This is a genomic window from Alloscardovia macacae, from assembly GCF_002259705.1.
In the GTDB taxonomy this organism is placed as follows: Bacteria; Actinomycetota; Actinomycetes; order Actinomycetales; family Bifidobacteriaceae; genus Alloscardovia; species Alloscardovia macacae.
In genome coordinates, this window is sequence record NZ_MWWT01000001.1 from 345,113 (window position 1) to 402,783 (window position 57,671).

Genomic DNA, 57,671 nt, shown 5'->3' on the forward strand with positions numbered 1-57,671 from the left:
GCAAGAGTACGACCAAGAGTAGCAAGTTCCGGGCAGTGTGGGCTGCTCCCTTTCTGAGCGAGAGCATCGATCAGTTCACGCAGAGCGCGACGTGCTTTCTTCCGGTTTTTCTCACGGTAACAGTCAATAATACGCTGGTATACATCATGCGCGAGTTTCAACGAGGGATACGCATCTAAGAGTTTTTTAACTGCGAGGGCTTGTTTGTCGGTACGTAACCATTGGCTTTTTAAAAGGCTTCTACGATGCCGATATAACGGGTCATTTTTTGTTCCTCGCTGGCCTGTTTCTTCGCGTTGGAGTCGGCAGCGTACCTGAGAGACTTTATCAGCTGCGAGTTTAACAACGTGGAACGGGTCCATGACGTCACACGCGTGAGGAAGCTGAGCTGCAGACGCGTTCTTAAAACCTGTAAACGCGTCCATAGCCACGACCTGAATATTATCGCGAAAAGCACGCGACTGGCCAGCAAGCCACGAGCTGACCACATGCTCACTACGCCCCTCTATCATATCGAGCAAGCGCGCACTTTTGCCACTACGCAACCCGGTTAAGTCCACAAGAACAGTCACATAGCGGCTACCCGTAGATGTATGACGCCACACGTGTTCATCAACACCTAAGACTCTCACCCCGTCTAATCGTGTAGGGTCTGTAACCAGAATGCTGTCTGTTGTTTCTAATACAGCCGTATTCACCGTGACCCACGAGCAATACAAATCTAACGCGCACGCGCGTATACTTTTCGATTTCCACGAGATTTCTGCTATAGCCCACCAGATGGCAGCGAACGAGAGTTGACGTCCAGGAGCAGCAACCCTATCGAGGTTTTCACTCCATGTCGACCAGCAATGCACGCACTCATACAAACGAACTCGGATACGCAGTACTACACCACACTGACCTATAGGCGTGTGAGTAATCCACCGTATACGAGAACTACGAATACGGGGCTCGAGACAACCACACACTCCACACGCTCGATCACGCTGAGTTTTCTGGCAATCAATAACCCATAAACCAGCACGCATCCCGCCTCGGATAAATGCTTGACCTAATGCTTCTAACCCTATCTGGTCTAACCCCAGTAGACTATCGACACTACATGGGGTAAACTTCGTAATGGACCGTGCTGATTTTATTATTTTTTTGTTCACATATCACATAAAACAGCACGGTCTCTACAAACCCCAACCCCCACTCCCGTAAACACTCATACACACCAAAATGAGAAGAGCCGTTTAACATTGATAATATTTTCATGAGTTCCTAGTTCGGGACAGGATCGTTCTTGCGCGTGAACTGGTATGGTTCCTATCGTGGATAAAGAAACTAGGAGGAAAGAAATTATTGCGTAGAATATGAAATTCCTTTTTCTGCATGATACTGACATTTTAGCTCTTTCTTCTCGTGTTTTGTGGGAATGTGATTTTGGTAAAAATTTCTAACTCTTACTAGAGAGTTCAGGGATATCGTGCTTTTTGATAGATTCACGTTGATACTCTGTAGTGCGAGTTTTGAAGACGATAGCTATGATCTCTACCTCGTCGTTTGCCTTGACTACAAGTGCTGATGCATCTGGAAACATAGTTCTAGGAAACGAAATGGTTTCACTTGCTTCTGTGGTAGAACCTTTTCCGCATCCTTCTCGCATATACATTTCATGATAATCGAGATGGTTGTTTGATAGTCCTACATGGAAATTAGCTGTCCCATAGCGACATAGGATAGTTACACTGTAGCTCTCGTCATCAGTGATGGAATTATGTGTAAAATTGAGACGTCCTCCTCCTTTCAAGCTGCCTGAAGCTAGCTCGTTCTCGATAGCGTATCCGACATTTGGAGAGTTAAGAAGTTGCTCACGTAGTGTATTGACTGTGAACTCTTTTTTCGGTCTATGTATTTTACCTGTATCAGTACTGCCGTGACTATGCATGGATACTGGATGTCTGTTCCCGCACCCGCTTGCACAAATAAAGAATAAGCAAATAGACATCATTAGACTTATACTTATGCGAATCCTTCTCTGGCTCATCTTCTGTGCCTCCTTTCTAGGAAAGGAAACGCCACTATAATCAACTGTGAAAATAGTGTTAGTAGAGTAACATATCATATAAGATTTGTAATGTCAAATAAATAACGGCGCATCGCCCATACGCGACACGCCGTGAAGATACTGGGATTCTTAGCGATTTTAATGCTTCGCTGCGCGCTGTGCTGCAGCGATGTCATCTGCGATGATACTGTCCACGATGCTGTGCGGGATAAAGGAGCTGTCTGTCTTCAGCTCGTAGTCACCATTCGTGAGCTTCAGGCCATCGGCGCGCGAGAACGTGACGGCGAAAGTGGACTTTCGCGCGTAGCGTGCCACGTGGGCACGCACTCCGGATGGGTGGGTGTAATCCCACTCTTCACTGTACTGTGCTGTGTTTTTCTTCTGTGCCATGGTAGGGGCCTTTCTGATGTCGAGGAGGATAAAAAGTTACTTCCACTGGAGAGTGGAGATGAGTGCTTTATGGTCTGTGCGGGGTATCTGTACAGTCTGGACAGAGGTGGCCACGAGTTCGCGCGTATGGAGGACGTGGTCTATCTCGATAACTGGCGGCATGAGCGCCCACGATGCGGGGAATGTGGTATGAGGGCCAGCGTGTAGCTCGAGTGATGAGTCCAGAAGTCCAGCGTCTACCACGGAACGGAACACAGGGTGGAACGTGCTCGAGTTCAGATCTCCCATCACTACGGTAGGGATACTCGCTGCGGCAGGCCCACTGCCTGCCAGCTCGCCCAGAGTAGCGATGTCACTGTGCCACTGGGCGAGGCTGCGATGAGGAGAATACGGATGAGCAGATACGATGCGCACCTGCTCAGAGCCCACAGATACGGTCATGACAGGAGTGTTCGACCCCATGCCCTCGAGTAGAGCCCCCGATGCCTCAGCCACAGGAAGACGAGACCAGAGCGCATTATATCCGGCATTATCATGATGAGTTTTCTCTCCGAGCTGCTCGTGAGGGAAAACGGTCAGCGCGCCTTCGGAATGAAAACGCTCCACGAAAGAATCATTCACTTCCTGAACGGCGAGAACATCCACGCCGAGAAGTTTCGCCTGGTGGAGTATCGCGCTCGCATCTGCGCGTCCATGCATGACATTCACGGTCATGACGGAAAATTGGCCAGAAAAACCAGACGATACGCTCGTCTGCGCGGACTGACGCGGCGATCCCAGCGCGGACAGGACGGCAGAAGGAAGTGGAAGCCAGAAAGTGAGCGCCCAGAGCAGATGCACGGCGAGCAGCACAGCCGCAGTCCAGAATGCGCCCGGGCGGTGCGACGCGGCGGCCAGAACCGCGAGAACCACGAGCGGGGCGGCCAGAAGCGGGGTTAGCGCATTCAGGTAAGGCAGAGGGTACGTGGCATCCACGGACACGGGCAGGTAGCGCAGCAGCATCCAGACGGCGGTAAGAGCCAGAGCGGTCCAGAGGACAGCAGTGAGAATCATGGGCGACCTCCGGTGAAGCTGAGAGCGTGAGCGCGTGCGCGGATGGGCACGAGACTGAGATGATGCGCGCGGATGGGCACGAGACTGAGAGAATCGCGTCGAACGCGCGGAACCGCGCGATAGTTTTCGCGACGACGGCTTTTGCGACGACGGCTTTCGAGATGACGGCTTTCGCGATGACACGGAAGCCGTCCGAGACGATGCTCGAGAAGCCATTCGCGTGGGCGCTCCAGCACGCTCGAGGAGGTCTGCACGCTGAGAAGCACGTGCTGCCTTCTCGCGTTTCGCGTTCCGTGCGCGCGCTTCGGACGATGATAGCGATGAGGCTCGTGATGACGCTCGTGACGAGGCCCGCCCGCCGGATGAGCCTCGCGAAGCGCCAGAACGCTTAGTTCCGGCCAAGCAGATTTCCTAATCCGCCGAAGCCTTCTGGAAGCTGCGGCATACCGTCCGGCAGACCGCCAGGAAGACCCGCGCCAGCAGCGCCAGCACCCGGCTGCTTCATAAAGGACGCGCCCTGCGCCGCCCCCGCGCCTGATCCAGAAGCGCCGGCCGCACCAGAGCCCTTCCCGGCCAAACGGTCGCGCAAAGCCTGCTCCTCCTGGGCGCGCTTCATAGGATTACCGCTCTTACCCTTCGCCTTCTTCTTCTGCGCGGCCTTCAGCTTCTTCCCCTTGCGGGAGTTTGCTGCAGGAGCGCCCATGCCCATGGCACCGCCAAATCCTGGGATACCGGTGGAACCGCCCATGCGCTTCATCATCTTCGCAGCCTGCTCGAAGCGCTGCAGAAGACCATTCACCTGCGTGACGGTGACGCCCGAACCGTAGGCGATGCGCGCGCGGCGAGAGCCATTAATAATGGAAGGATCACGGCGCTCAGCAGGAGTCATGGAGCGGATGATGGCCTCCGTACGGTCTATCTCGCGCTCGTCGAGCTGCTCGAGCTCCTTACGATGCGCAGCCATGCCAGGAATCATGCCCAGCAGAGACTTCATCGAGCCGAGCTTACGCACCTGCTGCAGCTGCTCGAGGAAGTCATCCAGTCCGAACGTACCTTCGGACATCTTCGCGGCGGCTTCACGCGCCTGCTGCTCGTCAAACTGCTTCTGCGCCTGCTCGATGAGGGTGAGGATATCACCCATGTCCAGAATGCGCGAGGACATGCGGTCTGGGTGGAAGACTTCGAAGTCCTTCAAGCCCTCACCAGTCGAAGAGAAGAGGATAGGCTTACCGGTGACGCTGGCCACGGATAATGCCGCACCACCACGCGCGTCACCATCCACCTTCGAAAGCACCACGCCCGTAAAGTCCACGCCTTCGTCGAAGGCCTTCGCGGTAGTCACCGCATCCTGACCTATCATGGCGTCGATGACGAAGAGAATCTCATCTGGCTGGACAGCGTCGCGGATGCTGCGCGCCTGAGCCATAAGCTCCTCATCGATGCCGAGACGACCCGCCGTATCGATGATGACCGTGTCATACATCTTCTGACGTGCGAAGTCGATGGAATCGCGTGCTACCTGGACTGGGTCGCCCGCGTCCGTGCCAGGGGTAGCCAGACCTGCGGATACGGCTTCTGACGAGACACCGCGTTCTGGAGCGAAGACAGGCACGCCTGCACGCTCACCCACGACCTCGAGCTGGGTTACGGCGTTCGGGCGCTGGAGATCTGCTGCCACGAGCAGCGGCGTGTGTCCCGCATCCTTCAGCCAGTAGCCGAGCTTTCCGGCCAGAGTGGTCTTACCGGCACCCTGCAGACCTGCCAGCATGATGATGGTAGGAGGGTTCTTCGCGAAGTTCAGCGGACGGTCCACGCCCGCGCCGAGGATGGCTGTAAGCTCCTCGTGGACGATGGAGACGACCTGCTGAGCTGGGTTCAGCGCGTCGCTGACTTCCGCTCCGAGTGCGCGCTCGCGGATACGTCCCGTAAAGGCGCGTACCACGTCCACTGCGACGTCCGCGTCCAGCAGTGCGCGGCGTATCTCGCGGATGGTGCCGTCTATGTCTGCTTCCGAGAGCTTTCCCTTCGAGCGCAGGTTCTTAAATGCGCTCGAGAGGCGGTCGGTCAGAGAACTAAATGTAGCCATAAGTCCTTAATCTTTCGTCGCTCGTTCCGTCTCGTCCTTAGGAACGAGTCAGTGTCCATGTCGATCCGTGCGGACCGTCTTCTATAGTAATACCTGCTGCGTTCAGCGCATCGCGGATGGCGTCAGCCTGTGCAAAATCTTTAGATGCGCGTGCCGCTGCTCGTGCGTCCAGCTGCGCGCGCACGAGAGCGTCGAGCGCTGCATGGTCTGCTGAGCTTTCTTCTGTGTCAATTCTTCCACTAGCACCACTCCACTGCGCGTTCAGTGGGTCGAGTCCGAGGACATCGAGCATACTGCGCACGCTGCGCAGAGCGTGTGCCACCTCGTCGAGGTCTGCCGAAGCGAGAGAAGAATTGCCCTCACGAACGGTGCTGAAGATGCTGCCGAGCGCACCAGGAATGTTAAAGTCCTCGTTCATAGCCTTCACGAACTGCTCAGGAAGCTCGTCTGCAGAAGCATCTGCCTCAGGAAGCGCGCGTCCGGCCTGAGAGAGCGCGGCTGACGCGCGCTCGAGGAAGCCGGTGATGCGCTCATACGCAGCCTTCGCCTCATCCAGAGTCTGGTCTCCCCACTCGAGCATCGAACGATACTGAACGCTGCCGAGCGCGAAACGTACCATCCACGGCGTGTAGCCCTCCAGCACGTTCTCCAAGCTCAGGCCGTTACCGAGCGACTTACTCATCTTCTCGCCCTTTTGCGTCACCCACGCCGAATGCATCCACACCTGAGCGAAACCCCAGCCAGCAGCGTGCGACTGTGCCACCTCATTCTCGTGGTGCGGGAAGCGCAGATCCAAACCGCCGCCATGAATGTCAAACTCGTCGCCGAGATACTTATGGCTCATGGCCGAGCACTCGATGTGCCAGCCTGGACGGCCAGGGCCGAACGGTGTATCCCAGCGAGCGCTGAGCGGATCCGTATCCTTCGGAGCCTTCCAGAGAGCGAAGTCGCGCGGAGAGTGCTTATCCTCCGAGAGGTCTGCTGCGTCCACAGGATTATACTTATCCGCGCCGGCTTTATCTACGGATGGGGCGGCGGATTCCGTGGTGGAGGTGGCGTCTGAGGCGGAAAGCGTACCCGTCTCCTGGTGAGTCAGCTCACCATACTGAGGCCAGCTCGGAACGCTAAAGTAGACATTCCCAGAAGGAGTGCCGTCTGGATTCTGCACCACGTATGCGTGACCGCGGGCTATGAGACGCTGAATGAGCTCGACCATCTCTGGAACGTGGCCGGTGGCACGCGGCTCATACGTCGGCGCGAGAACGCCGAGGAGCTCGTACGCATGGGTAAACTCGCGCTCGTAGATGTACGCACGCTGCCACCACTGCTGGCCAGCAGTGGCAGACTTATCGAGAATCTTATCATCGATATCCGTGACATTACGGACGAAGGTGACTTCATAGCCGAGCTTCATGAACCAGCGGCGGATAATGTCGAACGCCACAGCAGCACGTAAATGTCCCACATGAGGGGAACTCTGCACAGTGGCACCACACACATACATACCCACGTGGCCCTCGCGAAGAGGTTCGAACGGGATAATGCTGTGCGTGGCGGTGTTATACACTTTCAGCGCGCCTGCTGCTGGGGATATCGTGTTCGTCATAGAGTCCAGATTATTAGCGTGGAGCGACAGGGGCGCGGGGGAGAAATGCGAGTGGCGGTACACGCTACAGAGAAAAGCATGTACCGCCACTCGCGTGGTGGTTTCTCAGAAACTATGAAAGTTTCACCATAGATTTAGCGAGTCAGTGAGTCATCCTGGTAGGAAATGACATCGAGAGTCTCTTCATCTATAGCTATCGTGTTTCCGTGAAGTTCATACTTAGACAGGTCGATGCTCCAGGTATCTCCAGTCGGCGTATGAATAATAGTCAGACCCGGATGAGGCTTAATGAGATGGCCATTATACATAATGCCTTCTTCAGCCATAGCAGTCTGCGGTATAAGGGACGAGAATATAATCACCCCCATGACCGCAAAGACGCTGAGTGTCTTCTTTTTCATTTTTCTGTTCCTTTCTTTGTTTGTGGATGTGTGTTATGCGTAGCGGTGGACGGATTTGCCGTCAGAACCTTCGCCAAATATGTTTACTGCGCGAGAATGTGGTGGCATAGCGTTCACTGACTTGAGCTTGCCGTGGTACATGAAAGTAATATTCGCCCACTTGTCGCCTGTGGAGAAAGAATCCCTATTCGGCCAGTTTCCTTTCAAAAGACCCGTACCACTAAACTGCATGTCTCCTAGTGCAGTCCCGCTTGTCCAGCACGCGGCATTACTATCTGTGCATCCTCGAGATGCACTAGTACGTGCACTGAAATCTGTATAGTACGAGGTTACTTCGAGAGTCTCTGGGTCGATGGAGATGGTGTCCCCATGAATCTCATACTTCGAGAGATCTATGGTGAATCCATCCTCCTTTTCTCCATGAGTGATGGTAAGTCCTAGATGCGCAGGAATCACTCTGCCGTTATAAGTAACGGTATCTGCTGCAAAGGCGTTCTGTGGAATCATGAACGAGAGTACTACTATAAGTACACTCAGTGTGCTGATTCCTCCCCCTCTATTTTTCATTATTTTCTCCAATCTCCGTGGAGCTGCGATGCTACACGGTTTTTAGTAGTGGTGGTATGGAAAATGGCACTACGTAAGGCTGTGGTGGCAGTCGCTGACACCACGTCTGTGTGTATCCCCGTCGGTGCGAAAGGGATGGAAATCCGGGACTGATATATCTCCGGATGAACCTCATTCTCCATGGCACTATTTTAGCACACATCTCTCTGTAAAAGTGGCATAATTACTATGTATAGAAGGTATACATAGAAGGCGTTTTATAGGAAGAATCTTTACATAGTAGTGCTCCAGAGTGCTCCATGTTCGATACCGGATTTTCCATAAGCTCCGCCTCCGCTGCCCCCCGTAACGCCCCTGTTACGCCCCGCGTGGCAGAATAGATACTATGACTGAATCTTCTACGCCATATGTCCTGATTCTGCAGCACGCTGAATGGGAGCGTCCAGGACGTATCCAGGAGTCGCTCGAAGAAGCGGGCATTCCTACGCGTATCCTGACCATACTCGATCAGAAGAAGCCAGAACTTCCGAAGGCGAGTGAATACTGTGGCCTCGTGGTTATGGGAGGCCCCATGGGGGCACTAGACTTTGACGACTACCCAGGTTTGAAAGCTGAGCATAAGCTCGTGAAGGCTGCCGTAGAGGCGAGCAAGCCAGTGCTGGGTGTGTGCCTCGGCCACCAGATTATAGCCGCAGCTTTAGGTGGAAAGCTGAAGAAGGGAAAAGAGCCAGAGATAGGCTTCGGGCACATAGAGCGAGTGAACCGTCACGAGTATGCTCCCCTCGACTCGGAGGGGATGGATGTGCTTCACTGGCATAATGACGTGATATCGGTGCCGGACGGTGCTACGGTTATAGCGAAGACAGATGTAACGAAAGTGCAGGCTTTCGCGTATGGCTCTGCTCTCGGTCTGCAGTATCATCTCGAAGTGTCTCCAGCTATCCTCGAGCAGTGGCTCAGTACGCCAGCCATGGTAGAAGGACTGAAAAAGTCGCAGATAAAGAAGATTCGTGACGACTTCGCCCAGAAAGATGCCTGCATACACCGCGTGGCAGATGCCACGTTTTCGGCGTTCGCAGCACGCTGTGCGAGTTACGCCCGCGCGCTCGCGAACTAACCCCTCCTGACTATAGACCACCATAGGCCTACCACGAAGAGAAAGAATCCCAGAGGAATATACGTGCCAGTACATGATATAGGCTTAGAACATGTGTCCCTAGACTTCGCCACGAAGACTATTTTTCGTGACGTTACTCTCGGCGTCGTAGAAGGCGACCGTATAGGCATCGTGGGTAAGAACGGAGATGGAAAGTCCACGCTGCTGCACATTCTCACGGGAGCGCAGAGCATCGATGATGGTCGTGTGACGCGCCGCGGTGGTCTGACTCTCGGTATGCTCGATCAGTGGGATAGTCTGGATGACGCTGCCACGGTACGCGAAGCTGCTCTCGAGGGGCGCGAAGAGTACGAGTGGGCAGCAGATGCCACATCACGCGGCATCGTGGAGACTCTTCTTCTGGATATTCCTCTGGATGCCACTGTGGGACAGCTCTCCGGTGGCCAGCGCCGCCGCGTGGATCTCGCACGCCTTCTGCTCAAAGACTGGGACATCCTCGTGCTCGACGAGCCGACGAACCACCTGGATATGCCTACTATTCACTGGCTGGCCGCGCACCTGAAGTCACGCTGGTCAGCAAACTCGGGCGCTCTTCTCGTGGTCACCCACGACCGCTGGTTCCTCGACGAAGTGTGCACGCGCATGTGGGAAGTGCATGACGGTACCATCGACCCCTTCGAAGGCGGATACTCCGCTTACATGATGCAGCGCGTGGAGCGTGAGCGCCAGGCGGATGTGGCAGAGACGAAGCGTCGGAATCTCGCGCGGAAGGAGCTCGCGTGGCTCACTCGTGGTGCACGCGCTCGCTCCACGAAGCAGAAGTTCCACGTGAAGGCTGCGCGTGAACTCATCGCCGATGTGCCAGAACCGCGTAATACCGTGGAGCTTAAGGCCATGGCCACCTCGCGCCTCGGAAAGCAGGTCGTGGACCTCATCGACGTGACTCAGGTGTACGAGCAGAATGCGGATGAGCTGACCCCAGACTCGGTGAGTGTGCAGATCACCGAAGATGATGCGCAGGGTGTTCCTCAGCAGCGCACGGTGACGGGAAAGCGTATTCTGGATAACGTGACGTGGCTCATCGGCCCGGGAGACCGTTTCGGCATCGTGGGTGCGAATGGCGTGGGAAAGTCCACGCTGCTGAAGATTCTCGACGGCACGCTCACGCCGACGGCCGGGCATGTGAACATCGGTAAGACGGTGAAATTCGCCGTTCTCTCGCAGCGTCTCGACGAGCTGGAAGCGCTCGGAAAGTACCGCGTGAAGGAAGTCCTCAGCCGCTATAAGCCGACGTACATCGTGGACGGTAAGGAGACGACCCCGGGTCAGCTCATGGAACGTCTGGGCTTTGAGGCCGCGCAGCTCATGACGCCGGTCGCGGACCTGTCCGGCGGGCAGAAGCGTCGTATGCAGCTGCTGCTGATTCTGCTCGACGAGCCGAACGTGCTCATTATGGATGAGCCTGGCAATGACCTCGATACAGACATGCTGGCCGTTATGGAAGACTTGCTCGACACCTGGCCGGGCACACTGATAGTCGTCTCCCATGATGCGTATCTGCTCGAGCGCGTGACCGACCACCAGTTCGCCATTTTCGACGGAAAGATACGCCACCTTCCAGGCGGTGTAGATGATTACTTCCGCCTGCTCGAGGGCCAGGATGTACCGGATAATCCTATCTCTGGTGGACTCGTGAGTACGGGCAGTGAGTCTGTCCTCTGTGATGCTGGCGTGGAGGAGGATGCCGCTCCACAGCTCAGCGCCGCAGAAGAGAAAGCCAAGCGCATAGCCAAGCATGAAGCGTCCAAGCGCATGAGTGCGATCGAGCGCAAAATGGATAAATTGGCAGACGAAATAAAAAAGATAGACGAGCAGATGGCGGCCGCGGATCCGAGCGACTTCGTGGGCCTCGGAAAGCTGAACGAGCAGCGCGACGCGGTGCAGGCTGAAATCAGCGCTCTCGAAGCGGAATGGCTCGAGAAAAGCGAGATAGTAGAAGGATAAACGACGCGGGGCGCGCACCAGAGGGTACGCGCCCCGCTCGTATGTTTCACGGGAAACTAGCGGCCGCTGATCTCCGAGCCGGCCACTTTATCGCTGAGCGCACGCGGACCGCGCGTGACGGCCACAGACCCCGAGCGCACGAGCTCGAGCACGCCGTATGGCTGCAGCAGGCCGAGCAGGGCGTCTATCTTCCCCGCGGCACCCGTGGCCTCGATGGTCAGCGACTGCGGATGCACGTCCACCACGCGAACGCGGAACAGGTTCACGATCTCGAGGATATCCGAGCGGTTCTGCTCCGTGGCAGCCACCTTAATGAGCACGAGCTCGCGCTCCACGGTATTCTCCGGGTCGAGCTCCACTATCTTCAGCACGTGGAGGAGCTTATTCAGCTGCTTGATGATCTGTTCGAGAGGCTGAGGCTCCACCATGGCCGTCACAGTAATGCGCGAGATGTCTTCGCGCTCGGTAGGGGACACGGACAGGGAGTCGATGTTAAACGAGCGGCGAGCGAACAGGGAGGAGACGCGCGCCAGAACACCAGGGCGGTTTTCTACGAGCACAGAAATGGTGTGACGCGTAGCGCCTGGCTGGAGGGAGAGGTTATTCACGACCATTAGAGATTCGACCTTTCTGCGCGCGCATTCTGAGCGGCTTCTTCAGCTTCTGCCTGGGCGCGCGCATTCTGCGCGGCAGCAGCTTCGCGCTGCATGGCCACGTTCTTCAGCGGCTGCTCGCCGAGGCGGAAGAGGACGTTATCGTTTGAGTTTCCAGCTGGAACCATAGGCCAGACCATAGCATCCTTCCACACGCGGAAGTCGATGAGCACAGTGCGGTCATCGATGGCATTCGCCTGCTCGATGGCTGCTTCTGCCTCCTCTTGTGTGGTAGCGCGCAGGCCTACGCATCCGTAGGCTTCGGCGAGCTTCACGAAGTCAGGCACGTCGAAGAAGCCCTCACCAGGAGTGGCGGATGCATTCCCCGCGTGCTCGTCGCCGTCGTGCAGCATGGTGGCCGAGTAGTGCTGGTCGAAGAAGAGAGTCTGCCACTGGCGGACCATGCCGTAGACCGAATTATTCAGGATGGCTATCTTCACCGGAGTGTTCTCGTGGAAGATGGTGGCCAGTTCCTGGGAGGTCATCTGGAAGGAGCCGTCGCCGTCGATGAGCCAGACAGGCGCTGGGTCTGTGGCTTCGGACGCGGACGGGGCAGATGTGGCGGCGGATACGGACGTGGACGTGTCGGATGCGCTGGCGGAAGAATTGACTTCAGCAGCCTCAGACGCCTCGACGTATGCACGCTCGGACGCCACGCGCGCGCCGAGAGCTGCAGGAAGGCCGAAGCCCATGGTTCCCGCGCCTGCCGAGGACAGCCACGTGCGCGGACGCTCGAAGTCCACGAGCTGGCTGGCCCACATCTGATGCTGACCTACGCCAGCCACCCAGATGGTGCGCGGATCGGCCTGACGGGACAGCTCCTTCACCACCCACTGTGGCGAAAGGCTGCCGTCGGTCGGCTCGTCTTCCGCGCGGGTGTAGTCGGACGGATAGTTCGCACGCAAGTCGTCGAGAAGCGCCCACCAATTCGTCAGATCCACCGAGCCTTCCTCGCTCTGCAGCGCCTGAATCTCCGGTACGAGCTCGTCGAGAACGGTGGCGATGTCACCCACGATAGGCACATCCGGCTCGCGGTTCTTTCCTATCTCGGCAGGGTCGATGTCGATGTGGATAACGCGTGCACGCGGTGCGAACTCGCTGAGCTTACCCGTGACGCGGTCCGAGAAGCGCGCGCCGAGGGCGATGAGCAGGTCGCTGTTCTGCACTGCTCCAGTGCCGGCGATGGATCCGTGCATGCCTATCATACCGAGATTATGCGTATCAGAATCTGGGATGATCCCGCGTGCATTCAGCGTGGTCACTACCGGCATATTCGTGGCGTCCACGAGACGCTGCACCTGCTCGGACGCGCCCGAGCGCATAGCGCCGCCGCCCACATAGAGAACAGGGCGGAAGGACTGCTGAATGAGGCGCGCAGCCTGGCTGAGCACCTTTCCATGCGCGTGCGTGGTCGGCGAGTAGCCTGGAAGAATCATGCGCTGAGGCCACGAGTAGAACATCTCGCCAGTCTGTGCCGAGCGCGTCAAGTCGATGACCACTGGTCCTGGACGGCCCGTGCCCGCTATGTGATACGCCTCGGTGAGTACGCGTGGGATATCCTGCGCATCCGTGACGAGGTACGAATGCTTCGCGATAGGGTACGTGATGCCCACGGTATCCGTCTCCTGGAAGGCATCCGTGCCTATCTGATGCGCCCCCACCTGGCCGGTGATGACCACGAGAGGTACGGAATCCATCTGAGCGTTCATGATGGAGGTGATGGTATTCGTCGCTCCCGGACCCGACGTGACGATGGCCACGCCTGGCTTACCGGTGGCCAGCGCATATCCTTCTGCTGCATGGCCTGCTGCCTGTTCGTGGCGGGTGAGGATGAAACGGAACTTCGTCTCCTCGTTTAACGCGTGGTACACCGGCAGAATGGCGCCACCCGGGATACCGAAGACGTCCGTGACGCCGAGATCTTCGAGCGAGCGGACGAGCGCCTGGGCGCCGGTCATTTTTTCGCCGGTGAGGGCTGCGGCGGGGGCGGTCGCGGCTGACGGGGCTGGGGTGGCGGCGGTCTGCGGGGACTGCGCTGAGATGCCGACGGAAGCGGCGTTCGGCTTCGAGACCGCGCTAAAAGCTTGTAAAGGTGTAGGCAAGGCCATGGGTACCTCTATCTGTCGTGTCTATCGTGTCTATCGTGGGGCGAGAGTCTGCGGTGCCGCTTGTGGCGGCTACTGTGGACTTATCTTAACGTATGTGTGCTGTGACGCGCGCGTCGGTGTCCGCTATGCGGTTTTGTGCTGCGAGCTGTCCGCATCGTGGTCGTTTTTCGTGTGTAGCGTTTTCGTCGGTCTGCGCGGCCTGCTCAGTGTGGTCAGTGTGGTCGGCCTGAGTCTGCGCTGTCTGCAACGCGTGCAGCGTATTCCACGCCACCTCCGCCGCGAGCAGCTGCGCTTTACGTTTCGTGCTTGACTGCCCGCTGCCCAGCGGCTGCGTGGCATCCACGCCGAGCGCCTCGCTGGCCGCGTTCGGCTCGAGCTGCGCGTACGCCGTGAAGACTTGCGCGTAGTCCGGACCGCCCACTTCCATGCGGTAGGTCAGTTCGTTTATGCCCAATTCATGCGCTATCTTCGCGAGTGACGTCTTCCAGTCGAGTGCAGGCCCTTCGTGCGTCACTTTTTCGAGAGTCTCATCGATGAGGCGATGCACTGTGGCGCGAGCTGCCTCTATGCCATGCTCGATGAAGACTGCACCCACGAGGGACTCGAAGATGTCGCAGAGGATAGAGTCTTTATTATTTCCGCCGTCGTCATACTCACCGTGGCCCAGAAGAATCATAGGGCCCACGTGCAGATAATCGCGTGCTATAGGTGCCAAGCACTCCTCCGACACTGCCTTCGCGCGAATCTTCGCCATCTGGCCTTCGCTAAAGTGCGGGTGATTCGCATACAGTGTCTCCGTGACCACGAGCTCGAGCACTGCATCCCCGAGAAACTCGAGGCGCTCATAGCTCGGCGCCCCGGAGTGCTCATGCGTGAAAGAACGGTGGGTCAAGGCTTCGACGAGATGCTCGGGAGTCAGCTCGCTGCCGAGCTTCTCGAAGAGTGCAGCAGCGTGATCATTCGGACGAGGGGTAGGGTGATTCTTACTCATACGTTTCATTCTAGGCAGATGCATAAACGTGCGGGGTGGCGAGGGGCGTGGGATGGGAGTGATGGTGGCGGGGCGGAGCATCGTGGGTGAGATGGGTGAGATAGGCGAGATGGGTGAAATGGGCGCAGTCAGAATTTTGCGAGTTATTCCACTTTTCGTGGCTGCAGTCGTGAAAAGTGGAATAACTCGCAAAATTGAGATGACGGTTGGGGAAGTTCCTGCTACTTTTTGCTATTCGGCGCATTTTGTCCCTTCCCCTAGGCCTAAAATGCGCCGAATAGCAAAAAGTAGCTTCGATGTAAATCGGCTATACTCAAAATTCGACGTATTGGTATTTTTTTGGGCCGTTTTGAGTGCCCAGAAGCGGCTAAATGTGGACAAAAACCGATTACTGATAAAATCCCTCGTCCCCGCCGCGCTCCCACACCACCCACACCACCCACTCCGCACATAAAAAAGAACTCCCGCCACCCGTCGATGGCAGAAGTTCTTTCATAAATTATATTCGCGACACGACGGCTCATACGCCGTCAGTACACCGTCGCGACCGCTCGAAGCCTTCAGTGTTCGAAATCCTCGAAGCACCGGCTTCCCTTCAAGCGACTACTCCGAAAGGGTAGCCTTGATAGCAGAGCGGTAGGTGCGACCACGGAAAGCGCCGCAGTTAGGGCATGCCATGTGTGGCAGTGCTGGTGCGCCGCAGCTTGGGCAGCTGATAGTCGTGGTAGCGGAAGCCTTCCAATTGGAACGGCGAGAGTGCGTGTTAGCACGGGAGGTCTTATACTTTGGCAGTGCCATTTTATTTATCCTCTGTTTCGAATCGAATATTTGCTTAAGCCTTGACGAGTTTAGTATAACCCCTCGTCATTCGCAAGTTCGAGCCTGCGACACGCACTCGCGCGTCTGTGGTGGGGCTATTTCTGCGCGTCTGCGCCGTCCGTACCGTCGTCGTTCGCACCGTCAGCACCGTTCGTGCCGTCGCCGTCCGCACCAGAACCAGAAGTTCCGGCCTCCGCCTCGAGCTGCGCCTTCAGACCTTCAAGCGCTGCCCACTGGATATTCACGACCTCATGCTTATGGTCCGGATTCTCATTCAGATTCAGTCCGCACTGCGGGCACAGACCGAGGCAGTCTTCGCGGTCGAGGGGCTGCAGAGGCAGCGCCTGCGCGAGAGAGTCGCGGATGAGAGCTTCCATATTCAGGTAGATAGACTGTGGATTCAGCGGGTACGTGTCTTCTGTTTCGTCCTGCTCGGCGAGGATGTCCACCTCCTCGTTTGCGCCAGCCCCGGACTTTGACCCGGACCCCGACCCAACTTCGCTTTCATACGTAAAGAAGGTTACCGGAGATGCTGTCAGCGTCTCATGGATAGGCTCGAGGCAGCGCGCGCACTCGCTGTCGAATGGTGCGCTGATGGTTCCCGTGAAGAGAATTCCGTCCGAAAGGGATTCTAGCATGCCGCTGACGGTGACGTCCGTGCCTTCTGGAATGCCCACGAGGTCGTCGCCTATTCCGCTCGGCGCTGGCATGACCTCGTTATCGATGGTCTGCGTTTGCCCGGCTTTCAGCGAAAGCTGGGAGATGGAGATGGACCACGGTGTTTCGTGTTCGCGTGCCATTCGTTCGTCCTTTTTCCTGAAATGAAATGTCTGAGATTTTTACAACTGCGGGTAGTCTTCCGGCGTCAGCTGCGGCAGATCCTGCATGGCCATCTGCTGGCGTTCCTGCAGTACCTGCAGTCCCGTGTTAATGGAGTGGCGCAGTTCCACGAGCTGGTCGTCCAGCGCGCGCATGGAGTCTGCGGTGTAGTCGTTCGCGCCCTTGGTCAGCGCGTTCGCCTTCTCCTGAGCCGTGCGCAGGATATCGCGCGCTTGCAGGGTGGCGAGATTCACCACGTTCTCCTGCCCGGCGAGGATGCGCGCTTGAGCGTTCGCGTCGTTGATAATCTGCACGGACTTCGCCTGCGCGTTATCCACGATGGCGTCTGCTTGGCTCTGCGCGTTTTCGAGCCGTCGTTCGGCTTCGCGCATGAGAGCCGACGCGCGTTCGAGCTGGACAGGCAGGACTTCTTTGAGTTCGCTGAGCAGGCTGTCCAATTCTGCAAATTCTACGCGGACCTGTGTGCGCGACAGGAACACGCTCGGAGAGCTGTCCACGAGGGCTGTGATCTGATCGATGATGTCGTATGCCGTCGTGAACTGGTCTTCTGTGGAGGGAGCCTGAGGCTGCGATGGGGCAGGCTCAGGAATGTAGGCGTTGATAGCAGCCTGCGTCTGAGGATCTACAGGGTCGGCCACCTCGAGGTCGTCCTGCGACTGAGACTGGGGGACATCGTCTATCTCGATGTGGCGGCCGTGCTGCGCTACTTCCGCAGAGCCCGTATTATCATCCTCATACTGAGCATCTGGGTCGTACTCGTAGGCTTCACTCATTATTTCTTCTCCTCAGTTACTGCCTGGATGAGAGCGTCATAGACAGAAGCAGGAACCATGCCGGTGATGTCTCCACCGTGGCGGGCCACGTCTTTTACTATGGAACTCGAGATGTGCTCGCGGATAGGATCTGCAGGAATGAACAGGGTTTCTACTCCTGAAAGCTGGCGGTTCACCAGAGCCATGCCGAGTTCGGCTTCATAATCACCATTCTGGCGAAGTCCCTTGACGATGACGGATGCACCCACGCGAGTGCAGTACTCTGTTATTAAACCATCTGTGCTGGAGACCACCACATTTTCTACTCCGTCGGCTTCGAGGGCGCTTTCTATCATCTTCCGGCGTTCGCTTTCGCTGAACATAGGCTCTTTCGCTGCGTTTACTGCCACGACCACGTGGACTTGCGCGAAAAGCTTCGCGCACCTCTCGATGACGTCGAGATGACCCGCTGTTACGGGGTCAAAAGAGCCAGGACACACTGCTATAGTCATGCTTCTAGAGTAACGCAACGACTAGAATGGCATGCCTGAATGCGCTACACTAGAGAGGACATATCCAGAAGAAAGGGAAAACATGTACGATGAAGACCAGCCAGGTTTCGCAAATCCTGATTCTGGAACGGGCACATCCACTCTCGAGCGCACTGAGACCATCACTCAGGAAGACTCGAAGCTCGATGATAACAGTAATGCGGACCGCTTCGCTCACTATGTGACGAAAGAGCGCATAGAGCGCTCGCGTATGACAGGAAAGCCAGTGGTGGCACTGTGCGGTAAAGTGTGGGTTCCGAAGTATAAGGCGGATGGATATCCGGTATGCCCGGAATGCAAAAAAATCTATGACGCGATGATGGATTAAAAATGTTCAGGGGCACGCGCGTATCTGACTAGTTCAGTGTAATCACTTCCGTAGGGATGGCTGGCTCGCCATCGCTTAAGGACAGAGCATTCACCGGAAGCTCCTGCAGGGCCTGGACGTGGTAGTCTCGGGCAGCAAAGAGAGCGTCGCGTGTGGTCAGAGACTCATCGATATCACCATGATCGATAGCGGTGATGCTCAGATCCTTCGTCTCCCCGTACGCCGTGTCATCCCAGGCAGCTACGGCCTCAGCAGTACCAGCCAGAACGAGCTCGCCCTGCGCGAGGCCATACTCGTAGGCGCGCAGGCCACGCTTGCGCCAGCCATCGGTGGACTTTCCGAAGCTCTTCTTCGAGACAGGGTGCATCTGGCCATCGGAACCTTCGCGTTCGACGAGCTTATAGACCATAGAGGTGGTCGGGTGACCGGATCCGGTGACGAGGCGCGTGCCTACACCATAGGAATCGACAGGAGCAGTGGCGAGAGCGGCGATGGCATACTCGTCGAGGTCGTTCGTCACGGTGATTTTCGTGCCGGTAGCTCCGAGCGCATCGAGCTGGTGACGAGCCTTCTGTGCCATGGATGCGAGGTCGCCCGAGTCGATGCGGATGCCACCGAGCTGCGGACCGGCCACTTCCACAGCTGTACGAATGGCTTCTTCGACGTTATACGTGTCCGTGAGCAGTGTCGTACCCACACCGAGGGCATGAATCTGAGATTCAAAAGCGTCGCGCTCGCTGTCATGGACGAGAGTGAAGGCATGTGCTGCCGTGCCGATGCACGGGATGCCATAGCGCTGAGCAGCAGCGAGGTTAGCCGTGCTCATGAATCCACCCACGATGGCACTGCGGCTCGCAGCTATGGCTGCTTCTTCGTGGGCGCGGCGGCCTCCCATATCAGCACACGGGCGAGATCCCGCAGCTGAGGTGATGCGCGATGCAGCGGATGCGATAGCGCAGTCAAAGTTCAGGACGCTGAGGATCACAGTTTCCAGGAGCGTGCACTCCGCAAACGTGCCCTCGACCTGGAGGACAGGAGAATTGGCGAAAAACATCTCGCCTTCTCGGTACGCGCGGATAGTGCCAGAAAAGCGGAAATTCTCGAGCCAGGCGATGGTTTCACGCGAAACAATGCCGTTATCGCGCAGGAAGGCGAGGTCCTCGGCGGACGGGCGGAAGTCACGCACGTACTCGAGGATGCGGCCCAGGCCTGCCACGACGCCGTAGCGGCGTCCAGACGGAAGATGACGCGTGAAGACTTCGAAAACGCACGCGCGGTGAGCGGTGCCGTCGCGCAGAGCGGCGTCCACCATCGTGTATTCATACATATCCGTCAGCATGGCAGGAGTAGGCATAAGACTTCCTTCAGGCTCGTTAGCGGGCGCGCTTGAGGCGTGCGGCGCGGTCAGACGTGCCTGTCAGCGGTGTGCGTGCAGGCAGCGCTTTATCTAGTACTACCATGATAAGCGCAAGCACGAAGAAAATGGCCAGGTACATGGCGCAGTTTGTGACGAACTGCTGGAGGCCGAGCTTATCGAGGTTAATGAAGCCATACGGATACGGGCTTCCATCCGCAGAAGGGCCCACGCCATGGAAGACTTTCGCGCGGATGAGGATGAAAGCGAGATAAACAGGGAAGTAAATCATCCACGTGAGAGCGTCGAGCCACTTAAAGCGACGGTGCTCGTCGAAGAGAACGAGGTCTACAGTGGCGAGGATAGGAACGATGACGTGCACCATGGTATTCAGCGCGATGCCGAAGATGTATGTCTGGGTGGCAGGATCATCAGGTGGAAGAACCAGCCAGGCCACGAGTCCGGTGATGATGATGTTCAGGGTGACAGCGCCCTTCAGCCAGGCAGGTGGCTGGATGCCCTTCAGCAGGCTTGCAAAGCCCGCCCAGATGAAAACGAGAGCGATGAGCAGATTCGTCTGATGGGTGAAATACACGAGATTCTGGGTCTGTCCGAGCATCCACGTTTTAGATGTACCTGCCAAAGCGAAAAAAGCGACCGCAAAGCGGAAAAGTGCGACGAAATAAATCATGAAACACAGTGTATCTAAGGGTTAGGGCAAAATCTTCACACCTGTGTGTGGTGAAAGACGGTATGCAAAAAGACAGGTGAAAGAAGAGGAAGAATTGTCATAAATATACAAAACGAGCAGACACGCGGAACACTCTCGAACGCGTTCTATGGGCAGACGAACGGGTAGAATGGAAACTGCCTGAATCAGCGTGCTCGGCTGAGAAAAAAGTAAAACGAGCGAACAGAATATGACAGCATGTCGCTCTTCCGCATACCCATGCCTTATCCATCCTGCGCGACGGGTTAACGCGCGGTGTGGACGCCGTGCTGACGAAAAGAAGATAAGAGGCTAGAGAATTATGACCGAAACGGCTCATACTCACACGACTCGCGCGGATGGGCGAGCGACGGACGAAATCCGTCCCGTGACCATCCAGCGAAATTGGACGGACGCGCCAGAGGGATCCGTGCTCATTCAGTGCGGAAATACGCGCGTTCTATGCACAGCTACATTTACCGAAGGTGTACCGCGCTGGCGACGCGACTCGGGACTCGGCTGGGTGACAGCCGAATATTCCATGCTGCCTCGCGCTACAGCCGAGCGCACGGACCGCGAGTCCATCCGCGGAAAAGTGGGCGGACGCACGCATGAAATCAGCCGCCTCATCGGCCGTGTGCTGCGCGGCGTGGTGGATATGAAGGCGCTGGGTGAAAACCAGATTCAGATAGACTGCGACGTTCTGCAGGCAGACGGCGGCACGCGTACGGCATCTATTACGGGTGCATACGTGGCGCTGGCTGATGCCATCGAGTGGGCGCGGCAGAAGGGACACGTGGCGAAGGATGCGCGTGTGCTCACCGACCAGGTGTCCGCTATTTCTGTGGGCATCATTCATGGCACGCCTATGCTGGATCTGCCATATGTGGAAGATTCGCATGCGCAGACGGATATGAACGTGGCTATGACAGGCTCCGGGCGCTTCATCGAGGTGCAGGGAACGGCGGAAGGTGCTCCGTACTCGCGTGACGAGCTGGGCGTACTGCTGGACCTGGCTGAAAAGGGCAACCGTGAGCTGCAGGCACTGCAGCGCGAGGCTTTGGCGGCGTAGGCTGTAAGCTGTCGGCTCAGGCACGTCGCGTCGCGCTTCAGGCACGTGACGAGCGTAATAAGCGCCATGCGCGTAGAACGATGTGGGTAGAATGGTAGAGAAGAGCCATTCTGCCCGCATTTTTTTATCGCTCCGATTCGGGAGCACACGACGGCGTCATGGTGTGCGGCGGAAGGGCGCGAAAGAATCGGAAAATAAGGAAAAGGAGTGTGAAGGCTATGGAAAACGCCTCTACGAGCGAACAGGCGCAGCGCGCGGCGGACGTGCAGCGCGTGGTCATATCCACTCATAATAGCGGTAAAATTCGCGAAATAGACAGAGTGATCCGAGAAGCTCTCGCCGAGCGTTCTGCTGCCGAGCGTTCTGACCGGTCTGCAGATGCACAGAGCGCGGGTACCGGCGCTGCACGTCCCGCTCGCACCTTCGAATTCGTCACGTCCGGCGAGCTCGGCCTGCCAGATCCCGTGGAAGACGGTACGACCTTTGAGCAGAACGCGCTGCTGAAGGCGCGTGACGCCGCTCGCCGCACCGGACTGCCTGCCATCGCGGACGATTCCGGCCTCATCGTGGACGTCCTCGGCATGGCGCCAGGCATCCTGTCTGCGCGCTGGAGTGGCCGGCATGGCGACGACGCGGCGAATAACGCGCTGCTGCTCGCTCAGCTGGCGGATATTCCGGATGCTGCGCGTGGCGCGCGTTTCCGCTGTGCGGCAGCGCTCGTCGTGCCGGCTGCGCTCGCGGGCACGGACGCGGACGTCGAGGCTGTGGAGGTCCGCGACATGGAAGGCCGCCTGCTGCGTGAGCCGCGCGGCACGAACGGCTTCGGCTATGATCCGCTTTTCGTGCCGAATGATCAGCCGGATGGCGCGTCCGAGCTGACGAGCGCCGAGCTGACGGCCGAGCAGAAGAACGCCATCTCGCACCGCGGGAAGGCGCTGCGTGCGCTGGCGGCCCGCTTTAGCGAGATTCTGCTATAGCGTTTATTTTTTCCAATTCTTCCGTGCAGAACTCCGTGTTTTCCAGAGCGCGGATGTTATCGAGAATTTGCGCTGGCTTCGATGCTCCTATGAGAACCGACGTGATGGCGCTGTCCTGCAGAATCCAGGCCAGCGCCATCTCGGCGAGACTCTGGCCACGCTGCAGGGCGAGGTCGTTCAGTGCGCGAATCTGCTGGATGCGCGTGGCGGTGAGGTCGCTGGCTTTCAGGAAACGTGGGTCGTGTGCTGCGCGGCTATCTGCAGGAATGCCATCCAGGTAGCGATTCGTCAGCTGGCCTTGATCCAGTGGGGAGAAGGTGATGATGCCTTTTCCGAGCTTTTTCGCCGTATCTTTGAGACCATTCTTTTCTATAGTGCGGTCGAAGATATTATAGCGGTTTTGGTTTATGATGAACGGGACATGCAGCTCGTCGAGGAGCGCTGTGGCTTTCTCGAGAGTAGGGCCATCATAGTTCGACAGTCCCACGTAGAGGGCTTTTCCGGATGTGACTGCGTGGGCGAGGGCTCCCATGGTTTCTTCGAGGGGAGTCTCAGGATCCATGCGGTGATGGTAGAAGATATCCACGTACTCCAGGCCGAGGCGAGTGAGAGACTGGTCGAGGCTGGAGAGAAGGTACTTGCGGCTGCCGCCGTCTCCGTACGGGCCTGCCCACATCTCGTAACCAGCCTTCGTGGAGATGATGAGTTCGTCGCGGTGGGCGGTCAGGCTCTTTTTCAGGATGAGGCCGAAGTTTTTCTCGGCTGAGCCTGGCTCGGGGCCGTAATTATTTGCGAGGTCGAAGTGCGTGATGCCGTGGTCGAACGCAGTGAAAATGAGGCTCGTCATGGTCTCATACGGAGTGTTATCCCCGAAATTATGCCACAAGCCGAGGCTGACAGAGGGAAGCTTTAGTCCGCTCGTGCCTGTGCGGCGGTACTGGACGGGGGAGTCTGGGGCGTAGCGGTTCGGGGCTGGAGTGTACACAGAAGTAGGTTCAAACATCGTCGGTTTTCCTTTTTCTTTTTGTGGGGGGCAGTGTGTGTTCTGTAGGGTCTATGGTACACGATGTGGGGATATGGGGCTGTGAGGCGAGTGGCGCGTCGGGCTGTAAATCGTCTCACTTTTTCGGCGTGGGAGGGGCAGGTAAGTTGTTTGTAAATCGTCTCATTCGCGGCGCACGAGACTGGAAAAATCCTAAAAAATGGGTGCGGGTGTGAGATGTTTTACAAACAACACCATGTGCGGGAGCGCATTCGGCCACTTTTGGGCTAAACCCGACACTCTGTCTGAGGAGGTTTAGCACTTTTGGGCTAATCCCGACGCTCAGGCTCACCGCCCATGTGGCCGCACATCGTGAAAGAGGAGTATTTAAGCCATTCTTCTGTTTCAGGCGCCCAGCCGTGGGGAAGGCGTGCGTCGGAATAAGCCCTAAAGTGCGGGAGGGTCGAAAAGCGACTGTCGGAATAAGCCCATAAGTGAGGAAAACCGCCTCACGTCCCAGTATTCAAGCCATTTTCACAAAGTGCGCGAGAAGGGACTCGAACCCTCACTCCGAAGAACAGGAACCTAAATCCTGCGCGTCTACCAATTCCGCCACTCACGCAAAACTTCGAAGGGCGCGCATCCAAGCGCACCGGTAGATATAAAAAAGAGCCGCTTGCCGGAATCGGACCGGCGACCTTCTCATTACGAGTGAGACGCTCTACCAACTGAGCTAAAGCGGCGATACAGGAATGTGCATTCCCGTACGAAAATAATAGTGTAGCATATCCGTGGGATAAGGCAAACCCGCGTGGCGCGAGAATTGACAAACAAAAAAATAACTACACGCGTACGCGCGATGCGAAACGCTGCACGCGCTGAAGAAAAGCCTCACGGCGACGCGGCGTGGATGCGCGCATATAATGCATACTGTCGTGGCGCACGGTCTTTATGCCGCACATGATGCCGAGGATCTGATGACGCAGAACTTTTCCATAATCGGGCTCGAAGAAGCGCGCGAACCAGCCAGGCGTATCGTCCGAGGTGATGATCCACGCTTTCTTTCCTTTGAGAAGGCCTTCCGGAAGAATGCCCTTATAGCGGTATGCGAAGCCCTTGACGAAGACGCGGTCGATGAAGCCCTTCAAAATGGCGGGCATGCCGGACCACCAGATGGGGAAGATGAAAACGAGAAGGTCGCTGTCTGCGATGAGGGCGCGGTACTTTTCGGTGGAAGGATCGTGGATGAGGTCGCGGCGGCGATGCTCGGCATCGAAGCGCAGGATGGGATCGAAGCCTTCCTTATAGAGGTCGAGAGTAGTGATATGGACGGGGGTATCCGCCGACGTGCTGTCCGTGCGCGACGAAAAACCTGCCTGAACAGCTTCGAGGACAGCGTGATTATATCCGCCATCGTGAGGGTAGGCGTACAGGATAGTAACGTTCATGAGAATCTCCTGGAGTGGGAAGTGGGGAAAGCAGAAAAGATGGAGTCGAACACAGAATAAATGCAAACGTTCGCAAATCATGCTCACCGGCCCCACGCTCACACGCGCACGTGTCCGCTTTCCCTACTATCGTATAAGGCAGTACGACAAGGACGTACGCGTTTTTCGCGGGAAACGCGGGTACGGAGGAAACGTAAGACGCCCCCGGCACCTCGGATACGTCAGACCGCGCAAAACGCTATGAACGGTATGAAAGGACTGGCCATGGCCATTAATCCACCTATCGACGCGACGCAGACTCCTGCGTGGGCTGCACTGCAGAAGCACTTCGACCAGTTGCAGGCTGACGGCATTAACCTGCGTCAGTGGTTCGAGCAGGACGCAAACCGCACCGCGAGCCTGAGCTTCGAAGCAGGAGACCTCCACTTCGACCTCTCGAAGAACCTCATTAAGCCAGAGACTCTTCAGCTTTTCGCAGACCTCGCGAAGGATGTGAAGCTCGAGGAGCGCATCCAGCAGCAGTACACCGGTGTGCACATTAATAACACCGAAGACCGCGCCGTGCTCCACACCGCTCTGCGCCGCCCAGCTGAGGATGAAGGCAAGTACATCGTGGACGGTCAGGATACCGTGAAGGATGTGCACGAGGTACTCAGCCGCATCTACGCTTTCGCGAATAAGGTGCGCTCCGGTGAGTGGACTGGCGTGACCGGTAAGAAGATAGACACCGTGGTGAACATCGGTATCGGTGGTTCTGACTTGGGTCCAGTCATGGTGTACGAAGCTCTGAAGGCATATAACGACGCTGGCATCTCCGCTCGCTACGTCTCGAACATCGACCCTAACGACATGGCAGAAAAGCTCAAGGGCATCGACCCAGAGACCACGCTGTTCATCGTCGTGTCGAAGACCTTCACCACCCTCGAGACCCTGACGAATGCACGCTCTGCGCGCACCTGGCTGCTCGAGACCCTGAAGGCAAACGGTGCCATCGACGGTTCGGACGAGAAGAACGCTGAAGCAGTGGCGAAGCACTTCATCGCCGTGTCTACCGCTCTGGATAAGGTCGCTGAGTTCGGCATCGACCCTGAGAACGCTTTCGGCTTCTGGAACTGGGTAGGCGGCCGCTACTCTGTGGACTCCGCTGTCGGTACGTCCATCGCCATCGTCTACGGTCCAGAACGTTTCGAAGACTTCCTGCGCGGCTTCCATGCCATCGACGAGTACTTCGCGACGACTCCTATGGAGCGTAACGTCGTGGCTCTCATGGGTCTGATGAACGTGTGGTATGTGAACTTCTTCGGTGCACACTCCCACGCTGTTCTGCCATATAACCAGTACCTCCACCGTTTCGCTGCATACCTGCAGCAGCTGACCATGGAGTCGAACGGTAAGTCCGTACGTTGGGATGGCACTCCTGTCACCTCGCAGACGGGTGAGATCTTCTGGGGCGAGCCTGGCACGAATGGTCAGCACGCCTTCTATCAGCTCATCCACCAGGGTACGCGCCTGATTCCTGCTGATTTCATCGCTTTTGCGAACACTCCGAACGCGACGAAGGATGGCGAGCAGGATGTGCACGAGCTGTTCCTGGCGAACTACCTGGCTCAGACGAAGGCTCTGGCCTTCGGTAAGACTGCTGAGGAAGTACGCGCTGAGGGTACGGATGAGGCTATCGTTCCAGCTCGCGTCTTCACGGGTAACCGTCCTACCACCTCCATTCTGGGTGACACGCTGTCTCCATTTGCTGTGGGTGAGCTCATCGCTCTGTATGAGCACATCACGCTCGTCGAGGGCACCGTCTGGGGCCTGGATTCGTACGATCAGTGGGGCGTGGAGCTCGGTAAGGTTCTCGCGAAGCAGATCGCTCCTGCTATCTCGCAGGATGATGAGGCTCTGGCTGCTCAGGATCAGTCCACGCAGGCTCTCATTAACTTCTACCGCGCACACCGCCGCTAGGCCGTTCGCGCTGTAAAGAGCTGTCTGCACGTGCTTTTGCGTGCAGACAGCTTTCTTTTTTCTGAAGGTCAATTTCTCCTTCTCTTCTCATCTGTGTGTCGTCCCACGCATGGTATATACTAAACATCAGTTCGTTTATATAACGGCATTTTTTCAACGTAGATGCTTTTCCTTCAGGCTTCTGATTTCAGAGCTACACCGTAGGATATAGTTTTACTATAGGAGAGGTCACACGAGTGGCAAATACGAATCTTAAAGACATGAAGCTCCCAGAATTACGCGAGCTGGCGAAGCAAATGATGCTGCGCGGCACATCGACCATGCGTAAGCCTGAGCTCATCGACGTCATCGAGCGGGCGCGCAGTGGTGGGGATGCGCCTGCAGGCGTGAGTGTGAAGACTGTGAAGCCTAAGAAGGCTGCAGCGAAGAAGACTGAAGCCGCTCCAGCTCCAGCTCCTGCTGAAGAACCAGCGGAAGACGTGGCTGAAGCTGCTCCAGTCGCAGAGCCAGAAGCTCCAGCGCAGATGAATCTTCTGGACATCGAGCTACCTCCAGTAAAGAAAGCGCCAGCTCGGGCGCGAAAGACCCCGGCTGCGGAAGAATTGGGCATTAAGCTGCCGAGCCGTACTGCGCCGAAAGCTGCAGCGAAGCCAGCACTCGACCTCGGCGTGGAGCTGCCACGCCGCGCGCGCAAGCCTCTGCTGACGGAAGAAGAGCAGGCAGAGCGCGAGGCGAGCCGTCATCAGGCGAAGGCAGATCTGAATGACATTCTCTCGGCGCTGCCGGACCGTTCGGAGCGCGAACGCGCTGAAACCATCGCACAGGCTGCAGCACAGCGTGAAGCGCGTGCTGGAGCATCCATGAATGACCGTCGTAACCGCCTGTCGCGTGCAGACCGCATGCGTTTGGACGAGGAGGCAGAGCAGAACGAAAGCCGTGGGCGCGTCAGCGGATACCGTCATGATGACGAGGACGCGGACGAGCGCTACGAGCGCACGTCTCGTCGTGCCAGCTCCCGCTATGATGAGCGCGGCGAGCGTTCCGAGCGCGCAGACCGTACGGAACGTGAGGACTCGCGCGATGCTATGAATGATGACCTCATTCCAGTGGCCGGTGTGGTAGACATCCTCGACTCGTATGCCTTCGTACGTACATCTGGCTACCTGCCAGGTCCGAATGACGTGTATGTGTCCATGGGACAGGTGAAGAAGTATGGCCTGCGTAAGGGGGATGCGGTGCGCGGCTACATTAAGAATGCGCGCGATGACCGTCGTAACCAGCGCCAGAAGTTCGTGCCGCTGCAGTCCATCGAGACCATTAACGGTCTGAGCCTGGATGATGCAGCACAGCGCCCACAGTTCTCGAAGCTCACGCCACTGTATCCACAGGAGCGTCTGAAGATGGAGACGGCGCCGAATAACATCGTGGGGCGCATCATCGACATCGTGTCGCCTATCGGTAAGGGGCAGCGTGGTCTGATCGTCTCGCCTCCGAAGGCGGGTAAGACCATCACCCTGCAGTCCATCGCGAATTCCATCACGGCGAATAATCCGGAAGTCCACCTCATGGTGGTCCTCGTGGACGAACGTCCAGAAGAAGTGACGGATATGGAGCGCACGGTGCAGGGCGAGATTATCTCCTCCACCTTCGACCGCCCAGCTACGGATCACACCATCGTGGCAGAGCTGGCCATCGAGCGCGCGAAGCGTCTCGTGGAGCTTGGTCAGGATGTGGTCGTGCTGCTGGACTCCATGACCCGTCTGGCTCGCGCATATAACATCGCCGCTCCAGCCTCGGGACGCATCCTCTCTGGTGGTGTGGATGCTCAGGCGCTGTATCCTCCGAAGAAGTTCTTCGGTGCTGCTCGTAACATCGAGAATGGTGGCTCGCTTACCATTATCTCCTCTGCGCTTGTGGAGACGGGCTCGAAGATGGATGAAGTGATCTTCGAAGAATTTAAGGGCACCGGTAACATGGAGCTGCGTCTGTCGCGTGAGCTGTCGGAGAAGCGTCTCTTCCCAGCTATCGACATTAATGCATCCTCCACACGTCGTGAAGAGCTCATTACAGATCCGAGCGAGATGCCACTCATCTACCGTCTGCGCCGTGCGCTGGGCGGACTGGAGCCAGAGGCATCGTACCAGCAGCTCGTGGGTCGTCTGAAGAAGACCCAGACGAATGCGGAGTTCTTCCGTATGCTGGCACAGGGGAACTAAGGCTTTTTCCGGGCGCTAGGCGCTAGGCGTAGAGCGAGGGCGGTGTCGCGTGTGGTCTGTGGGGGCTGTGCGTGGCGCCGCTTTTTGCGTGTGGCTGATGGCTGTGGGGGCGGGGGCGGACGTGCGGCGGACGCGTTGCGGACGTGCGGCGGACACGTGCTGCGCGAGAGCTCTCTGATTCGAGCACTCTAGAAAAAACGAGTAAAACGGGCTGTTTGTAGTCACGAATGACCGTTGACTTCGAGATGTAAACACAAGCTTTCTTCGAAAAACCGCAGAATATAGCCAAAAAGCCAGAAAGCCGGACGGTCATTTACGACTACAAACATCCCATTTTCACGAAAAGGACACATAATGATACAGACAGATATTCAGGAACTTGCCGATAATCAGAGCACTCCAGCCCAGGCTATAGAAAGCCTCCGCACGCGCATCGACGAGATCGATGATGAGATCATCCGCCTTCTCGCGCGTCGCTTCGAGGCCACGCACGAGGTGGGCGTGCTGAAGGCGCAGGCGGGCTTTGCGGCGCTCGATGCGAGCCGCGAAGAGCGTCAGCGCACGCGTCTGACTGCTCTCGCACACGACGTTCATCTCGACGAGGACATCGCGCGCGGATACCTCGAGTTCGTGGTGACGGAATCGAAGAAGCGGCATAAGCGCCTGTCTGGAGAGAAGTAGCCTTATCGTGCGCTGGAGTCTGCCGTTTAACCCGCTCGAGAACGCCGAGCAGCGCGCGTACCTGGAAGCTGAGGATTCCGGATTTCAATTCTCCCATTCTTTCACTGAGCAGATAGGAGGACAGCTCGCTGCGGGATTCACGCTGACGGGGCTGTATGAGGATACCTTGAGCTCGGGGCCACTGGCGGAAAAGAACATTCCAGCATTCTTAGCGACGAGAGCGGTAAAGTAAAAGCATCGGCGTGTCGCGCTGGGTAAACGATATACTAGTACGTAGAGATACAAGGTTGTACTAGATGGAGGACACCGACGATGACCGACCAGCCTCGCCAGAGCACACAGGAACCACTGACCGCACGCATTATCGCGGACGACCACTTCGAGCTTTCCGCAGTGCCAGACCGCATCTTCGGCTCGTTCGTAGAGCACCTCGGACGCTGCGTGTACGAAGGAATATACGAGCCAGGACATCCTCGCGCAGATGAGGACGGCTTCCGGGAAGATGTGCTGGAGCTGGTGCGAGAATTGGGAGCGACGACTATCCGCTATCCGGGCGGAAACTTCGTCTCGGGCTACCGGTGGGAGGACGGCGTGGGGCCGCGCGACAGCAGGCCGCGCCGGCTCGACACGGCCTGGCACTCCACGGAAACGAACGAATTCGGACTGCACGAGATGGACGCGTGGCTGAAAAAGCTTAGCGTGGATGGACGGCCGAATGAATTGATGGAAGCGGTGAATCTCGGCACGCGCGGGCTGCAGGAAGCGCTCGACCTCGTCGAATACGCGAACGTGCCGGGCGGCACGCAGCTGTCCGAGCAGCGCCGCGCGAACGGAGCGGACGAACCGCTGAACATCCGCATGTGGTGCCTCGGAAACGAGATGGACGGGCCATGGCAGCTCGGCCATAAAAGCGCAGAGAACTACGGAACGCTCGCCGCGGACGTGGCGCGCGGCATTCGGCAGATCGACCCGAACGTGGAACTCGTCGTGTGCGGATCGAGCGGACATAACATGCCGACCTTTGGACAGTGGGAAGATACGGTGCTGAGCCATACGTATGATCTCGTGGACTTCGTGTCCTGCCATGCGTACTACGAGCCGGCGCGCTACGACGGCGACATGCAGAGTTTCCTCGCGTCCGGCGTGGACATGGACGGCTTTATTAAGGAAGTGGGAGCGCTCATCGACGCGGCGAAAGCGAAGGCGAAGAGCGCGCATGACGTGTACATCAGCTTCGACGAATGGAACGTGTGGTATCAGAGCGCTCAGCCGAGCGTCGTGCCGGCGGGCATAGGCAACTGGCCGGTGGCGCCGCACCTGCTCGAAGACGTGTACACGGCGGCGGACGCGGTGGTCTTCGGCGACCTGCTCATCACGTTGCTGAAGAACGCGGACCGTGTGAAGTCCGCCTCGCTCGCACAGCTCGTGAACGTCATCGCTCCTATCATGACTCAGCGTGGAGGCGACGCGTGGCGTCAGACCACGTTCTACCCGTTCTCGCTGACCGCGCGTCTGGCGAAGGGCGGCACCGTCCTCGCGCCGAAGCAGACGTCCACGCTGATACAGGCGAAGGCGTACGGGGATGTCGAGTCTGTCAATTCTGTCGTTATCAAGCGTGAGGACGGCTCGTACGCCGTCTTCCTCACGAACCGCTCGCTGGATACGGCGGCGGATGTAGAAATCGTGGTACCGTCTGACTTTGCGGGCTCATCCGGGTTCAGCGAAGTCGAGGCGACCACCCTGCACGATGATGATCTCTCTGCCGCGAACACAGTAGAGAATCAGGATCGTGTCACACCTGCGCGTAATGATACGGCGCGGCTCATCAGTGGCGGAAGTGCTGGTGATGAGTCTGCATCCGAATCCGGTGGGGCCGGGGAATCTGGTGTGTCCGGAGCAACGCGCGTGAAAGTCACCCTCCCAGCGGTCTCGTGGACTGCTGTGGTGGTGAGGTAAGATAGAACCATGTCCAAACGAGTCACCATCACCCAGGTCGCCGCGGCCGCAGGCGTGTCCATCAAGACTGTGTCGAACGTGCTGAATGATACGGGGAATATGCGCCCTCAGACGCGCGCTCGCGTGCGCCGGGTGATGGATGAGCTCGGATATCAGGTGAATCTCGCCGCGCGGACTATGCGTACGGGCGCGACGAAGCTGCTGGGCCTCGGCATCGCGGACTTTTCGCAGCCGTTTAGCGCGTATTTGACGGATAATATCATTCAAGCGGCACGCGCTCGCGGCTATGGTGTGGTGACGAGCACGTACGGCTTCCATCATCAGAGTGCGGAGAGCATTCTGCCGGAGACGCATAAGCTGCCTGCGGATGGCTGGATTTTCTTTTTGGGAGACCGCGCTGCGGAAGATTCGCCAATTTTCTCTCAGTCGTACCCGGTCGTCTTCGCGTCAGAATTTGACGCCTTCGGGAAAGTGGACAGCGTGACCATGCCGAGCTACGAGATGACGAAGGATGTGGTGACTCGTCTCATTCGTTCCGGCAAGCAGCGCATCGCCTTTGCGGGAGCACCTCTGCGCTCCGAGGACGAATCCGAGTCAGACTATCTCGCGCGCATCGACGCCTCGTGCTTTGGTACAGTGGATATGCGCACGAAGGGATACTGTGATGCGCTTCGGGAAAACGGGCGGACAGTAGATACCCGCGTTATTCGTGACTGCATGTTCATAGATCATAAGAATGGCGCCGAGCTCGCCGCGCACCTTCTCGAAGACATCGACGCGGGGCATCTCGAACTGCCTGACGCTATCGTCTGCGCGAATGACGCAGTCGCTTTCGGCGTCATTCACGCGCTCGCCTCACGCGGAGTGCGCATTCCTGAAGACGTGGCCATCGTAGGTTTTGATAATGTCCCTGAAGCCCAGTACTCGAACCCTACGCTCACCACCATTAATCCGCATGTGGATGACTTTGCGCGCGCAGCAGTGGACTTTCTCATCGAGCGCATCGAAGGGTATAAAGGGCCTGTGCGCAGGTACTCGACCACATGTGACCTGCAGATACGCCAGTCCGCACTACTGGAGCTGTAAGGCATAAAAAGATGGCTGAGCCTTTCCAGACTCAGCCATTTTTCTTTACTCGCGCTACTCGCCCTACTCGCGCACGAGCTGAATGTAGTTCTTATAATCCTTCCGGCGCGAACGGCGGTACAGGACGAAGCGATGCCCTATGGTCTGCACCACAGCAGCGCCCGTATTCTCCGCGAGCTCAGCCGCCGCTTCCTTCGCAGTGAGCAGGGAACCTTCCTGAAGCTGGCCCTTAATGAGCTCATGATCATTCAGCAGGTCATTCGTCTGCGCGAGAACCGTCTCCGTGATGTTATTCTTCCCTATGAGCAGGAGCGGGCTGAGCTGATGAGCCATACCGCGCAACTGCTTAATCTGCGGTTTCGTTAAATCTACCATACCTCTTATCTTACGGTATGAGCCGTACCGGGAAATTGACGGTCATCCACGCTAAACTAAGCCCTGTGAAAACTACGAGAGAGACGAGAAACGCGGGCCTTCTGCGTACGAAATCCATAGAATCCGCACTTGAGCAGACCCATGCCGAGGGCAGGTCGCTCAAGCGCGAACTCGGCGTGTGGGATCTGGCCACGATGGCTGTGGCGGTGGCCGTGGGAGCGGGCATCTTTTCCATCGGCGCGCAGACCATCGCCTTCCACGCGGGGCCGGCGGCTATCATCAGCTTCCTCATCGCGGGCGCGGTATGCACGGGTGTGGCGCTGTGTTATGCGGAGTTTGCATCCATGGTTCCGGCGGCGGGATCAGCGTACACCTTCACGTATACCACGCTCGGCGAATTCGTGGCGTGGATCATCGGCTGGGATCTTATCCTCGAGATGCTCATGGCCGGCTCGGTCGTCGCGAAGTACTGGGGCGTGTACCTCGGGGACTTCTTGCGGCTCGTGGGACTGCCAGTGAGCACGAGCGTGCGGCTCGGAGGCTCGGGTGGTCTAACCGTGGACCTCGCGCCGTTCGTGGTCGTGGCCTTCTTTACCGTCCTGCTCATCCTCGGTACGAAGCTGTCGAGCCGCGTGGATTCGGTGCTGACCGTCATTAAAGTGGGCGTGGTCCTCTTCATCATCGTCGTGGGCTTCTTCTACTTTAATCCGGGACATTTCGTGCCGTTTATTCCAGACGCGACGAGCGCTCAGACTGCGGGTGCTGCGGCTGATGCGGGTGCTGCAGGAGCAGGCGCGGTATCCTCGGCCCTCGTCACCCTCGAGCAACCCCTGTTCCAATGGCTCTCCGGCGCCCCAGCCACCATGTATGGCGTGGCCGGCATCTTCTCGGGTACCGCTCTCGTCTTCTTCGCCTTCCTCGGATTTGATGTAGTGGCCACGGCCTCGGAAGAGGCGAAAGATCCGAAGCGCACTATTCCGCGCGGCATTACGCTGGGCCTCGGCATCGTCATCGCGCTGTACATTCTCGTGGCCATCGTCACATCCGGCATGGTCTCGTATAAGGATCTCGCGAAGCAAGCGAGCCCGTCCCTGTCCACGGCCTTCGAGCTCGTGGGGGCGAACTGGGCTGCCACCATCATTTCCTTCGGCATCGTCATAGGCCTGACTACCGTAGTCATGGTACTGCTTCTGGGCCTGACCCGCGTCATCTTCGCCATGAGCCGCGACGGCCTGCTGCCTCACGGCCTCTCGAAGACGAACGCGCGCGGCATTCCGGTGGGTCTTCAGCTCGCCGTCGGCGCCGGGATAGCGGTCATCGCTTCCACGCTGGACGTGGGGATTCTCGCGGATATGGTGAACATCGGTACGCTTTCGGCATTCGTCCTCGTCTGCGTGGGCGTGCCCATCATGCGCCGGCGTCGCCCGGACCTCGACCGCGCTTTCCGCGTTCCGGGCAGTCCGTGGCTGCCCGTGCTGATAGCCTGCGCCTGCCTGTTCGTTATGGTCAATCTTTCCGTCCTCACCTGGATTCGCTTCCTCGTGTGGCTGGCCGCAGGCATAGTCCTCTACTTCGCCTACTCATACCGGCATTCGAAGCTGAACTAGGCGAGGAGCTGTGTGATGGGCCGTGGAATGAGCGGCCCATCACACGTAGAGACATTTAATATCCACGTTTTCTGTCGAAACTATGGACGAGTTCGAGAAGTTCAGCTGGTACGGTAACGACGTCTATAGTGTCGCCGTCAGTATCGAAGAACTCCACATCAAACGCTTCGGTGTAATCCGACACTATTGCTCCTCGTGTTCCAAGGCGGATACCATCAAAATCTTTGAGCAATTTCACGGAATCGTATTCTTTCATATTAGCCACCTCGCTTTAGATAGAGAGCATATATACAAATCCTACCACCACTGCATAAATAACCACCTGGTGTCCGAGGTAGATGGCCAGGGAATGACGCCCCATCCATTCGAGTCCTCGGCCGAGAGGGGTGGGGGCGTGGTGGGAGAAAATTGGCAGGAAGGATGAAGAGCAGCGGTACGCGCACAGGCCGGCCAGCATGACGAAGACGTGCGGCACGAGCGGGTAGTAGTCTGAGGAGACGAAGCCGGCGGGCGGGAAGCCGAGCAGGGCGGTGAAGGAGTTTGCGTACAGCCAGGACTGAGCGCCGCCGGACTGCACGTCATGGAAGACGACGAACGCGGCCAGGCTCAGCACTCCGAGCAGAGCCATCCACGCCGGATGCAGCGTGCGCGTCCACGCGTGGACGAGGGCGAGCAGAAGCATGCCGAAGCCGATGAGCGTGAGCACGCCGAAACGTACAGGCTCGTCCGCAATGGCTAGAAATGTGACGAGGGAGATGACTTCTCCGAGCGCGATGAGCTCTACGCCACGACGCAGGGGGTAGCGGCCGAGCGGGAAGCAGAAGCCGGCGAGGAAGATGAAGGTGAAGCCTATGGCCTGCTGCCACGTGTGGATGGCGGGGGTGAACAGGAGGGCGGGAGTGAGGGCTCCTGCGCTGTTCTGGGGTATGGTCTGCGGAACAGTCTGAACTACGTCCCAGAGCGTGTGGTAGGCGATCATATTCACGAGGGCGAAGCCGCGCAGGGCGTCGAGAAGGTGGTAGCGCATGGGGTGTGGGGTGCTTTCGGTGTGGGGTGTGGGGTGGGTGTGTGAGGGACTGGGCTACGCTGACTGATTTTTGTGACTTTTTTGCGAGTTATTCCATTTTCCTCGATGAGGAAGGCTCAAAGTGGAATAACTCGCAAAAAAGAGCCACGTCGTCGTCTGCACTTACAGCAGTGCCGCTTCCCATTCGGCCACTTTAAACCCCACAGCCACGAAGTTCCCCTCGGCATCCAGTATGAGAGGACGCTTGCACAGCATACCGTCGGTGCTCAGCAGATCGATGGCCTTCGTCTGGACCTCAGCCGGACTCAGCGTCTTCTCCCAGTCATCCAGCTGAGCCTTCACATTCTGAGAGCGGTACGCCATGCCCGACGTGTTAAAGAATCGGCGGATGCTCAGACCGCTGGTAGGAATCCAGCGCGAGAGCTCATCTGACGAAGGATTCTCCTCGATGATGCTACGCCAGTGATACTCGATGCCGTGCTCATCCAGCCAGGCGAGAGCCTTCGCACAGGTGGAGCAGCGTGGATGGCACAGAACAGTAAGAGGAGCGGAAGCAGTCATGGGACATCATCCTTTCGAGGAAAAGAAAATTTATGCAAACACAGTCTGGATAAGAACCATATACAGGATAGTCCCCACAGCCATACTCACCAGCATATTCCGCCAGCGCAGATGCACAGCGACAAGCGCCGCCAGCGAAATCAGCTCAGGGGCACCATACGGAGCGCTGAGTACAGGAGTGGAACGCAGCGAGTACACGACGAGCATACCCATCACCGCCAGAGGCAGCGCCTTGCCTAGGTAGAGAATAAACGGGGGAACGGGCTTATTCTCCGGGAAAACGAGGAACGGCAGGAAGCGCGTGCACATCGTGCCGAGAGCGGCTGCGGCTATCATCAGCAGGCTCTGGAGAAGAGTCATGGTCATGAGAGGAGGTCCTTCGAAGAAGAGGAAGAATTGGCAGAAGAAGCAGAAGACGCAGAACGCCGCCAGTACAGGACGCTGAAGATGGCGAGCATCCCCAGCATGGTCGGAATGAGGAAGGCGTTCGGGCCGAAGACGAGCAGGCAGCCGAGCGATACGAGCACGCCGATGGCCGCGGACGAATGACGGCGCGTCTTCAGCCATTCGTCGAGGAAGATGGTCACGAACATGGCCGTGAGCACGAAATCGATACCGCGCGTGCTGAACGGTAGACTCGCGCCGATGAGCGAGCCGAACAGCGAACTGAGTACCCAGTAGCCGTGGCTGAAGAAGGTGACGAAAAAGTATACCCACCCGCGGCTCGCACCTCGCGCAGCGTCGCGCTCGCTGATCTCGAGCGAGGAATTAACCGCAAAGGTCTCATCGGTCAGACCGAAAATGAGATACCACTTTTTCGGGCCGGTGCCGCGGTATTTCGTGAGCATCGCGAGGCCGTAAAAAAGAAAGCGCGCGTTCACCATGAGTGCCATGAGGAAGGCGAGAAGCGGGTTAAAGACGCTGAGCAGAAGGTCTACCGTGACGAATTCGAGCGATCCGGCGAAGATAACCGTGGCCATGAGCGCGGTATACCAGTGCGGGAAGCCTTTCGACTCCATGAGCAGGCCGTACGACAGTCCGAGGAAAAACCACGCGAAAGCGATGGGCAGAGTAAGCGGAAACGCCGCGCGGGCACTGCTCAGGATAGATGTGCGCGTGTCGTGTCTCGGTATATGGTCGCTTTTTTCTGTCAATTTCTCCTCATCTTTCAGTCTGTCTCTGCTGGCGGTGTGGGCGACACGCCGGAAAAGGTCGGGAAAATTCCGAAAATATACGGCGTGTCGCGGGCGTTTTCTATGCCGTCACTATCTTAGCGGGAGGTGGGTAAGTGGGGGGGGGTATTAGTAGAATAGCGTACTAGGAAGTTGGGTACATTCTGCTAATGATTTAGCGGTTAACCATATACAGCATAACTAAAAAATATAAACTTACAGAGGTTCAAAGAGGAAGAAGAGAGAGGACCGATATGAGTGTACGAAAAGCGTACACAAAAATAGTGCTATCCATACTCGCTGTGCTCTGCTTTATATTTAGCTCAGGAGCTATCAGCGCTGTAGGAGGAACTACGCGTGCTTATGCAGATGATGCCGTGGCGAATACGACGCACACGGTGAATTTCTGGCGTAACAGGAATACGGCAGATGAATATAAAGTCACGTGTGTGATTCAGTCTGGGCAGTTTATACCTGGTGTGGGCCAGGGCACTGACGTAGCCACGTACGCGCCGCTTGGTAAAGATGACGCAGGAAAGGATACATACTGCGTTCAGCCGAATGTGTGGGGTCCGAACTTCGGACGAAAGGATGCACTCGAGATTTTCGGCATGGTCCTCGGCGGAAGCCGTTTTAGCGCATGGAATACAGCGCGAGATGGCTCTGGCACGTATTACCGCGGCCAGCAGGTGCTCACGGATAGTGATTCGGCGGAGATAGATCTTTACGAGCAGTGGGCGAGCGCTCAGAGCTTGCTGGATGGAGCCAAAGATTTCGCGACGCAGAAGCCACAGGTGTGGATAGAGAATAGTCTCGACCATCAGACGGATGCCACGGCGCTGAATGTGTGGCAGGCGGGCTCTTTACACTACCGTGCGACGCTGGACTTTAGCCAGAACCGGAATACGCTGTCCACGCTGTGGGGGCGTATCGACCGTGTAACCGATTATAAGGGCTTTATTAAGGCGAAGATAGACTCGAAGTATACGTTCGACAAGCCGCTTGACATCGTGTTCGCATCCACATGGCTCGTGCCGAATCAAGAAGAAATGCAGAAGGCTGTATATTCTGGTGTGACTGTCACTCAGGTGGATGTGACGAATACTCTCGATGGTAAGCCAGAAAAAGCCTGGAAGTTTACCTATCCTGCTTCCTATGTGGGTCAGGAGACGCAGACTATAAATGTGAACGGTACAGACCGCACGTTTAATGTCATTAATATTCCTGTGACCATGATCTCGAAGGCTGAGATGTATAAGCTCAGCTTCGATGACTTCATGCGCCCTATGGAACTGAGCGTGGCGGATGACTATGCACGTGGTCTGAATGCTGTGATTAGTGAAGAGCAGTATAATGCCATAGCGGTGAGCGACGACCCGTACCTGCGTGTGGGTGGCGAGATAGACATGGAGATTAATGGTAACTCCGTGCGTAACGATCCGAATGATACGACGAACGCATATACCCATTACAGTAACCAGAATCCACAGGCGAACTGGCAGGTAGCGCGTCTCTTCCCATCCTCGCAGCTGGATGTAGCTCTCTATGACATCCAGACAGGAGAAAAGCTTACCGCTGCTAGCCCTATCACGAATACCGTGACGAATGCGGCACCTCAGGGGGACTCCGCACTCTACGGTCCGAAGGGTGCTGCTATGAGTCAGAATGCTGGTGGAGGGTATTCTGTAGCGGGAGACCAGAGCGCGTCTACGTTCTGGCGCTCGCGCGGTCGTTCGAAGCAGCCAGTCTATACGAGCGCGGATCCGAATGATCCTTTTAATACTGCGGATACGTGGAAGGTGACTCCTCCAGACATTCCTGGATACATGTATGTGAAGGCTATGCTTCCATCCACGCAGCCGACGAGTACGACGGGCGTATCCGAAAGCTTCGTCCCATGCCCTACCTCGGGCGCAGGATGCCGCGATGCTTCGGAGGCAGATCTGGAAGGCTCCTATGACTTCCGTACTCCGCAGGAACGCACACTCTTCTATGCGCGCCTTGGTTCCATAGGAACGAAGGTGTGGATAGATGCGAATCGCGATGGTGTGTACCAGGATGGTGAAACCGTCGTCCCAGATACGAAGGTGGAGCTGCTCTATCCAGATGGAACTCCAGCGCTGAATACTTCTGGCCAGCCTATTACGGCGACGACGGATGCTCAGGGGAACTATGAGCTGACGAACATCATTCCGAATGAATTCGCTGGAGCTGGACACGAGACGTACATGGTACGTTTCACGCTACCGAGCGGATACTCGGTGACCCGTATAGGCGATGCGACGACCGGGATAAACAGTACATCTGACCGGCAGGGGTATGTGCGTGACGTGGTCGTGGGGCCTGGCCAGCATAACCCTACAGTGAACCTCGGTATGTATGCATCCACGTCCATCACGGTGACGAAGAAGTGGGATGACCGCGCGAATGTGGCTTCTGAGCGGCCTGAGAGCATTCATGTGAAGCTCATGAATGCTGCCGACGTAGATGCTGAGACGCATACGGCGAAGGATGGTGCGCAGCCTGTGGCAGAAGCTGACATGTCCGCTGCTGCTGATGGAACGTGGTCCCATACGTTCACGGATATTCCTACACATGATGCGAGCGGTGCTCAGCTCTCCTATACGGTTCTCGAAGATCCCGTGGCTGGATATGAGGCCGGGGCGTATTCCGGAGATGCTGCGAGTGGCTTCACCATCACGAATGCGAAGCGTTTCATAGATATTCCTGTGCGGAAGGTGTGGCTGGACGCTCAGGGTGCTGTGGATACTTCGAATACGAATCCTGTGACTGTGGAGCTGTGGAAGAATGGTGTGGCTACGGGCCGGACTGTGGAACTGAATGCTTCGAATAACTTCACCGGGCGCTTTACTAATGTGGCTGTCGATCCTGGCTCGAATGCAGATGAAGTGTACTCTGTGCGCGAATCCGGTGCTAACGGTTCGCTTATCTCTGTGAATGGCGCTCTATATATGGTGGATGATAACGACGGAAAGGTGACGGATGCTGCTGGCGTGACCATCACGAACATGCGGCTCACGACGGATAACCCAGTGACTCCAGATCCAGACCGTCCAGTAGCTGAGCGTCTGAACATTCCTGTACAGAAAGTATGGGATGATCGCGATAACGTAGCTGCTGGTCGTCCTGCGAGCGTGACCGTGCATCTGCTGGCGAATGGTACTGAGGTGGCTAGTACTGAGCTGAATGCTGCTGGCTCCTGGAAGCACGTCTTCGAAAACCAGCCAGTAGTGGATGCTTCTGGTGCGCGCATTACGTATAGCGTGACGGAAGATGCTGTAGCTGGGTATGAATCTCCTTCGTATACTGGGAATGAACGTGACGGCTTTACAGTAACGAATGCGAAGCGTTTCCTGGATATTCCTGTGCGGAAGGTGTGGCTGGATGCTCAGGGTGCTGTGGATGCGTCGAATACGAACCCGGTGACTGTGGAGCTGATGAAGAAAGATACGGCTACGGGCGTGACTGTGGCGACGGGGCAGACTCTCGTACTCAATCCTGCGAATAACTTCACGGGGCGCTTCACGAACGTGCCTGTGGATCCGGGAACGGATGCAGATAAGGTGTACACGGTTCAGGAAGTGGGCGTAACGGATTCTGTTATCTCTGTGGATGGTAAGCAGTATGCCTCTGATGTGCAGGGGAGTGCCATGGCTGCAGATGGTTTTACTGTGAGGAATATGCAGCTCGCCCCGAATACGCCTGTGACACCTGATCCAGACCAGCCTGTGGCTGAGCGTCTGAACATTCCTGTGCAGAAAGTATGGGATGACCGTAATAATGCAGATAAGGCACGTCCAGAAAGTATCACGGTTCATCTTTATGCGAATGGTACCGAGGTAGCTTCTGCTCAGCTGAATGAAGCAGGTGAGTGGAGGAACATCTTCCAGAATCAGCCTGTCGTAGATGCTCGCGGCGAGCGGATTCGCTATGCTGTGGTAGAAGATGCCGTAGAAGGATATAATGCTCCAGAATATGCAGGTAACGAGCGTGATGGCTTCACTGTGACGAATACGAAACCTGCGGGTACGGTCACCGTCCCAGGTGAGCCAGGAGATCCTGAAAATCCGAGAGATACTCCGAAGGATAAGCCAGGTGAGCCAGGAACTACCGTCCCAGTGACGAAGACGCCTTCGTCTCCATCGTCTCGCGCTGCACGTGGTAAGCAGAATCTCGCGAAGACCGGTGCAGAAGTCTCTGTGGCTGTTACGGGTATGGCTTTGTGTGCTGTTCTCGGGGCAGGAGCAGTACTACTGCGAAAGCGTGGAACTGCGTCTAGAGCATAGGGTAGAGAAAGAGAGTCCCAAAGAGCCCACAGAAGGCTAGAGGGGGCGTGGCAGAGAACGTATCTCAGGTTCTTAGCCACGCCTCTTTCGTATGCTGTCATTCAGGTGAGTTCGCGGAGATGATACTAGTTTTAGTACGTCCCCTTAGCCCTTGTACTATAAGGCCTTAAGGATGTTTTAAGCCGCACATAATGGCCTATAACGGCTCATCATTTCGCGCCATGGCTTGTGTATGCGAGTGGAAAGCGCGGGATATACGCGGGATATACGCGGGATATACGAAAGGGGTCTGTGTGGTGTTCACACAGACCCCTGAACTGACGCGTTCCCGCCTCGAGTACTTGCTTGCTTTTTAGTCTTCGTTCGTGCGGCGCATGAGGATCATGCTGCCGCCGAGGACGATGAGTACTGCTGCTGTCGTGGCGAATCCTACGATGTCAGAGCCAGTCTTTGCGAGGCTTGCTCCGGAGGAGGTAGAGACAGCCTTTGCAGAATTCTGAGCGCCGTTATCTGCTGGCACTACGCATCGTGCTACGCCGCTGATGGTGTAGTTGATGGTGACGCTCAGACCGTTTGGATAGGCCTTCGTGCCTGGCTTGTAGGTGACGGTTAGTGGGTACGTGCCGTCCTTGGTGAAGTTAACCTTGCTGGTGTCTATCTTCAGATCAGACTTTTTCCAGGAGATTTCTGCGCCGTCGTCCCCGCGTATATGCGTGATAGCGGCGAGAATCGTCTCATCGGAGTAGACGCATGGGTTTATGGACAGCTTGTTCTTATCCACGTCGATTCCCGCCTGGGACTTCGTCCATTGCGCGTAGAGCTTCACGTCTGCCTTTACATCCGTGAGTTCGGAGCCGAGTGCATGCGCGGTGCCGGACCCGTCAGCCGCGGTATTCCATCCCGAAAGCAGATATCCCTCGCGAGACAGCTCAGTTCCACGAGACAGCTTTACTGTTCCGCTCTTATCTGCGGTATACTGCACCTTTTGAGATGGTACAGTTCCCGTTCCCCTGTTCGCATCGTACGAGACTGTCGCTGCGCACTGTGCTACGCCGCTGAGCGTGTAGTTGACGGTGACACTCAGTCCGTTCGGGTATGCTGGAGTTCCGCGCGTATACGTAACGGTCACCGGATACGTTCCGTCCTTACTGAAGTCCACCTTACTGCTGTCTACCTTCAGGTCAGACTTCTGCCACATCAGCTCGGCGCCGTCGTCCCCGCGTATATGCGAGACGGTGTTCAGGATCGTCTCATCCGAGTAGGTGCATGGATTTTCTTTGGTCAATTTCCCCTCATCCACACCTATCTCCGCCTGAGACTTGGTCCACTGCGCATAGAGCTTCACATCAGCCTTCACACCGGTAAGCTGGGAACCCAGCGCGTGAGTCGTGCCACTTCCATCAGCAGCGGTATTCCAGGAGCTGAGCGTATAGCCTTCGCGAGAAAGCTGCTCGCCGGATGCGAGAGTAGCCTCACCTGGCTTATCATCCGTATACGTGACTTTCTGGGAAGGCACAGTACCCTGACCAGCGTTTGCATCATAGGAGACTGTCGCCGTTTCTTCTGGTGGGCAGGAAGTAGCATTCTGGGCAGTGATGTACAGGCGCGTCTTCGAAGAGGTAGAAAGCTGCGTACGTGAGCCATCTGCATTCGCACTGTAATAGCGGTAGGTGATGGTGTATTTTCCTGGCTTTGAGGTGTCTGGAGCAGATACTTCGTTACCCTGAGCATCGGTGTACGTTATGTCTATGAGCTTCTTCTGCGCATCATTATTGAGCGGATCATTTATCTGAGCGCCATTATATGGGCGAACCCAGCTAATGCCCTGTGCAGGATTAAATGTATCTCCCACAGTCATGCAGATATTCTGTGCAGTGGACAGGTAGTGCCACAGCTCGATGTATGCGAATGGGTGACCAGATTTGATGACGTCAGAGTTCTCAGCACCGCGAATCACCAGAGTCTTAGAATCCGTCGTGTGATACGTATAACGGTCGAGATACCAGCCGTTTGTGGACCAGCCTGTGCCGTCATATGCCTTCTTCACCTTAGCAAGATTAATAGTGTAGTATCCTCCACGAGTATACGCTAGAGTACCATTCGCTATCATGTCCGCTACGTTCATGTACTGTGCAGAGCCAGCATTCTTATAGCTAAAGTCGCTCGCATCGAGTCCGACGATGTTATTCGGAATCTGTGGAACATCAGTAAAGGTATAATCGTAGCTCGTGCTCGGAGATATAGCATTATTCGTCGTATAAACGAAGTCGAGAGTCTTATCCTTCAGTGGCTCGTACTTATCCCAGTATGGGTTGTATGGTGCAGAATCCGTCTTCGCGAAACGCAGTCCGGCGGTAGAGGTACCCCAGTTAGCATATGTTCCCCATGGTGCTATAACCAGAGAGTTACCGATGTTATTAGTCAGTGAAACTGGGCTGCTCGTAGCCTTGAGATCCAGTTCATCAGCATTCGTCAGAGCCAGAGGGATAGTGACAGTAAGCTTCTGACCAGCGGTCAGAGATCCATGCAGATACATGTAGTACACGTTTGGCATGGTCTCGCCGTACTGGGCCTTATACTGTGCGGCCTTCGCATAGCTTCCTGGATTAGACGTATTCGAGTATTCAGTCGCAGCCTGGACAGCGGCAGCATTCGCACCGCTGAAGGTAGGTTCGCCCGTGAACTGTACATGGGGCATTCCAGTGCCCTGGTTTGCTGAAGGAGTCACGATGTCATATTGAAGAATCGGCACATCTTTTTCAGCAGTCAGCTCTATGACGGCATTAAAGTGATAGTATCCATCTGCACCCTTCGTCATCTGGTCGAGATTCAGTACAGAATCTGGGACGGCAGGGCTAGAACTGGAGTAGTTCGAGGTGTAGGTCTGTCCATCGCTACCCTGAGCAGTGAAGTACATGGTATGTTCGAAACTATTCGAGTTATCCGCAGGAATAGATGTAACCGTCTGACGGTTTGGGGTATCTCCGTTCGTCATTACTTCCGTATACGCAGCATGCGCGGGGCTCACAGGCATAAGAGCATTCACTCCTACGAATCCTGCAAGGAGAAGAGCGCATGAGAGTATGACGGACAGCAGGCTTTTACGAGTCCGAGTCATAAGAACTTTTCTTTCTCAAATAAAATTGTCTCTTTCCATAAAAAATTTTAACAGGGGGTCTAACGAAAAGCGTTTGTTTGTTTTGAGGAAGGCGAGTCGTGTCAGAGGATGTGTGCAGACTGGGTGATACTAGTGAAAGTAATGAATATACGCCGCACGGGGAAAGTCTAGGGATAGACTTTCCCCAGTGTGCATAATGAAAGGACGAATGATAAGCGCCCTATCAGTCATAGCCAACTCACCAAAAGTCTTAGCATGCATCACATAGTGGCGAGAAGTAGCACGCTATGTCCTGACACACTCTATTCTACGTGCAGACATAGAATGACAAAGAGCCTCACGCTTGGGACAGTCATCTCAGGCGTGAGGCTCTTTTCTCCTATCAGAAAACATTATTACGTCTTTGTCATCTCCTCGCTTAGGCCAGCACCAGTCACGGGGCACAGTGCCTCTCGCAAACCAAACTTAAGCGATAATGTTAGTCCCTATATGCCAGATGGGGAAAGTACACGAAGCACTTCCCCCATCTTACATAGTAAACAAGGAGGGATGTAGCAATAGACACCCCATCAGTCATAGCCAACTCGCCAAAAGTCTTAGCATGCATTACATAGTGACGAGAAGTAGCACGCTATAATCTGACAAGCTCTATTATACGTGCAGACATAGAAGGGAAGGGCCTCACGCTTGGGACAGTCATCTCAGGCGTGAGGCCCTATTTCCTCGCTGTAGTATTACTTCTTCTTCGCCGGCGCTTCGCCCAGTTCAGAAGCAGTCACGACGACGCTATCCGCATCCTCGCCATCCTGAGCACCATCAGAAGCAGACGCAGCCACGAGCTGAACATCGCCCGTCACACGTCCAGCCTCCCAGATGTCTGCGGCAGCTGCACGGACGGCATCCATGCCTGCTGGAGACAGAGCTAAGGTGGCAGAAAGAATTGGCGTCTTCATGGAGACCTTCGCCTCAGACTTAATCTTACGCAGAGCAGCCAGAGCGCGACCAGCCCAGAGCAGGACGTCTGCATCCGCATCCGCAGCGGCAGCGCGGTACAGGTCCGCGGTCGGCCAGGCGGTGCGGTGGACGGATCCCTCGCCAGCGTGCATCCAGGAGTACACCTCTTCCGTGGCATACGGCAGATACGGAGCGAGCAGACGCGCGAACGCATCCAGTCCCAGGCCCAGCGTCGTGCGCGCAGACAGGACATCCGCCTCAGATGGCTCAGCGCCCGTGGCGTCCGCGGTACCGTACGCGCGGTTCTTCGCCAGCTCGATGTAATCGTCGCAGAACTGCCAGAAGAAGGTCTCTATGGTGTCCAGTGCGCGCGCGTGGTCGTAGTCGTTCAGAGCAGCCGTAGCCGTCTCGACGACGGACGCCAGCTGCGCCATGACCGAGCGGTCCAGAGGATTCACCACATCAGCAGCATTCCACTGCGCTTCAGCAGCCGAACCTACGTGATGGTTCTCGTCCTCGCGGCCGATGGCCAGCGCGAACTTCGTCGCATTCAGCAGCTTAATGGCCAGGCGGCGGCCTATCTTCATCTCGCCTATCTCATAGGCAGCATCCGTGCCGAGGCGAGCCGAAGCAGCCCAGTAGCGCACTGCATCCGCGCCGAACTTCTCGATAGGCTCGGACGGAACGACCACATTACCCTTCGACTTACTCATCTTCTTATGATCAGGGTCGAGAATCCAGCCGGACAGGCCCGTGTGTGCCCATGGCAGCACGCCATTTTCGAGGTGCGCGCGCACCACAGAGCTGAACAGCCACGTGCGGATGATGTCCTGACCCTGCGGACGCAGATCCATAGGGAAGGTGGCCTTAAAGAGTGCTTCGTTCTCCTCGCCCGGCTCAGCCCACTTCGTCACGATCTGTGGGGTGAGAGAGGAGGTAGCCCAGGTATCCATGATGTCCTTTTCGGCTGTGAAGCCGCCAGGCACGTCACGCTGATCCTCAGTGTATCCAGCCGGGGTATCCACGCTCGGATCTACTGGCAGAATGTCTTCTGCAGGAGTCAGCGGGTGCTCGTAGTCCACCTCGCCCGACTCGTCGATAGGGTACCACAGTGGGAATGGGACGCCGAAGAAGCGCTGGCGAGAGATGAGCCAGTCACCACTCAGGCCGTTCACCCAGTTCTCGTAGCGCACGCGCATGAAGTCTGGATGGAAGTCCAGCTCCTTACCGCGCTGAATGAGCTCAGCGTTCAGCGCGCGGTCCGTGCCGCCGTTCGAGAGATACCACTGGCGCGAGGTGACGATCTCCAGAGGCTTGTCGCCCTTCTCGTAGAAGTTCGTCATACGCTTCGTCGGCGTAGGCTCGCCAGCGAGGTCACCAGACTCGCGCAAAGCGTCCACGATGATCTTACGTGCAGAGAAGGTGGTCTTACCCGCTATCTCGTCGAAGAGAGCACGGCCAGACTCGGACTCTATCCACTCTGGAGTGGTGAGCGTAAGGCGGCCGTTTCGCTGGATGATGGACCGCGTAGGCAGCTGCAGGTCGCGCCACCACTGGACGTCCGTCATGTCACCGAAGGTGCAGCACATGGCTATGCCCGCGCCCTTATCCATCTCGGCTGCTGTGTGCGCGATGACTGGCACCTTCACACCGAACAGAGGCGAGTACACGTGCTTTCCGAAGTACTTCTGGTAGCGCTTGTCATCGGGATGCGCGATGAGAGCCACACAGGCTGGCAGCAGCTCTGGGCGCGTGGTCTCGATGTAGAGTGGCTCTGTGCCCTCGGACCCATCCTCGTTTTCGAGGTGGAAGGCCACCTTATGGTAGAAGCCGTCATACTCGCGGCTTTCGAGCTCAGCCTGAGCCACTGCAGTCTGGAAGGTTACGTCCCACAGGCCTGGAGCTTCCTTCTGGTACGCCTGGCCGCGTGCGAGGTTACGCAGGAAGGCCTTCTGTGCCACGCGACGAGGATGCTCGCCGATGGTGTGGTACGTCTGCTTCCAGTCCACCGACAGACCCAGCGTGCGCCACAGCTTTTCGAAGAGCTTTTCGTCTTCGCTCGTCAGGCGTTCGCACAGCTCGATGAAGTTCTGGCGAGACACCGGCACCTGGTCTTTCGCCTGGATCTTCTTACCGTCCGTGCCTTCGAATGGTGGCTTAAAGTCTGGGTCATACTTCAGCGAGGTGTCTACGCGCACGCCGAAGTAGTTCTGCACGCGACGTTCGGTAGGCAGGCCGTTATCATCCCAGCCCATCGGGTAGAACACGTCGAAGCCGTTCATGCGCTTGAAGCGAGCGATGACGTCCGTGTGCGTGTACGAGAAGACGTGGCCCACGTGCAGGCTACCGGAGACGGTAGGAGGTGGGGTGTCTATGGAGTACACGGCCTTACGGTCGCGTGTGCCCTGGAATGCGTACGTTTGCTCGTCTTCCCACGTGGCGCCCCACTTCTCCTCGAGACCCTCGACGCCGGCTTTATCCGGCAGCGCGGTCAGGTGTGCGGACACGCTCAATTCGTGTGCTTGTGCTTCATTAGTCATGCTCACGAGTTTACGTGCCGAACGCGACACGCAGGCGAGAGCTGTGCGGGCTGTGACGCGGACGCGCGGGATGTCGTCTTCTACACTCTGGAAATTTTTGTGAAGATGGCGCGTTTGTAGTCACGTTTGACCGTTTTTTTCGAACGCGTTCGAATAGTCAATCCGCATTATTCCGCCGTTTTCAGCTCATGCCAGATGACCTGACCACGGTCATTCATGACTACAAACTGCCCGTTTTGCGGAAAATTTCTGTAGTGCTCGGCGCAGTACGAGGGATGCTCTTACTTCTTCACGATCCCGCTCAGGCTCACATGGCTATCGGCCAGCTCTCCCGACCCCGGCGCTCCACTCACACCAGCGCGAGCAGCCACGAGAGGCTGCTCTTCATACAGCCACAGTACAGGCGTATCCTCAGCGAGGAAGGAGCCGAGCGTGCGCGCGGCCTCAGCATATGCAGAATCAGTAGGAGCGGCAGCAAGAGCTGCACGGTCCGTCTCGGCGGTATCACTCGAGTACTGGAGGAGATTATTCGGGTCCGCTACGTTACTGACATCATGGCTGTCTGGATAGTCGAGAAGAGCCATGTCGAAGTTTTTCTTTTCCAGCACTTCTGAAGTCCACTGGTCATCTGCTACAGCGCGTACAGTAATGCGTCCTCCCAGCGCGCTCATCTGCTGAGCGAGGAGGTTCGGCAGAGCATCGCCCGCACTTTGTTTATACACGAGCGTCATATTTCGCGCGTATCCGAAGAAGCTGAGGAGCTGACGCGCCTGCTGGATACTGTACGGGTAGGATGCTGTGTAGTCCTCATATCCCGGGTCGAGGCTCGCTATAGGCCCTGCTATAGGCATGGCGCTCACGCCCAGCGTGCTCAGGAGAGTGTTCTTATCGAGCATGGCGCGGTAAGCCTGGCGGATGTGGGTGTCGGAGAAGAGCGAGTCTGCGCTGTTATTCAGTGCGACGGCCCATCGCCGTGTGCTCGCCGTCTGCGTGATGGTGACGTTCTGTAGCTGGCTGAGCTTGGTGCGCGCAGCGACGAGATTCGGCGTGGCAGGGGAGTTCGCTAGAGGAAGAATGAGGTCAATTTTCCCGCTTTCGAGGTCGTTCACTGCCGTGCTCGCATCCGTGTAGGCGGTCATGTGCACGGTAGACGAGCCCTGCACGTCGCCGCGCCACGAGCGAGGATTCACCGTGAGGGTCAGAGACTTTCCTGCTTCGAAATTACTGACTTCGTACGGTCCCGAGCCCACAGAGGTATCCGCTTGAGAATCATAGACCACGCCAGCACGTGTGCTCAGCGACCATAGGAGCGCTGGGTCTGGCTGGGAGAGCGCGAGTGTGACGGTCTCATTCGCTCCATGCACGTTCGTGATGCGTGAAAGGCGTTCGGAGCCCGCATATTTTTTCTGAATAATTTGCTGGAGGGAATAGACCACGTCATCCGCGTTTAATTCATCCCCATTCGAGAAGTGCATACCTGTGCGAAGAGTGAAGGTGTACGTTTTTCCATCCTCAGAGATGGTCCATTTTTCAGCAAGCCCATTCGTATCTGGCACATTTTTTGCATTTCGCCCCACCAAGGTGTCATAGACGTTCCCGAGAAGAGCCTGATCGAGAGCAGCATCTTCAGCACTGGACGCGTGTTTCGTCATATCGACAGAGGCCAGAGGAACAGCAGTAGCCACGTTCAGCGTGGTGCCATTACCTTCGGCAGAGCGTGTTCCTGGAATGTGGATACGCTGAGTCATCACAGCCCATACTCCTGCCACGATAAGGCTGAGTGCCAGGAGCGTGGCGACGAAGATAATGCCAGGGTTTATGCGCTTTTTCTGGGTACTCGAATGCTTCATACGAGCCATTTTACGCTAGGCGGTATAGAGACCGTAGCTCGGGCAGCTTTCGCGTAGCGGGCAGACCTCGCATTTCGGCTTTCGCGCGGTGCAGGTGGAGCGTCCGAAGAGGATGAGACGGTCGGATACATTCTTCCATTCGGAGGGCTCAAAGTACTGTGTCACTTCGTGCTCGATGTGCACGGGATCCGGCTTCGTGGTGCGCCAGTCCGTGCGCCAGCGCAGGCGCTTCGTCAGACGTATGACGTGCGTGTCTACCGGAAAGCCCGGCGCGTTAAACGCGTGCCCGAGGACCACATTCGCTGTTTTACGTCCTACACCCGGGAGTGCGACTAATTCTTCCATAGTGGAGGGAACCTGGCCAGAAAAATTGGCCACTAAAGCAGCAGATATCTCTACCGCATGCTGCGCCTTAACACGGTAAAAGCCTATCGTGTGGATTATCTCAGAGACGACCGCCACGTTCGCGCGGGCCATAGCCTGAGGCGTCGGAAAAAGCGCGAACAGTTCGGGCGTCACCGTATTTACGCGGGCGTCGGTGGTCTGAGCGCTCAGCATCGTGGCGATGAGCAGCTCGAACTCATTACGAAAGTTCAGCCCGGGCTTCGGATCGGGGATCTCATGGCATAAAATCTCGTACTCCGTAGCTATGCGCGCACGGCGCTGAGCGGCGGTCTCACGAGCGGTCATCAGCATCACCTTCCTGAGGAGGGTCGAAACGGTAGCCGACGTTCCTCACCGTGCCGATGACGGACTCAAACTCGACGCCCAGCTTTGCGCGCAGACGGCGCACATGCACGTCTACCGTACGCGTACCGCCATAATAATCATATCCCCACACTTCCTGCAGCAGCTGCGTGCGGGTAAAGGCGCGGCCAGGATGCATGACGAGGTACTTCAGCAGCTCGAACTCTTTATATGCGAGGTCGAGCGGCTCTCCGCGCAGCGTGGCCGTATATCCCACGGTATCCACCTCGAGCGCGCCGCAGGTAATCATGCCTTCCTGAGCCTCGTCTGCAGAGTCGTCCTGCGGGGCAGGGTCTTCGGAGCGGGAGCCGTCAGTGAAATTCGACTGCTTGAGTCCACCGTCAGCGATGACGCGGATGCGCGTCTCCACTTCAGCAGGGCTTGCGGTATTTACTACAAACTCAGCGGCCTGCCACTGGCCATTAAAGGCGAGGCAGCCCCCTTCGCTGAGGATGACGATGAGCGGAAACTGTACGCCCGAAGCCGCGGCCATGGAGCAGAACGTCTTCGCACCTGCTACGTCATCACGTGCGTCGAGGAACGCGATGGTAGTATCCGGAATGCGTACGAGGGAGGAGGTATCTGCGGGCAGGACACGCACACGATGCTGCAGCAGGGCGAGGGCAGGCAGGACGGATGCGGGATCCGTGGCATTCGTGATAAGAGTGAGGTCGCTCATATCTTTCCTTCCTGTGAGCCGTGCGCGGTATTCTGTTCTGCTGATCGGCGAGGTCTGCGGTGTGCAGGTGTACACGTACTATAAATATTAGTCAATAATACTAGTGGTTTAGTACGAACTCGTGTATGCGCGGAGTGTAATCACACATGCCGCACGCATATGCGAGGAGCCTGGAGGGCGAGATGAGTGAGTCCATGAGTAAGTCAGGAATATGGCGGACGGTTCATGTGGCGGTGGCCAGCGCCATCAGTGCTCTGGTTATGCCGCTTCTCGCGCTGACGGTGGCCTTCCTCGGGGACGAATGGTATGAGGCAGGCTTCGAGGACGTGGAGTTCTGGGTGATGGCCGTCATCGTAGTGGTGGCTGTGGGCATCTTCGCTTATCTTTTCCCAGCAGAGCGCTACACGCCTACGCCTCGAGCCTCGCGCATAGCTGCCGTGGCTGCGGCTGCAGCGGGTGGTTTTGCCGGCGTCATGACGTCCACGGCAGAGCACTTCGGTATCGCGCTTTTCCTCATGATGACAGCGCTCATCGCCGGTGGATTCCTCTACGAAATGCTGCGCGAAAAGCGAGAGAACCTCATTCGCTCACTGTCCTTCATCATTTTTATGGGAACGCTGGGGCTGGTGTGCTCGGGATGGATGACCACAAGTCTGGCTGTGGATTATCTCCTACCTCATCCGCGCATTACTGTGGCCGCTGCTATCTTCGTGGTGCTGGGTGTGGTGGCTATTAGCGCGTGTGTGGCGCTGTGGTCGCGCGATGCGCAAACAGAGACGGAGAAAGATTCTGCAGTCAAGAGCGAGGCTGGAGAGGACAGCGAGGGTGTGGTGTACGCTTCGCCGGTCTGGGGATATAGTGGAGTGGCAGCGCTTCTCAGCGGCATCTTCCCCCTGGTCATCGTGCTGATGTTCGGCGTGTGGGAGTCGCTGTAAACGCTCGGACGCGCCGGAGCTCCGGTGCGCACGCGTAGACGAAAAAAAGGACCGCATGCCGTGCTCAGGTGCAGGGCATGCGGTCCTTGTATGGACGCGTAAAACTCGCGACTACTCAGCGTCTGCGAGGCGCTGGCGAGCAGCGACGATTTCTTCCTCGGCCTTCGCTGCAGAAGTCCAGTAGGATCCTGGGAGTACTTCCTTGCCTGGCTCTAGAGCCTTATACTGGTTAAAGAAGTGCTCGATTTCCTTCTTATGGAACTCGTTCACATCGTCGATGTCCTTAATGTCGTCGAAGCGAGGATCTGCTGGAACGCACAGAACCTTATCATCTCCACCGGCTTCGTCGACCATGTGGTACAGGCCTACGGCGCGGCACTCGACCACGCAGCCTGGGAAGACAGAGTTCGGAATCATGACGAGAGCGTCGAGTGGGTCACCATCTTCGCCCAGAGTGTTCTCGATGTAACCGTAATCATCTGGGTAGCCCATGGAGGTGAACAGTGTGCGGTCCAGCTTAATGCGACCAGTCTCGTGGTCCACTTCGTACTTGTTCTTCGATCCGCGTGGGATCTCCACCAGAACATCAAATGTTTCTGCCATATTTTTCTCCTCTACAGAGATGTGACGTAATCCTTCGACGCGCTCGCTGAGGCTCATGTCTCAGTGCGACCACGTACTGCCTCTAAGCTTACTGGTGGGAGGGTATAAGACGAGCTGACGCGGGCAGTTATTCACACGACAGGGGGGTTATCCACATAGGTTCGACACGGTTGTCCACATCTGCCAACAATCGAAAAATAAGTAGGCATTCCGATGCGTTTTAGGGCAGTCTGGAAGAGAGGAATAATTGCCTTTCGAAAACTCTAAGAGAAGAGAGAAAACGATGAATAAACGCATACACGCAGTCGGCGCCCTCCTCGCGCTCCTGCTCGCCTGCCTGTTCGTGCTGCCGGGCGCACTGCCGCAGGCCAGCGCCAAGCCGACGAGCGGCACTCTGAAGCGTCCTGACCGCAGTACGTACATGATGGTACCGGGCTTCCGTGGGTACGCGCTCGGGCCCATAGCCATAGCGGATAACGGTGACCGTATGTACTGCCATGAGTGGGGTGTGACCGAATCGATGACGTACACGAACTCCACCCCGCTGCCGGACAGCGCAGACACACGAGCAGCCGGATACCTTATCCAGAAGTACCAGCACTCGCCGGACGCGCTCATCCAGGCCGCGCTCGCGCTGAACATGCATGACCACTTCGACCTCGCCTCGTCGCGTCCTGCCTGGGATAAAGACAGGCCTACCGTTATCGCGAAACTTCCTCAGGTGCTCGCCACAGCGCAGGAACTCTGGGCTGAGGGGCAGGCGCATGCGGTGGCTGGTACACAGGTATCCGTGCAGTACGCGCAGGCGCAGCGCCGCGGACAGGTGAGCGTGCGCGTAACGAATGCATCGGGAACTTCGGTAGAAGGCGTGCCCGTGAAGGTACAGCTCAGCGGTCCGGCGCTCTTCGACTCCACACATACGGCATCTGCTACGGTGACGAGCGGGCGCGACGCTGTAACGCTCAGCTGGACGGCGACGGGCGAGGGAGAGGTAAGCGTCACGCAGCAGCTGTCCGTGCAGACACTGGATGACATCGAAAGCGCACAGAACTTCGTGCGGCTCGGCGACGCGAAAGAGGTGAGCTTTGAGGGAGTACGGTTCCACGTGAAGAAGGCTTTTAGGCCAATTCTTTCGACCCATGTCCCTGGTCTCACTCTCGAAGCAGGATCCCTGCCTTCGGATACCGTGCATACAGCTGTAGCTCCGGGAGATGCGTGGGAAGAGGGAGTGACGCTGAATGCGCGCGGATACTTCTTCGCTGGTCTGAGTCATGAAGCTGTCTCGAGTCTGCTGAACCGCGGTGTGACTGCCGTAAAGCCGGGGGAAAAAGCTGCAGACTATCTCCAGAGGCTGGAGGACGCTGGACTGACGCCTGTGGCTACAGCGCAGGTGGATGTGAGTGAAGCGGATGCAGAATATGATGTAGTAGCACGCGACTTCGCTTCCTCTGCGCAGCGCTATGAACTCAGTGAGTCTGATAGGTTCTCCTCATGGGTGTGGACCATAGCTGCAGCTGACCAGAGCTCGGAGGCTCGGGGGTGGATAGACGGTGATGCCATCTCGGGACTGCTCGATGTGAAAGAAAGTATCTCCACGAGACGTCACCTCATGGTGGACTCGACGGTGACCGAGCACTCTGCTTTTCTTCATGAAGCGCTGACAGATAGGATAACGGTTTCGGGATATCCTTCGGACCACGGTGCTTTCGCGGGGAATGCGGAGTTCGGCTGGACAGCAGATACAGCGCTCGCTCAGGTGAGTGTGTACTGGTCGAAAGAGAAGCCATCGCGGGAGGCTGTACCCGAGCTTGATGACGAGCATGAGCTGCTAGGAACGTGGGACTATGCCGCGGTGAATGGTGTCATCGCTGTGGGAGGTGGAAAGCCGGATGCTCATGGTAAGCCTGTCCATATCTATGCACAGAAGCAGGGATACTATGCCTTCGTCTATAGCTTCGCGGGAGATGACCGGGTCATGCCAGTGCAGAGTGCCTGGAATGACGAGTGGGAGTATACGCATGTGATGGATGTGCCGGTGCGGGTGGAGATTAACACACATGTCTCGGATACGCATGTGGATCATGGCGAAGATTTTCACGATGTGGCGCGCATTACGGGAGATGTGCCGGAAGGTGCCTATGTGACCTTTGACGCCTATGATGCGGTGGAATCCTCTTCTGATATGGGCTCTAGTGAGCTGCTGACGCGAGGAGAGCGTGTGCCTGTGCGTGGCAGTGACCGGGATGCTGATGGTTCGTATGTGGTGGAAAGCCCTGCAGTTCATACCGAGTCGGGTGGCACCGTGTACTGGAAAGCTACAGTGTGGAATCCGGGAGGAGAGGTGCTGGCTTCGCATGGTCTGGGAGTGCCAGGGGAGAGCACGGAGGTGACGCCTCCGCCAGCGCCAGAGGTGCCTCCTGTGCCTGCTGAACCAGAACCGAAACCGGAGCCTCCTACTCCGCCTACGCCATCTGAACCTCCGGTACTGGCGAAGACGGGTGTGAGCATAGGCTTTATCCCACTCGTGGGGATGTGCGCGAGTGGGGGAGCGTTCTTTATCCTCTGTGCGTATGCGGTGGATAAGGTAAGGAGGGATAACGCACAAGCGTAGAGGGGGAGAACGCAGGCCAGAGATCTCAGAACAGGGATCCCAGAACGGAGAGCGCACAAAATTCCGCACAAACGAACATAAAAATGTGTACGAATGTGAGGTAATTCCGTTAGGAATACTGTGCGCTCTGCGGTATACTGGAAGAGGTTCTGAGCACGGAAGCGAAGAACGTATACATCTCTATGTAGAGAGGGTCTACAGTAAAGGAGGTCGCGATGAAGGCGATCGTAGCTACGCAGGATAAGAAGGCAGCAGTAGTAGAAAAGGAGCTGCGTCCACTCGAGTACGGTGAGGCACTCCTGGATATGGAATGCTGCGGTGTGTGCCATACGGATATGCATGTGATGCACCAGGACTTTGGTGATAAGACAGGCGTAGTCCTCGGACACGAGGGAATAGGTCGTGTGAAGGAAGTAGCTGATGGTGTCACCACTCTGAAAGTGGGAGACCGCGTCTCTGTAGCATGGTTCTTTAAGGGCTGTGGCCACTGTGAGTACTGCACGACGGGCCGTGAGACTCTGTGCCGTTCCGTGCTGAATGCAGGGTACACTGCAGACGGTGGCATGGCTCAGGAGTGCATCGTTCCAGCAGACTATGCTGTAAAGGTTCCTGAAGGTCTCGACTCCATGGCTGCGAGCTCCATTACCTGCGCTGGTGTGACCTGCTATAAGGCCATTAAGGAGTCTGGTGTACATCCAGGTGAATGGATTCTCATCTCCGGCCTCGGTGGACTCGGAAACCTCGCACTTCAGTATGCGAAGAACGTCTTCCAGGCACACGTCATCGCAGTGGATATAAATGATGAACAGCTCGAGTTCGCGAAGAAGTTCGGTGCTGACCTGTGCGTGAATCCTCTGAAGGAAGACGTAGGTGAGGTAGTGCAGCGTGAATGCGGTGGCGCTCATGGTGCCGTCGTGACGGCAGTAGGGAAGAGCGCATTTAATGGTGCTGTAGATGCCCTGCGTGCTGGTGGTACGCTGGCGGCTGTGGGCCTTCCTACAGAGTCGATGGATCTGAGCATTCCTCGACTCGTTCTCGACGGCATTCGCGTGGTCGGCTCTCTCGTAGGAACGCGTAAAGACCTCGAAGAAGCCTTCCAGTTTGGCGCTGAAGGAAAGGTAGTGCCACAGTGCCAGTCCCGCCCTATGGAGGATATTAATGATATCTTCGCAGAGATGGAGGCTGGAAAGATTCGCGGCCGCATGGTTATAGATCTGAAGCACTAAATTATATTCTGATGAGGAGGGACTACTCAGACGAGTAGTCCCTCCTCCTGTATGTGATACTCGCTACCTATTCTCCAGTGCTCCCTCAGTAGCCGCTCTTTCTTTCCCATACATTTCCGGTATAAACCGCTCCTGGTCGTGAAGCTTATCCCAGATGACGGCATGCCCCGCCTCGAAGCTCTTCGCCACATCGAGAATCCGCTGGTTTGAGGAACCGCGGAATTGAAGCAAAGAATCATGTAGACTGCTGATGTACCGCCCATCGACGAGGATGTCTATCCTGTGCAGAAGCTCGAGCTTATCCGGAGTCTCTCCCTCGCGCATAAGCTCTTCCCACGTATATCCGGTCCATGCCCAGATGTCCTTAGATGACCCAAACTCCGAACGAATGCGCTCAGTGAGACGCAGTAGCATGGGAGTGTTCAGCAGGGGCTCTCCGCCGAGAAGAGTAATACCTTGCACATAGTCGAGGCTGAGATCCGAGATAATCTGGTCTTCGAGAGCCTGTGTGTATTCGTGTCCGGCTTTAAAGTCCCAGATGGAGGAGTTATAGCAGTCGTGGCAGTGGAAGGGGCAGCCACTTACATAAAGCGAACA

Annotated in this window: 49 protein-coding genes and 2 tRNA genes (2 of these 51 running past the window's edge); 17 read left to right on the forward strand and 34 right to left on the reverse strand. The window is 56.8% G+C overall.

Translation table 11 applies throughout. The features are described from left to right. The 4 genes from ALMA_RS01480 to ALMA_RS01490 form a co-directional block, all read right to left on the reverse strand. Window positions 1–1,031, reverse strand: the 5' portion of a protein-coding gene (locus ALMA_RS01480; protein ID WP_094726072.1) for an ISL3 family transposase. The gene continues 223 nt to the left of window position 1, outside the view; the window shows 1,031 of its 1,254 coding nt (coding positions 1–1,031); it begins with the start codon at window positions 1,029–1,031; the stop codon falls past the left edge of the window. Between the two features lie 413 nt (window positions 1,032–1,444). Beyond that, entirely contained in the window at window positions 1,445–1,936 is a 492-nt protein-coding gene (locus ALMA_RS08020) for a hypothetical protein (RefSeq protein WP_148140230.1), read from the reverse strand. Between the two features lie 258 nt (window positions 1,937–2,194). Beyond that, window positions 2,195–2,446 (reverse strand): hypothetical protein, encoded by a 252-nt coding sequence (locus ALMA_RS01485; RefSeq protein WP_094726073.1) that lies wholly within the window; start codon window positions 2,444–2,446, stop codon window positions 2,195–2,197. Window positions 2,447–2,482: 36 nt separating this feature from the next. Further along, the gene (locus ALMA_RS01490) at window positions 2,483–3,499 is read right to left on the reverse strand and encodes an endonuclease/exonuclease/phosphatase family protein (RefSeq protein WP_158520625.1); all 1,017 of its coding nucleotides are present in this window, start codon (window positions 3,497–3,499) and stop codon (window positions 2,483–2,485) included. Between the two features lie 26 nt (window positions 3,500–3,525). Here ALMA_RS01490 and ALMA_RS08120 point away from each other — a divergent pair, with 26 nt between their 5' ends. Beyond that, complete coding sequence (locus ALMA_RS08120; RefSeq protein WP_158520626.1) at window positions 3,526–3,891, forward strand: hypothetical protein; 366 nt, start codon at window positions 3,526–3,528, stop codon at window positions 3,889–3,891. On the opposite strand, the gene ffh is transcribed toward ALMA_RS08120, so the two are convergent. From ffh to ALMA_RS01515, 4 genes are all read right to left on the reverse strand, one after another. Continuing rightward, a complete protein-coding gene (gene ffh, locus ALMA_RS01500) occupies window positions 3,888–5,585 on the reverse strand; it encodes a signal recognition particle protein (protein ID WP_094726076.1) in 1,698 nt (565 codons plus the stop codon). The two genes, ALMA_RS08120 and ffh, sit on opposite strands and share 4 nt — an antisense overlap. Window positions 5,586–5,622: 37 nt before the next feature. After that, window positions 5,623–7,191, reverse strand: a complete 1,569-nt coding sequence (gene cysS / locus ALMA_RS01505) for a cysteine--tRNA ligase (RefSeq protein WP_094726077.1) — start codon at window positions 7,189–7,191, stop codon at window positions 5,623–5,625. Between the two features lie 134 nt (window positions 7,192–7,325). After that, a complete protein-coding gene (locus tag ALMA_RS01510) occupies window positions 7,326–7,592 on the reverse strand; it encodes a hypothetical protein (RefSeq protein ID WP_094726078.1) in 267 nt (88 codons plus the stop codon). Between the two features lie 33 nt (window positions 7,593–7,625). Then, complete coding sequence (locus ALMA_RS01515; protein WP_094726079.1) at window positions 7,626–8,099, reverse strand: hypothetical protein; 474 nt, start codon at window positions 8,097–8,099, stop codon at window positions 7,626–7,628. Window positions 8,100–8,544: 445 nt separating this feature from the next. On the opposite strand from ALMA_RS01515, the gene ALMA_RS01520 reads away from it, so the two are divergent. Both ALMA_RS01520 and ALMA_RS01525 read left to right on the forward strand, forming a co-directional pair. Beyond that, complete coding sequence (locus ALMA_RS01520) at window positions 8,545–9,276, forward strand: type 1 glutamine amidotransferase (protein ID WP_094726080.1); 732 nt, start codon at window positions 8,545–8,547, stop codon at window positions 9,274–9,276. A 63-nt stretch (window positions 9,277–9,339) separates the two neighbouring features. After that, on the forward strand, window positions 9,340–11,280 hold the full coding sequence (locus ALMA_RS01525) for an ABC-F family ATP-binding cassette domain-containing protein (protein WP_094726081.1): 1,941 nt from the start codon (window positions 9,340–9,342) through the stop codon (window positions 11,278–11,280). A gap of 56 nt (window positions 11,281–11,336) precedes the next feature. Here ALMA_RS01525 and ilvN read toward each other — a convergent pair whose 3' ends face one another. The 7 genes from ilvN to coaD form a co-directional block, all read right to left on the reverse strand. Beyond that, window positions 11,337–11,894 (reverse strand): acetolactate synthase small subunit, encoded by a 558-nt coding sequence (gene ilvN / locus ALMA_RS01530; protein ID WP_086106711.1) that lies wholly within the window; start codon window positions 11,892–11,894, stop codon window positions 11,337–11,339. Beyond that, complete coding sequence (gene ilvB / locus ALMA_RS01535) at window positions 11,894–14,041, reverse strand: biosynthetic-type acetolactate synthase large subunit (RefSeq protein ID WP_094726082.1); 2,148 nt, start codon at window positions 14,039–14,041, stop codon at window positions 11,894–11,896. Before ilvB ends, ilvN begins: the two co-directional genes overlap by 1 nt. Before the next feature lie 85 nt (window positions 14,042–14,126). After that, window positions 14,127–15,032 (reverse strand): ribonuclease III, encoded by a 906-nt coding sequence (gene rnc, locus ALMA_RS01540; protein WP_169712294.1) that lies wholly within the window; start codon window positions 15,030–15,032, stop codon window positions 14,127–14,129. 603 nt (window positions 15,033–15,635) lie between these two features. Beyond that, on the reverse strand, window positions 15,636–15,830 hold the full coding sequence (gene rpmF / locus ALMA_RS01545; protein WP_086106714.1) for a 50S ribosomal protein L32: 195 nt from the start codon (window positions 15,828–15,830) through the stop codon (window positions 15,636–15,638). A gap of 116 nt (window positions 15,831–15,946) precedes the next feature. Next, window positions 15,947–16,651 (reverse strand): YceD family protein, encoded by a 705-nt coding sequence (locus ALMA_RS01550; RefSeq protein WP_094726084.1) that lies wholly within the window; start codon window positions 16,649–16,651, stop codon window positions 15,947–15,949. 39 nt (window positions 16,652–16,690) lie between these two features. Then, on the reverse strand, window positions 16,691–17,464 hold the full coding sequence (locus ALMA_RS01555) for an ATP synthase subunit B family protein (RefSeq protein WP_094726085.1): 774 nt from the start codon (window positions 17,462–17,464) through the stop codon (window positions 16,691–16,693). Beyond that, complete coding sequence (gene coaD, locus ALMA_RS01560) at window positions 17,464–17,955, reverse strand: pantetheine-phosphate adenylyltransferase (RefSeq protein ID WP_094726086.1); 492 nt, start codon at window positions 17,953–17,955, stop codon at window positions 17,464–17,466. The genes ALMA_RS01555 and coaD overlap by 1 nt, the downstream gene beginning before the upstream one ends. 82 nt (window positions 17,956–18,037) lie before the next feature. On the opposite strand from coaD, the gene ALMA_RS01565 reads away from it, so the two are divergent. After that, a complete protein-coding gene (locus tag ALMA_RS01565) occupies window positions 18,038–18,322 on the forward strand; it encodes a DUF3039 domain-containing protein (RefSeq protein ID WP_086106718.1) in 285 nt (94 codons plus the stop codon). A gap of 28 nt (window positions 18,323–18,350) precedes the next feature. Here ALMA_RS01565 and ALMA_RS01570 read toward each other — a convergent pair whose 3' ends face one another. Further along, on the reverse strand, window positions 18,351–19,676 hold the full coding sequence (locus ALMA_RS01570) for a nicotinate phosphoribosyltransferase (RefSeq protein WP_094726087.1): 1,326 nt from the start codon (window positions 19,674–19,676) through the stop codon (window positions 18,351–18,353). A 19-nt stretch (window positions 19,677–19,695) separates the two neighbouring features. Beyond that, complete coding sequence (locus ALMA_RS01575; protein ID WP_094726088.1) at window positions 19,696–20,367, reverse strand: Pr6Pr family membrane protein; 672 nt, start codon at window positions 20,365–20,367, stop codon at window positions 19,696–19,698. 340 nt (window positions 20,368–20,707) lie between these two features. Here ALMA_RS01575 and rph point away from each other — a divergent pair, with 340 nt between their 5' ends. Further along, the gene (rph, locus tag ALMA_RS01580; RefSeq protein ID WP_094726089.1) at window positions 20,708–21,457 is read left to right on the forward strand and encodes a ribonuclease PH; all 750 of its coding nucleotides are present in this window, start codon (window positions 20,708–20,710) and stop codon (window positions 21,455–21,457) included. A 218-nt stretch (window positions 21,458–21,675) separates the two neighbouring features. After that, the gene (locus ALMA_RS01585) at window positions 21,676–22,434 is read left to right on the forward strand and encodes a non-canonical purine NTP pyrophosphatase (RefSeq protein WP_094726184.1); all 759 of its coding nucleotides are present in this window, start codon (window positions 21,676–21,678) and stop codon (window positions 22,432–22,434) included. Here ALMA_RS01585 and ALMA_RS01590 read toward each other — a convergent pair. From ALMA_RS01590 to ALMA_RS01605, 4 genes are all read right to left on the reverse strand, one after another. After that, complete coding sequence (locus ALMA_RS01590) at window positions 22,415–23,437, reverse strand: aldo/keto reductase (RefSeq protein ID WP_094726090.1); 1,023 nt, start codon at window positions 23,435–23,437, stop codon at window positions 22,415–22,417. The two genes, ALMA_RS01585 and ALMA_RS01590, sit on opposite strands and share 20 nt — an antisense overlap. 521 nt (window positions 23,438–23,958) lie before the next feature. After that, window positions 23,959–24,038 (reverse strand) — tRNA-Leu (locus ALMA_RS01595). A 48-nt stretch (window positions 24,039–24,086) separates the two neighbouring features. Beyond that, window positions 24,087–24,159 (reverse strand) — tRNA-Thr (locus tag ALMA_RS01600). A 99-nt stretch (window positions 24,160–24,258) separates the two neighbouring features. Beyond that, entirely contained in the window at window positions 24,259–24,864 is a 606-nt protein-coding gene (locus ALMA_RS01605; RefSeq protein ID WP_094726091.1) for an NAD(P)H-dependent oxidoreductase, read from the reverse strand. Between the two features lie 264 nt (window positions 24,865–25,128). On the opposite strand from ALMA_RS01605, the gene pgi reads away from it, so the two are divergent. The 6 genes from pgi (at window position 25,129) to ALMA_RS01635 (ending at window position 32,762) form a co-directional block, all read left to right on the forward strand. Then, window positions 25,129–26,823, forward strand: a complete 1,695-nt coding sequence (pgi, locus tag ALMA_RS01610) for a glucose-6-phosphate isomerase (RefSeq protein WP_094726092.1) — start codon at window positions 25,129–25,131, stop codon at window positions 26,821–26,823. Window positions 26,824–27,059: 236 nt separating this feature from the next. Then, entirely contained in the window at window positions 27,060–29,039 is a 1,980-nt protein-coding gene (rho, locus tag ALMA_RS01615) for a transcription termination factor Rho (protein WP_094726093.1), read from the forward strand. A 354-nt stretch (window positions 29,040–29,393) separates the two neighbouring features. After that, window positions 29,394–29,720 carry a chorismate mutase gene (locus ALMA_RS01620; RefSeq protein ID WP_094726094.1) on the forward strand — a complete coding sequence of 109 codons (327 nt, stop codon included), beginning with the start codon at window positions 29,394–29,396 and terminating at the stop codon, window positions 29,718–29,720. Window positions 29,721–29,727: 7 nt separating this feature from the next. Next, window positions 29,728–29,952: a hypothetical protein gene (locus tag ALMA_RS01625; RefSeq protein ID WP_094726095.1), complete on the forward strand. Its 225-nt coding sequence runs from the start codon at window positions 29,728–29,730 to the stop codon at window positions 29,950–29,952. Between the two features lie 80 nt (window positions 29,953–30,032). Beyond that, the gene (arfA, locus tag ALMA_RS01630) at window positions 30,033–31,676 is read left to right on the forward strand and encodes an arabinosylfuranosidase ArfA (protein WP_094726096.1); all 1,644 of its coding nucleotides are present in this window, start codon (window positions 30,033–30,035) and stop codon (window positions 31,674–31,676) included. 9 nt (window positions 31,677–31,685) lie between these two features. Further along, on the forward strand, window positions 31,686–32,762 hold the full coding sequence (locus ALMA_RS01635; RefSeq protein ID WP_094726097.1) for a LacI family DNA-binding transcriptional regulator: 1,077 nt from the start codon (window positions 31,686–31,688) through the stop codon (window positions 32,760–32,762). A 63-nt stretch (window positions 32,763–32,825) separates the two neighbouring features. Here the strand turns inward: ALMA_RS01635 and ALMA_RS01640 are convergent, their stop codons facing one another. Then, window positions 32,826–33,137 carry a YhbY family RNA-binding protein gene (locus tag ALMA_RS01640; protein ID WP_086106729.1) on the reverse strand — a complete coding sequence of 104 codons (312 nt, stop codon included), beginning with the start codon at window positions 33,135–33,137 and terminating at the stop codon, window positions 32,826–32,828. Window positions 33,138–33,202: 65 nt separating this feature from the next. Here ALMA_RS01640 and ALMA_RS01645 point away from each other — a divergent pair, with 65 nt between their 5' ends. Next, a complete protein-coding gene (locus tag ALMA_RS01645; RefSeq protein WP_244568816.1) occupies window positions 33,203–34,744 on the forward strand; it encodes an amino acid permease in 1,542 nt (513 codons plus the stop codon). A gap of 55 nt (window positions 34,745–34,799) precedes the next feature. Here ALMA_RS01645 and ALMA_RS01650 read toward each other — a convergent pair whose 3' ends face one another. From ALMA_RS01650 to ALMA_RS01670, 5 genes are all read right to left on the reverse strand, one after another. After that, a complete protein-coding gene (locus tag ALMA_RS01650) occupies window positions 34,800–35,000 on the reverse strand; it encodes a DUF4926 domain-containing protein (protein ID WP_094726099.1) in 201 nt (66 codons plus the stop codon). 15 nt (window positions 35,001–35,015) lie between these two features. Beyond that, window positions 35,016–35,771, reverse strand: a complete 756-nt coding sequence (locus ALMA_RS01655) for a heparan-alpha-glucosaminide N-acetyltransferase domain-containing protein (protein ID WP_094726100.1) — start codon at window positions 35,769–35,771, stop codon at window positions 35,016–35,018. Window positions 35,772–35,933: 162 nt separating this feature from the next. Next, window positions 35,934–36,332 carry an arsenate reductase family protein gene (locus ALMA_RS01660; RefSeq protein ID WP_094726101.1) on the reverse strand — a complete coding sequence of 133 codons (399 nt, stop codon included), beginning with the start codon at window positions 36,330–36,332 and terminating at the stop codon, window positions 35,934–35,936. A 30-nt stretch (window positions 36,333–36,362) separates the two neighbouring features. Beyond that, window positions 36,363–36,698 (reverse strand): branched-chain amino acid transporter permease, encoded by a 336-nt coding sequence (locus tag ALMA_RS01665; protein ID WP_094726102.1) that lies wholly within the window; start codon window positions 36,696–36,698, stop codon window positions 36,363–36,365. Further along, window positions 36,695–37,486: an AzlC family ABC transporter permease gene (locus ALMA_RS01670; RefSeq protein ID WP_244568817.1), complete on the reverse strand. Its 792-nt coding sequence runs from the start codon at window positions 37,484–37,486 to the stop codon at window positions 36,695–36,697. Before ALMA_RS01670 ends, ALMA_RS01665 begins: the two co-directional genes overlap by 4 nt. Before the next feature lie 320 nt (window positions 37,487–37,806). Between ALMA_RS01670 and ALMA_RS01675 the strand changes: the two genes are divergently transcribed. Next, a complete protein-coding gene (locus ALMA_RS01675) occupies window positions 37,807–41,811 on the forward strand; it encodes a Cna B-type domain-containing protein (protein ID WP_158520627.1) in 4,005 nt (1,334 codons plus the stop codon). A 352-nt stretch (window positions 41,812–42,163) separates the two neighbouring features. On the opposite strand, the gene ALMA_RS01680 is transcribed toward ALMA_RS01675, so the two are convergent. From ALMA_RS01680 to ALMA_RS01700, 5 genes are all read right to left on the reverse strand, one after another. Continuing rightward, a complete protein-coding gene (locus ALMA_RS01680) occupies window positions 42,164–44,929 on the reverse strand; it encodes an InlB B-repeat-containing protein (RefSeq protein WP_094726104.1) in 2,766 nt (921 codons plus the stop codon). Between the two features lie 734 nt (window positions 44,930–45,663). Continuing rightward, window positions 45,664–48,423, reverse strand: a complete 2,760-nt coding sequence (gene valS / locus ALMA_RS01685; RefSeq protein WP_094726105.1) for a valine--tRNA ligase — start codon at window positions 48,421–48,423, stop codon at window positions 45,664–45,666. A 281-nt stretch (window positions 48,424–48,704) separates the two neighbouring features. After that, window positions 48,705–50,273 carry an ABC transporter substrate-binding protein gene (locus ALMA_RS01690; RefSeq protein WP_158520628.1) on the reverse strand — a complete coding sequence of 523 codons (1,569 nt, stop codon included), beginning with the start codon at window positions 50,271–50,273 and terminating at the stop codon, window positions 48,705–48,707. 15 nt (window positions 50,274–50,288) lie between these two features. Beyond that, window positions 50,289–50,963 (reverse strand): endonuclease III, encoded by a 675-nt coding sequence (gene nth / locus ALMA_RS01695; RefSeq protein WP_169712295.1) that lies wholly within the window; start codon window positions 50,961–50,963, stop codon window positions 50,289–50,291. Beyond that, a complete protein-coding gene (locus tag ALMA_RS01700) occupies window positions 50,950–51,699 on the reverse strand; it encodes a winged helix-turn-helix domain-containing protein (RefSeq protein ID WP_094726108.1) in 750 nt (249 codons plus the stop codon). Before ALMA_RS01700 ends, nth begins: the two co-directional genes overlap by 14 nt. Before the next feature lie 194 nt (window positions 51,700–51,893). Between ALMA_RS01700 and ALMA_RS01705 the strand changes: the two genes are divergently transcribed. Beyond that, complete coding sequence (locus ALMA_RS01705; protein WP_148140232.1) at window positions 51,894–52,634, forward strand: hypothetical protein; 741 nt, start codon at window positions 51,894–51,896, stop codon at window positions 52,632–52,634. A 111-nt stretch (window positions 52,635–52,745) separates the two neighbouring features. Here the strand turns inward: ALMA_RS01705 and ALMA_RS01710 are convergent, their stop codons facing one another. Continuing rightward, on the reverse strand, window positions 52,746–53,237 hold the full coding sequence (locus ALMA_RS01710) for an inorganic diphosphatase (RefSeq protein ID WP_086106773.1): 492 nt from the start codon (window positions 53,235–53,237) through the stop codon (window positions 52,746–52,748). Between the two features lie 283 nt (window positions 53,238–53,520). Here ALMA_RS01710 and ALMA_RS01715 point away from each other — a divergent pair, with 283 nt between their 5' ends. After that, on the forward strand, window positions 53,521–55,848 hold the full coding sequence (locus ALMA_RS01715; protein WP_094726110.1) for a hypothetical protein: 2,328 nt from the start codon (window positions 53,521–53,523) through the stop codon (window positions 55,846–55,848). Between the two features lie 215 nt (window positions 55,849–56,063). Continuing rightward, a complete protein-coding gene (gene adhP / locus ALMA_RS01720) occupies window positions 56,064–57,074 on the forward strand; it encodes an alcohol dehydrogenase AdhP (RefSeq protein ID WP_086106741.1) in 1,011 nt (336 codons plus the stop codon). A 63-nt stretch (window positions 57,075–57,137) separates the two neighbouring features. Here the strand turns inward: adhP and nrdG are convergent, their stop codons facing one another. Further along, window positions 57,138–57,671, reverse strand: partial view of an anaerobic ribonucleoside-triphosphate reductase activating protein gene (nrdG, locus tag ALMA_RS01725; RefSeq protein ID WP_094726186.1) — the 3' portion only. Its footprint extends 207 nt past the window's final position; only the last 534 of its 741 coding nucleotides appear in the window; its start codon lies beyond the right edge, outside the window — the gene reads right to left on this strand; it ends in the stop codon at window positions 57,138–57,140.

Coding starts and splice junctions, on each gene's coding strand:
- ALMA_RS08020 (WP_148140230.1), bottom strand. CDS start 1,936: ATGCATAGTCACGGCAGTACTGATACAGGTAAAATACATAGACCGAAA.
- ALMA_RS01485 (WP_094726073.1), bottom strand. CDS start 2,446: ATGGCACAGAAGAAAAACACAGCACAGTACAGTGAAGAGTGGGATTAC.
- ALMA_RS01490 (WP_158520625.1), bottom strand. CDS start 3,499: ATGATTCTCACTGCTGTCCTCTGGACCGCTCTGGCTCTTACCGCCGTC.
- ffh (WP_094726076.1), bottom strand. CDS start 5,585: ATGGCTACATTTAGTTCTCTGACCGACCGCCTCTCGAGCGCATTTAAG.
- cysS (WP_094726077.1), bottom strand. CDS start 7,191: ATGACGAACACGATATCCCCAGCAGCAGGCGCGCTGAAAGTGTATAAC.
- ALMA_RS01510 (WP_094726078.1), bottom strand. CDS start 7,592: ATGAAAAAGAAGACACTCAGCGTCTTTGCGGTCATGGGGGTGATTATA.
- ALMA_RS01515 (WP_094726079.1), bottom strand. CDS start 8,099: ATGATTCCACAGAACGCCTTTGCAGCAGATACCGTTACTTATAACGGC.
- ALMA_RS01520 (WP_094726080.1), top strand. CDS start 8,545: ATGACTGAATCTTCTACGCCATATGTCCTGATTCTGCAGCACGCTGAA.
- ilvN (WP_086106711.1), bottom strand. CDS start 11,894: ATGGTCGTGAATAACCTCTCCCTCCAGCCAGGCGCTACGCGTCACACC.
- ilvB (WP_094726082.1), bottom strand. CDS start 14,041: ATGGCCTTGCCTACACCTTTACAAGCTTTTAGCGCGGTCTCGAAGCCG.
- rnc (WP_169712294.1), bottom strand. CDS start 15,032: ATGAGTAAGAATCACCCTACCCCTCGTCCGAATGATCACGCTGCTGCA.
- rpmF (WP_086106714.1), bottom strand. CDS start 15,830: ATGGCACTGCCAAAGTATAAGACCTCCCGTGCTAACACGCACTCTCGC.
- ALMA_RS01550 (WP_094726084.1), bottom strand. CDS start 16,651: ATGGCACGCGAACACGAAACACCGTGGTCCATCTCCATCTCCCAGCTT.
- ALMA_RS01555 (WP_094726085.1), bottom strand. CDS start 17,464: ATGAGTGAAGCCTACGAGTACGACCCAGATGCTCAGTATGAGGATGAT.
- coaD (WP_094726086.1), bottom strand. CDS start 17,955: ATGACTATAGCAGTGTGTCCTGGCTCTTTTGACCCCGTAACAGCGGGT.
- ALMA_RS01565 (WP_086106718.1), top strand. CDS start 18,038: ATGTACGATGAAGACCAGCCAGGTTTCGCAAATCCTGATTCTGGAACG.
- ALMA_RS01570 (WP_094726087.1), bottom strand. CDS start 19,676: ATGCCTACTCCTGCCATGCTGACGGATATGTATGAATACACGATGGTG.
- ALMA_RS01575 (WP_094726088.1), bottom strand. CDS start 20,367: ATGATTTATTTCGTCGCACTTTTCCGCTTTGCGGTCGCTTTTTTCGCT.
- rph (WP_094726089.1), top strand. CDS start 20,708: ATGACCGAAACGGCTCATACTCACACGACTCGCGCGGATGGGCGAGCG.
- ALMA_RS01585 (WP_094726184.1), top strand. CDS start 21,676: ATGGAAAACGCCTCTACGAGCGAACAGGCGCAGCGCGCGGCGGACGTG.
- ALMA_RS01590 (WP_094726090.1), bottom strand. CDS start 23,437: ATGTTTGAACCTACTTCTGTGTACACTCCAGCCCCGAACCGCTACGCC.
- ALMA_RS01605 (WP_094726091.1), bottom strand. CDS start 24,864: ATGAACGTTACTATCCTGTACGCCTACCCTCACGATGGCGGATATAAT.
- pgi (WP_094726092.1), top strand. CDS start 25,129: ATGGCCATTAATCCACCTATCGACGCGACGCAGACTCCTGCGTGGGCT.
- ALMA_RS01620 (WP_094726094.1), top strand. CDS start 29,394: ATGATACAGACAGATATTCAGGAACTTGCCGATAATCAGAGCACTCCA.
- arfA (WP_094726096.1), top strand. CDS start 30,033: ATGACCGACCAGCCTCGCCAGAGCACACAGGAACCACTGACCGCACGC.
- ALMA_RS01635 (WP_094726097.1), top strand. CDS start 31,686: ATGTCCAAACGAGTCACCATCACCCAGGTCGCCGCGGCCGCAGGCGTG.
- ALMA_RS01640 (WP_086106729.1), bottom strand. CDS start 33,137: ATGGTAGATTTAACGAAACCGCAGATTAAGCAGTTGCGCGGTATGGCT.
- ALMA_RS01650 (WP_094726099.1), bottom strand. CDS start 35,000: ATGAAAGAATACGATTCCGTGAAATTGCTCAAAGATTTTGATGGTATC.
- ALMA_RS01655 (WP_094726100.1), bottom strand. CDS start 35,771: ATGCGCTACCACCTTCTCGACGCCCTGCGCGGCTTCGCCCTCGTGAAT.
- ALMA_RS01660 (WP_094726101.1), bottom strand. CDS start 36,332: ATGACTGCTTCCGCTCCTCTTACTGTTCTGTGCCATCCACGCTGCTCC.
- ALMA_RS01665 (WP_094726102.1), bottom strand. CDS start 36,698: ATGACCATGACTCTTCTCCAGAGCCTGCTGATGATAGCCGCAGCCGCT.
- ALMA_RS01680 (WP_094726104.1), bottom strand. CDS start 44,929: ATGACTCGGACTCGTAAAAGCCTGCTGTCCGTCATACTCTCATGCGCT.
- valS (WP_094726105.1), bottom strand. CDS start 48,423: ATGACTAATGAAGCACAAGCACACGAATTGAGCGTGTCCGCACACCTG.
- ALMA_RS01690 (WP_158520628.1), bottom strand. CDS start 50,273: ATGAAGCATTCGAGTACCCAGAAAAAGCGCATAAACCCTGGCATTATC.
- nth (WP_169712295.1), bottom strand. CDS start 50,963: ATGACCGCTCGTGAGACCGCCGCTCAGCGCCGTGCGCGCATAGCTACG.
- ALMA_RS01700 (WP_094726108.1), bottom strand. CDS start 51,699: ATGAGCGACCTCACTCTTATCACGAATGCCACGGATCCCGCATCCGTC.
- ALMA_RS01705 (WP_148140232.1), top strand. CDS start 51,894: ATGAGTAAGTCAGGAATATGGCGGACGGTTCATGTGGCGGTGGCCAGC.
- ALMA_RS01710 (WP_086106773.1), bottom strand. CDS start 53,237: ATGGCAGAAACATTTGATGTTCTGGTGGAGATCCCACGCGGATCGAAG.
- ALMA_RS01715 (WP_094726110.1), top strand. CDS start 53,521: ATGAATAAACGCATACACGCAGTCGGCGCCCTCCTCGCGCTCCTGCTC.
- adhP (WP_086106741.1), top strand. CDS start 56,064: ATGAAGGCGATCGTAGCTACGCAGGATAAGAAGGCAGCAGTAGTAGAA.